At 74.1% G+C, this 52,670-nt stretch carries 45 protein-coding genes; 13 read left to right on the top strand and 32 right to left on the bottom strand.

Features of this window, described 5'->3' with window-relative positions; all coding sequences use genetic code 11:
• Positions 1–136 precede the first annotated feature (136 nt).
• The 5 genes from QC029_RS21030 to QC029_RS21050 all read right to left on the bottom strand — a co-directional run bounded on the left by QC029_RS21030 (position 137) and on the right by QC029_RS21050 (position 5,958).
• The gene (locus QC029_RS21030) at positions 137–1,837 is read right to left on the bottom strand and encodes a threonine/serine exporter family protein (protein ID WP_279557278.1); all 1,701 of its coding nucleotides are present in this window, start codon (positions 1,835–1,837) and stop codon (positions 137–139) included.
• 214 nt (positions 1,838–2,051) lie between these two features.
• Positions 2,052–2,690, bottom strand: a complete 639-nt coding sequence (locus tag QC029_RS21035) for a PadR family transcriptional regulator (protein WP_279557279.1) — start codon at positions 2,688–2,690, stop codon at positions 2,052–2,054.
• A gap of 144 nt (positions 2,691–2,834) precedes the next feature.
• Complete coding sequence (locus QC029_RS21040; RefSeq protein ID WP_279557280.1) at positions 2,835–3,398, bottom strand: DinB family protein; 564 nt, start codon at positions 3,396–3,398, stop codon at positions 2,835–2,837.
• A 186-nt stretch (positions 3,399–3,584) separates the two neighbouring features.
• Positions 3,585–5,054, bottom strand: a complete 1,470-nt coding sequence (locus tag QC029_RS21045; RefSeq protein WP_279557281.1) for an aldehyde dehydrogenase family protein — start codon at positions 5,052–5,054, stop codon at positions 3,585–3,587.
• 64 nt (positions 5,055–5,118) lie between these two features.
• Positions 5,119–5,958, bottom strand: coding sequence for a helix-turn-helix transcriptional regulator (locus QC029_RS21050; RefSeq protein ID WP_279557322.1), 840 nt, complete (start codon positions 5,956–5,958; stop codon positions 5,119–5,121).
• A 346-nt stretch (positions 5,959–6,304) separates the two neighbouring features.
• On the opposite strand from QC029_RS21050, the gene QC029_RS21055 reads away from it, so the two are divergent.
• On the top strand, positions 6,305–6,901 hold the full coding sequence (locus QC029_RS21055; RefSeq protein ID WP_279557282.1) for an anti-sigma regulatory factor: 597 nt from the start codon (positions 6,305–6,307) through the stop codon (positions 6,899–6,901).
• Here QC029_RS21055 and QC029_RS21060 read toward each other — a convergent pair.
• On the bottom strand, positions 6,888–7,127 hold the full coding sequence (locus QC029_RS21060; protein WP_279557283.1) for a DUF397 domain-containing protein: 240 nt from the start codon (positions 7,125–7,127) through the stop codon (positions 6,888–6,890). The genes QC029_RS21055 and QC029_RS21060 overlap by 14 nt on opposite strands.
• A 325-nt stretch (positions 7,128–7,452) precedes the next feature.
• A complete protein-coding gene (locus tag QC029_RS21065; RefSeq protein ID WP_279557284.1) occupies positions 7,453–7,812 on the bottom strand; it encodes a helix-turn-helix transcriptional regulator in 360 nt (119 codons plus the stop codon).
• Positions 7,813–8,059: 247 nt separating this feature from the next.
• Between QC029_RS21065 and QC029_RS21070 the strand changes: the two genes are divergently transcribed.
• A complete protein-coding gene (locus QC029_RS21070; RefSeq protein ID WP_279557285.1) occupies positions 8,060–10,003 on the top strand; it encodes an ABC transporter ATP-binding protein in 1,944 nt (647 codons plus the stop codon).
• Between the two features lie 170 nt (positions 10,004–10,173).
• The gene (locus QC029_RS21075) at positions 10,174–11,202 is read left to right on the top strand and encodes a rod shape-determining protein (protein ID WP_279557286.1); all 1,029 of its coding nucleotides are present in this window, start codon (positions 10,174–10,176) and stop codon (positions 11,200–11,202) included.
• 215 nt (positions 11,203–11,417) lie between these two features.
• Here the strand turns inward: QC029_RS21075 and QC029_RS21080 are convergent, their stop codons facing one another.
• From QC029_RS21080 to QC029_RS21110, 7 genes are all read right to left on the bottom strand, one after another.
• Positions 11,418–12,095: an SRPBCC family protein gene (locus QC029_RS21080; protein ID WP_279557287.1), complete on the bottom strand. Its 678-nt coding sequence runs from the start codon at positions 12,093–12,095 to the stop codon at positions 11,418–11,420.
• Between the two features lie 357 nt (positions 12,096–12,452).
• Positions 12,453–14,369, bottom strand: a complete 1,917-nt coding sequence (locus QC029_RS21085) for an acyltransferase domain-containing protein (RefSeq protein ID WP_279557288.1) — start codon at positions 14,367–14,369, stop codon at positions 12,453–12,455.
• Between the two features lie 147 nt (positions 14,370–14,516).
• A complete protein-coding gene (locus QC029_RS21090) occupies positions 14,517–14,792 on the bottom strand; it encodes an acyl carrier protein (RefSeq protein ID WP_279557289.1) in 276 nt (91 codons plus the stop codon).
• A gap of 94 nt (positions 14,793–14,886) precedes the next feature.
• The gene (locus QC029_RS21095) at positions 14,887–16,164 is read right to left on the bottom strand and encodes a ketosynthase chain-length factor (protein WP_279557290.1); all 1,278 of its coding nucleotides are present in this window, start codon (positions 16,162–16,164) and stop codon (positions 14,887–14,889) included.
• The gene (locus tag QC029_RS21100) at positions 16,161–17,429 is read right to left on the bottom strand and encodes a beta-ketoacyl synthase (RefSeq protein ID WP_279557291.1); all 1,269 of its coding nucleotides are present in this window, start codon (positions 17,427–17,429) and stop codon (positions 16,161–16,163) included. Before QC029_RS21100 ends, QC029_RS21095 begins: the two co-directional genes overlap by 4 nt.
• A gap of 283 nt (positions 17,430–17,712) precedes the next feature.
• Entirely contained in the window at positions 17,713–19,350 is a 1,638-nt protein-coding gene (locus tag QC029_RS21105; RefSeq protein WP_279557292.1) for an acyl-CoA carboxylase subunit beta, read from the bottom strand.
• Positions 19,351–19,400: 50 nt separating this feature from the next.
• Positions 19,401–20,195 carry an AfsR/SARP family transcriptional regulator gene (locus QC029_RS21110; protein ID WP_279557293.1) on the bottom strand — a complete coding sequence of 265 codons (795 nt, stop codon included), beginning with the start codon at positions 20,193–20,195 and terminating at the stop codon, positions 19,401–19,403.
• Between the two features lie 241 nt (positions 20,196–20,436).
• Here QC029_RS21110 and QC029_RS21115 point away from each other — a divergent pair, with 241 nt between their 5' ends.
• The 4 genes from QC029_RS21115 to QC029_RS21130 all read left to right on the top strand — a co-directional run bounded on the left by QC029_RS21115 (position 20,437) and on the right by QC029_RS21130 (position 25,166).
• The gene (locus tag QC029_RS21115; protein ID WP_279557294.1) at positions 20,437–20,796 is read left to right on the top strand and encodes a hypothetical protein; all 360 of its coding nucleotides are present in this window, start codon (positions 20,437–20,439) and stop codon (positions 20,794–20,796) included.
• 4 nt (positions 20,797–20,800) lie between these two features.
• Complete coding sequence (locus tag QC029_RS21120; RefSeq protein WP_279557295.1) at positions 20,801–23,140, top strand: TOMM precursor leader peptide-binding protein; 2,340 nt, start codon at positions 20,801–20,803, stop codon at positions 23,138–23,140.
• 101 nt (positions 23,141–23,241) lie between these two features.
• Positions 23,242–24,501: a sensor histidine kinase gene (locus QC029_RS21125; RefSeq protein WP_279557296.1), complete on the top strand. Its 1,260-nt coding sequence runs from the start codon at positions 23,242–23,244 to the stop codon at positions 24,499–24,501.
• A gap of 50 nt (positions 24,502–24,551) precedes the next feature.
• A complete protein-coding gene (locus QC029_RS21130) occupies positions 24,552–25,166 on the top strand; it encodes a DNA-binding response regulator (protein WP_279557297.1) in 615 nt (204 codons plus the stop codon).
• A gap of 59 nt (positions 25,167–25,225) precedes the next feature.
• Here QC029_RS21130 and QC029_RS21135 read toward each other — a convergent pair whose 3' ends face one another.
• The 9 genes from QC029_RS21135 to cimA form a co-directional block, all read right to left on the bottom strand.
• Positions 25,226–26,134 carry a 4'-phosphopantetheinyl transferase superfamily protein gene (locus tag QC029_RS21135; protein ID WP_279557298.1) on the bottom strand — a complete coding sequence of 303 codons (909 nt, stop codon included), beginning with the start codon at positions 26,132–26,134 and terminating at the stop codon, positions 25,226–25,228.
• A 1-nt stretch (position 26,135) separates the two neighbouring features.
• Positions 26,136–27,377, bottom strand: a complete 1,242-nt coding sequence (locus QC029_RS21140) for an acyltransferase domain-containing protein (RefSeq protein WP_279557299.1) — start codon at positions 27,375–27,377, stop codon at positions 26,136–26,138.
• A 48-nt stretch (positions 27,378–27,425) separates the two neighbouring features.
• Entirely contained in the window at positions 27,426–29,165 is a 1,740-nt protein-coding gene (locus QC029_RS21145) for an acyl-CoA dehydrogenase (RefSeq protein ID WP_279557300.1), read from the bottom strand.
• On the bottom strand, positions 29,165–30,949 hold the full coding sequence (locus QC029_RS21150; protein WP_279557301.1) for a fatty acyl-AMP ligase: 1,785 nt from the start codon (positions 30,947–30,949) through the stop codon (positions 29,165–29,167). Before QC029_RS21150 ends, QC029_RS21145 begins: the two co-directional genes overlap by 1 nt.
• A gap of 121 nt (positions 30,950–31,070) precedes the next feature.
• Positions 31,071–31,328 carry an acyl-CoA carboxylase subunit epsilon gene (locus QC029_RS21155; protein ID WP_279557302.1) on the bottom strand — a complete coding sequence of 86 codons (258 nt, stop codon included), beginning with the start codon at positions 31,326–31,328 and terminating at the stop codon, positions 31,071–31,073.
• Between the two features lie 110 nt (positions 31,329–31,438).
• Positions 31,439–32,071 carry an antibiotic biosynthesis monooxygenase gene (locus tag QC029_RS21160; RefSeq protein ID WP_279557303.1) on the bottom strand — a complete coding sequence of 211 codons (633 nt, stop codon included), beginning with the start codon at positions 32,069–32,071 and terminating at the stop codon, positions 31,439–31,441.
• Positions 32,058–33,089: an aromatase/cyclase gene (locus QC029_RS21165; protein ID WP_279557304.1), complete on the bottom strand. Its 1,032-nt coding sequence runs from the start codon at positions 33,087–33,089 to the stop codon at positions 32,058–32,060. The genes QC029_RS21160 and QC029_RS21165 overlap by 14 nt, the downstream gene beginning before the upstream one ends.
• Positions 33,090–33,240: 151 nt before the next feature.
• Positions 33,241–34,278, bottom strand: coding sequence for a ketoacyl-ACP synthase III family protein (locus QC029_RS21170; protein ID WP_279557305.1), 1,038 nt, complete (start codon positions 34,276–34,278; stop codon positions 33,241–33,243).
• A 73-nt stretch (positions 34,279–34,351) separates the two neighbouring features.
• Positions 34,352–36,010, bottom strand: a complete 1,659-nt coding sequence (cimA, locus tag QC029_RS21175; protein ID WP_279557306.1) for a citramalate synthase — start codon at positions 36,008–36,010, stop codon at positions 34,352–34,354.
• Positions 36,011–36,181: 171 nt separating this feature from the next.
• On the opposite strand from cimA, the gene QC029_RS21180 reads away from it, so the two are divergent.
• Positions 36,182–36,568, top strand: coding sequence for a hypothetical protein (locus tag QC029_RS21180; RefSeq protein ID WP_279557307.1), 387 nt, complete (start codon positions 36,182–36,184; stop codon positions 36,566–36,568).
• A 108-nt stretch (positions 36,569–36,676) separates the two neighbouring features.
• Here QC029_RS21180 and QC029_RS21185 read toward each other — a convergent pair whose 3' ends face one another.
• Positions 36,677–37,339: an FMN-dependent NADH-azoreductase gene (locus QC029_RS21185; RefSeq protein WP_279557308.1), complete on the bottom strand. Its 663-nt coding sequence runs from the start codon at positions 37,337–37,339 to the stop codon at positions 36,677–36,679.
• A gap of 257 nt (positions 37,340–37,596) precedes the next feature.
• On the opposite strand from QC029_RS21185, the gene QC029_RS21190 reads away from it, so the two are divergent.
• The 4 genes from QC029_RS21190 (at position 37,597) to QC029_RS21205 (ending at position 41,540) form a co-directional block, all read left to right on the top strand.
• A complete protein-coding gene (locus QC029_RS21190) occupies positions 37,597–38,784 on the top strand; it encodes an acyltransferase (RefSeq protein ID WP_279557309.1) in 1,188 nt (395 codons plus the stop codon).
• Between the two features lie 157 nt (positions 38,785–38,941).
• A complete protein-coding gene (locus tag QC029_RS21195; RefSeq protein ID WP_279557310.1) occupies positions 38,942–40,147 on the top strand; it encodes a cytochrome P450 in 1,206 nt (401 codons plus the stop codon).
• Positions 40,148–40,150: 3 nt separating this feature from the next.
• The gene (locus QC029_RS21200; RefSeq protein WP_279557311.1) at positions 40,151–40,405 is read left to right on the top strand and encodes a ferredoxin; all 255 of its coding nucleotides are present in this window, start codon (positions 40,151–40,153) and stop codon (positions 40,403–40,405) included.
• 61 nt (positions 40,406–40,466) lie between these two features.
• Entirely contained in the window at positions 40,467–41,540 is a 1,074-nt protein-coding gene (locus QC029_RS21205) for an Rv2578c family radical SAM protein (protein WP_279557312.1), read from the top strand.
• A gap of 168 nt (positions 41,541–41,708) precedes the next feature.
• Here QC029_RS21205 and QC029_RS21210 read toward each other — a convergent pair whose 3' ends face one another.
• From QC029_RS21210 to QC029_RS21245, 8 genes are read right to left on the bottom strand one after another with little or no spacing between them, the layout of a single operon-like run.
• Complete coding sequence (locus tag QC029_RS21210; RefSeq protein WP_279557313.1) at positions 41,709–43,439, bottom strand: MFS transporter; 1,731 nt, start codon at positions 43,437–43,439, stop codon at positions 41,709–41,711.
• A 28-nt stretch (positions 43,440–43,467) separates the two neighbouring features.
• Positions 43,468–44,775, bottom strand: a complete 1,308-nt coding sequence (rfbH, locus tag QC029_RS21215; protein ID WP_279557314.1) for a lipopolysaccharide biosynthesis protein RfbH — start codon at positions 44,773–44,775, stop codon at positions 43,468–43,470.
• Complete coding sequence (locus QC029_RS21220) at positions 44,772–45,923, bottom strand: nucleotide disphospho-sugar-binding domain-containing protein (protein WP_279557315.1); 1,152 nt, start codon at positions 45,921–45,923, stop codon at positions 44,772–44,774. Before QC029_RS21220 ends, rfbH begins: the two co-directional genes overlap by 4 nt.
• 54 nt (positions 45,924–45,977) lie before the next feature.
• Positions 45,978–46,994, bottom strand: a complete 1,017-nt coding sequence (locus QC029_RS21225; RefSeq protein ID WP_279557316.1) for a Gfo/Idh/MocA family protein — start codon at positions 46,992–46,994, stop codon at positions 45,978–45,980.
• Positions 46,991–48,439: an NDP-hexose 2,3-dehydratase family protein gene (locus QC029_RS21230; protein WP_279557317.1), complete on the bottom strand. Its 1,449-nt coding sequence runs from the start codon at positions 48,437–48,439 to the stop codon at positions 46,991–46,993. Before QC029_RS21230 ends, QC029_RS21225 begins: the two co-directional genes overlap by 4 nt.
• Positions 48,436–49,440: a dTDP-glucose 4,6-dehydratase gene (gene rfbB, locus QC029_RS21235; RefSeq protein WP_279557318.1), complete on the bottom strand. Its 1,005-nt coding sequence runs from the start codon at positions 49,438–49,440 to the stop codon at positions 48,436–48,438. Before rfbB ends, QC029_RS21230 begins: the two co-directional genes overlap by 4 nt.
• Positions 49,437–50,501, bottom strand: a complete 1,065-nt coding sequence (locus tag QC029_RS21240; protein WP_279557319.1) for a glucose-1-phosphate thymidylyltransferase — start codon at positions 50,499–50,501, stop codon at positions 49,437–49,439. Before QC029_RS21240 ends, rfbB begins: the two co-directional genes overlap by 4 nt.
• 44 nt (positions 50,502–50,545) lie before the next feature.
• Complete coding sequence (locus QC029_RS21245; RefSeq protein WP_279557320.1) at positions 50,546–51,145, bottom strand: malonic semialdehyde reductase; 600 nt, start codon at positions 51,143–51,145, stop codon at positions 50,546–50,548.
• 262 nt (positions 51,146–51,407) lie between these two features.
• Here QC029_RS21245 and QC029_RS21250 point away from each other — a divergent pair, with 262 nt between their 5' ends.
• Entirely contained in the window at positions 51,408–52,601 is a 1,194-nt protein-coding gene (locus QC029_RS21250; protein ID WP_279557321.1) for an acyltransferase, read from the top strand.
• Positions 52,602–52,670 lie beyond the last annotated feature (69 nt).

Genomic DNA, 52,670 nt, shown 5'->3' on the forward strand with positions numbered 1-52,670 from the left:
GGGCGGCCGTGCGGCCGCCCACGGCCCGGGGCGCGGCGCGTGGGGGCCCCGCCGGCCCGCCACGTCCGGTGCGCCCCTCCCGGGCGCCGGTGGGGGCGGGCCGGACGGGCCCGCGCCGGTCCGCGCGCCGGAGGCGTCAGAAGCCGCGGGTGCGCTTCGCCGCCCGGCGGCCCGGCAGCGGGGTCTCCTGGCCCGGGGCCTTGATGAACAGGCGGGCCAGCTCGTTCCCCAGGTTGACGCCGATCGCGATCGCCAGCGCCAGGGCGGCGGCCTTCGACAGGTTCCCCAGGCCCTGTTCCAGATGGCCCTGGGCGATGCCGATCAGCCCGAAGTAGATCGCGCTACCGGGCAGCAGCGGGCCGATCGCCGCCGTGATGTACGGCAGCGCCGAGACGAACTGGTAACGCGACATCAGCTGCCCGAACAGGCCCACCAGGCCCGCCGCCGCCGCGGTCGCCGCGACCGGCTCGATCCCGCCGACGTCGGCCATCGCGCCGTACACCAGCCAGGCGACGCCGCCGTTGAGCGTGGCGAGCAGCACGGTGGCGCGCTCCTGCTGGAGCAGGACGCAGAAGGTCAGCGCCAGCAGCATCGCCGCCAGGAGCTGGACGACCGGACGGGTGCGGTGGTCCAGGCCCTCCGGGCTGAAGTTGGCGCCCAGCTCGGCGCCGATGTAGAGCACGAGCAGCACGCCGCAGACGATGCCGACGACCAGGTAGACGACCTCCAGCAGACGCGCGGAGGCGGTGATGTAGAAGCCGGTCAGCCCGTCGTGGACGGCCGCCACCAGGGCTCTACCGGGGATCAGCGGGAACAGCCCGCCGGTGACGACGGCGGACGCCCTGATGTTCAGGCCGAGGTCCGGGGCGTACAGCGCGACCGCCACCCCCGTCGCCGCCGGCGGGATCGCCGCCGCCACGAACTGGTAGAACTCCGGCAGTCCGCGCTGGGAGAAGAACCAGGCGAGCCGGTCGCCGAGCATCGCGCCGACCGCCGCGAGGACGAAGACCAGCCACCCGCCGCCGACCAGGACGGACGCCGCGCCCGCCAGCAGACCGCTGGCGACGGTGAGCGTCCCCTTGGAGTACGGGTGGCGGTTGCGGCGGATCTCGGCGAGGCGGCCGTACGCCTCCTCCAGCGTCACGTCGCCGTCGGTGATGTCGGCCACCAGGCGGTAGACCGCCGCCAGCCGGTTGTAGTCGGTGCCGCGGCGGCGGACCGTCCGGCTCAGCGAGACCGGGTCGTCCACCAGCGACGGCTGGTAGGTGACCGTCAGCAGGGTGAAGGTGACCGTCGGCTCGCAGCGGTCCAGCCCGTACGCGTGCGCGATGCCGAACATCGCCGCCTCGACGTCCTCGGCGCCCTCGCCGCCCGCGAGCAGCAGCTCGCCGATGCGCAGGGTCAGGTCGAGTACGCGCGGCGCCGACGGCCCGTGGTCGGCGTCCTCCTCGTCGGTGCGCCGGGGCCGCTCGGGCACCGGCCGCTCGCCCAGCGGCATCCGGACCATGGTGCGCATCCGGTCCTGCCAGGGCGCGCCCGGCCGCACCAGGTCCCTGATCACCGGGATGCCGTCGGGCGGGGTGAAGGCGGAGCCGTGCTCGGGGGAGGCGGCCTTGCGGACGCCCTCGGGGAGGGCGAACTCGGAGGTGGAGTGCTCGTCCTCGGGCTGCGGCGAGGGGGCCTTCAGCCCCTCGGGGAGGGCGAACTCGGAGGTGGGGTGCTCGTCCTCGGGGGGACCGGGCGGCAGGGGTACGCCGGAGGGCGGGGCGAAGGCGCTGCGGGGCTGGGTCTCTTCCGGTGCGGACCTGCGGTCCTGGGGGCGACCGACCTCGGTCACCGTGCTGTTCCTCATGGTCTCCGGGGCCAAGCTCGTCCGCTCCTCACGCCTCCAGCCGTCATCTCGCACGGACGTGAAACTTCCCGTCCCGTGGAGGGAAATGTCCGTTCCCCTCAGTGAGGATACGGTCGGCACCCCGCCGGGGAGGAGAACAGGAGGCGACCGTTCCGTGTGAGATGCGCTTCAGCCCCGCTCCCCCGGCCGGCCGGGCCGGTCAGCCGCGGGAGCGGTCGGGGGAGCGGTCCGCGTAGGGGTTCTCCACGCCCTCGGGCAGCACGTCCACCGACCGCTCGCCCTCGCCGGCCATCACGTACGCGCCGCCCTCCAGACGCTCGATCAGCCCGCGGGTCCACTGCGCGCCGCTGGCGGCGGTGTGCACCCACAGCTTCATGATCTCGCCGATGTGGCCCCACTCCTCCGGGGCGCCCCCGGGCGTCCAGTGCCGGACGACCTCGGCGCTCCACTCCTCCAGCGCCGCCACGCGCCGCCGGAGCAGCCCGATCGCCTCCCCGCGCGGCAGGTCGACGATGAAGCCGACCCCGGCCGTGAGCACGTCCGGCTTCTCGTCGTGCGCCGTGAGCGCCCAGCGCAGCAGGCGGAAGTACTCCGCGTCGCCCGCGTCCGTCAGCTCGTACTCGGTGCGCGGCGGGCCGCCCGCCGTGCTCGGCGCGGTGTCGTGGGCGACCAGCAGGCCCTGCTTCGCCATCTGCTTGAGCGCGTGGTAGATCGAGCCCGGCTTGGCGTTGGACCACTCGTGTGCGCCCCAGAACTCCAGGTCGTTGCGGACCTGGTAGCCGTGCGCGCGCCCGTGCTGGCGGACCGCGCCCAGCACCAGCAACCGGATCGCCGACATCCTCTTCCCTTCCGGGCCTTCCCCTCCGGCCCCGCCGCGGCCCTCCCGCGCCCACCGCCGCCCAGCGTAGACGGGCGGCGGCGGGCGCCCGGCCGCGGGCGGCGGCGGGGCGCGGGGCGGTGGGGGCGGGAGCGGGGGCGGGGGTCACCGAAAGGACGACCAGTCCGGCTCCGGCAGCGCGCCCGTCTCGAAGACCAGGTCGAAGGCGCCCTTGCCGTCGATCGTCTCGCGGATGATGTCCGCGTGCCCGGCGTGCCGGGCGGTCTCCTCGATCTGGTGGAGCAGGCCCCAGCGCCAGGAGCGCGGGCCGCCCTCGTCCCAGGGCATCCTGGGGGCCTCGAAGGTGTCGTCGAGGGAGGGCACCGCCCGGACCGCCTCCTCGGTCTCGCGCGCCACCCGCCCGTAGAGGTCCAGCAGGCCCTCGACCGTCTCGTCGTCCCTGATGGCCAGGCTGTCCTCCCACCCCTTCGCGCTGGTCTCGAAGTCGAAGGGCTCGCCGCGCATCGTCGCCAGCGCGCCGCGCTCGCCCACCGCGACGTGCTTGAGGATGCCGGCCAGCGAGAACGCGCTCACGGTCGGCCTGCTGCGCGCCTGTTCGTCGGTGAGGCCGTGGAGGGCCCGGCGGATGCCGCCGCGCTGGGCCTCCAGGTAGGCGAGCAGCGCTCCGCGCTCGTCGCCGCGGGCCTCGGAAGCGACAGGAACGGGCATGGGTGGTTCTCCTCACACGTCGGTCGTCGGGCCACCGGTCGGCCCCTTCACCGATAACGACGCTATGAGGTCTCGGGGACGGAATCTGTCCTCAATGGGCCCGACGGCGGATCGGCGGCGGGTTTTTCCACCCGGTACGGGTCCGCGCGGGCCGCCGCGGGGTGGTCTCCGCCGCGGCGGCGGGCGTCACAGCGGGAAGGCGCCGCCGCCCCGCCGGACGGTGACCCGGGTGAGGGTGGTGAAGGCGTCCAGCAGCGCCTCCCCGCTCGCCCGCTCCGCGCCCGGGCGCCCCTCGGCGCCGAGGGCGGTGACGGGGGCGCCCTCCACCGTGGCGCCGTTGACGTGCACGGCGCCCGCCCGGATCCGGCGCGCCACGCGGACGCCGCGCTCGGCGTCGGCCGTGTGCACCGCGGCGCTGAGCGCGTACGGCACGCCGTTGGCGAGCCGTACCGCCTCCTCCTCGCCGTCGAAGGGCACCAGCAGGGCGACGGGGCCGACCACCTCCCGGCCGAGGATCGCGGCGCCGTCGGGTATGCGGGTCAGGACGGCCGGCGGCACGAGGCTGCCCCGGGTCTCCCCCCGCAGCAGCGCGACGGCCCCCTCCCGTACCGCCCGGTCGACGGCGGCGGTGACGGACTCGGCGAGTCCGGGGGAGATCATGGGACCGATCTGGGTGTCGGGGTCGGCCGGGTCCCCGATCCGCAGGGTCGCCGCCCGGGCGGTGAACCTGGCGGTGAACTCCCCGGCCACCGCGCGGTCCACCAGGATCCGGCTCGCCGCCAGGCACATCTGCCCCTGGTCGACGAAGCGGCTGAACACGGCCGCGTCCACGGCGCGGTCCACGTCGGCGTCGTCCAGGACGACCAGCGCGCCGCCGCGGCCCGTCTCCAGCACGGTCCGCTTCAGACGGGCGGCGGCGACGGCGGCGACGCGGCCGCCGGTCCCGGGCGAGCCGGTGAAGGACACCACCCGCGGGGCCGGGTGCTCGATCAGCGCGTCGCCGACCTCGTCCACGTCGGTGACGACGACGTTGAGCAGCCCGGGCGGCAGCCCGGCCTCCGCCAGCAGCGCGGCCGGCAGCGTGCCGCCGCAGACCGGCGTCCAGTGGTGGGGCTTGAGGACGACGGCGTTGCCGAGCGCGAGCGCGGCGGCGACGGGCCGCAGGGCGAGCAGCAGGGGGCAGGTGAAGGAGGAGATCACGCAGACGGTGCCGGCGGGCTCCCGGCGGATCCGGACCTCACCCCCGTCCGCACCGCCGTCCGCGGGCAGCGGCTCGGTCCGCTCCTCGGTGTGCGGCGCCAGCCGCGCGGCCTCGCGCAGGCACTCCTCCGCCAGCGCCAGTTCGAGGGCGGCCCGGCGGCGGCTGCCGCCCAGCTCGGCGACGAGCATCCCGGTCAGCTCCCCGGCGCGCTCCCGGAGCAGGTCCGCCGCCCGCGTCAGGACCGCCGCCCGGCCGGCCGGGGCGGTGGCCGCCCAGGCGGGCCGGGCGCGCTCGGCGGCCCGGTAGGCCAGGTCGATCTCCGCGGTCGTGGCCACGGTGATCGACGCCAGCTTCTCCCCGTCGTGGGGGTTGACGTCGATGACGTCCCAGGACCCTCCGCCGGGACGCCACTGTCCGTCTATGTACTGGAACGCCAGGTCGGTGAAGCGTCTCATGCCATTCCTGTCCGTGGGGGGGTAATGGCTGACGGCACGTCATGCTACTGACCGGTGGGGCCGATCAGTCCGATTTGCTGATCCTGTGGAGGAGTTCCCGGGTCTCCTCCGGGCCGAGGCTGTCCCGCAGGAGGCGGTCGAGGACGTCCTCGTACTGGGCGACCTCGTCCGGCTTGTCGACGTAGAGGGCGCTGGTGAGGTGCTCCAGGTACACGATGTCCGAGATCTCGGACTCGGGGAAGCGCAGCAGCGTGAACGCCCCGCTCTCGGCCGGGTGCCCGCCGGTGTCGAACGGCATCACCTGGAGGGTGACGTGGGGCAGCTCGGAGAACTCCACCAGGTGCCGCAACTGGGCGCCCATCACCTCGCGGCCGCCGTAGGGGCGGCGCAGCGCGGCCTCGTCGAGCACGCAGCGGAACCGCGGCGCCTGCTCGGACAGCAGCAGCTTCTGCCGCTCCAGGCGCAGGGCGACGCGGCGGTCGACCTCCTCCCGCGACAGCCCCGACCGGTGGCCGCTGGTGACGACCGCCCTGGCGTAGTCCTCCGTCTGGAGCAGCCCGGAGACGAACTGCACCTCGTACACGCCGATGTGGGAGGCCGCGCCCTCCAGGCCGACGTAGGTCTGGAACCAGTTCGGCAGCACGTCGCTGTAGTTGTGCCACCACCCCGCCACGCTGGACTCACGGGCGAGGCTCAGGAGCGGCTCGCGCTCGGCCTCGTCGGTGATGCCGTAGAGGGTGAGGAGGTCCTCGACGTCCCGCGCCTTGAAGCTCACCCGCCCCAACTCCATGCGGCTGATCTTCGATTCGGAGGCCCGAATGGAATACCCGGCCGCATCACGGGTGATTCCGCGGGCCTCGCGGAGCCGCCGCAGCTGGGAACCGAGCAGGATGCGGCGCACCATGGACCCGTTCGACCCGTTGGCCCCGTTCACTCCGTTTTTCACCGGAAATGCTCCTGTTTGTATTCAGCTCTCCACCCCTGGCACCAGAGCAGTCTGCCACTAACGCCTTCGTTGCGTGCCCAAGCGGTTACACACAATCGAAAGTCGCGCGTGCACGTGCATCTGCCCTTGCATCTGCTGTGGGCATTGGGAACCATGGGGAAAGCACAAGTGCACGCGGGGTCAGGGCACTTGGGCATGTACGCAATCCACCGATGCAGCGCAACGAGCGGAACGCGAAACGGAGCACCACCGCTGACGGGGTCCGCCAGGGCCATGACCGCCGCAATGCCAGGAGTGTCTCGTCATGGGGACCGAAGGACCGACCGTGCTCGACCGGTTATGGCATGACTTCCCGTCGCTCGACCCCGACACGCTCTCCGGTTCGGCCTCCTGCGCGCTCCAGCCGCGCTACGAGGCGGTGAAGACCGCCCGCGAGTTCACCCGGAACGTACTGCTGCGCTGGCGGCTGGCCGGCCACTTCGACACCGTGGCCCTGGTGGTCTCGGAACTGGTGACCAACGCCCTGCGCCACGGCGTGCCGGGCGCCGTCCCCGGCGAGGTCCTGGATCCGCCGGTACGGCTCCACCTCATGCACTGGTCCGGCCGCCTGGTGTGCGCCGTGCGCGACCCCAGCGGGAAGGCGCCGGTGGCCAGGAAGCCCGGCGCTGGCCTTCCCGGCGGGTTCGGCGGCCTCGGCCGCGACATCGGCGACGGTCTCGGCGAGGAGTTCGCCGGCGCTTTCTTCGACGACACGGCGGAGTCCGGCCGCGGGCTCTTCCTCGTCGAGTCCTTCAGCGACGACTGGGGCTGGCAGCCGATGACCGGCGCCCTGCCCGGAAAAGTGGTCTGGGCGCTGTTCCGACTGAACCCCGGACGAGGTACCGGCGTCAGTCCTGTATGAGGTGGTCGAACTCGCCGTCCTTGACGCCGAGCAGCATCGCCTCGACCTCCGCCGGGGTGTAGACCAGCGCGGGGCCGTCCGGGAAGCGCGAGTTCCGTACGGCCACGTCCCCGCCGGGGAGCTTGGCGAACTCCACGCACGCTCCCTGCGAGTTGCTGTGTCTGCTCTTCTGCCAGACGACCCCGTGGAGGTCCCTGGCTGCCATGCCGTTGTACACGTGGGGCATCGGACTCTCCCGGACGGTGCGGTCGGGTGCGGTCAGGGGCTAGAGCGGTCAACTGACCCGGATCATAACGCCGTTCATGTGCGGATGCACGTGAAGATGCACGTGCACGACAGCCTGTCACAGCGTCATGACAACCTGTCGGGAACCGCTTTCACGCCGGCCGGCGGCAACGGGACGGCCCCGTGGACCGGTCGGAGCGGGCGGGTCGGAGCGGGCGGGTCGGAGCGGGCCCGGACGCGGTGTGCGCCCGGACCCGCTCCGGCGGTCACGCCCGTGTTCACATCCGTGTCCACAGCCGTGTCCACGGCCGCGCCGCCCGCGCCGTTCACGTGCCGCTGTCGCCGGTCCCCCGTTCCAGCAGGCCGCGCAGGTCTCCCAGCGCCTCCCGCCAGAACCGCTCGTACGGGCTCAGCCAGTGCTGCACCTCGCTGAGCGGTCCGGCCTCCAGACGGTAGTGCCGCTCCCGTCCCTTGCGGCGTTCGCTGACCAGGCCGGCCTCCCGCAGCACCTTCAGGTGCTCCGAGAGGCTCGGCCTGCGCATGTCGAAGTGGTCGGCCAGTCGTTGCACGGGCTGCGGCCCCTCCACGCGGAGCAGCCGCAGCACCTCCCGCCGCGTCGGATTGGCGAGAGCGGAGAAGAGCCGGTCCTCGCGGAGCCGGTCCTCGGATACGCCGATGGCAGTCATGTTTCCCCCAGGCGAGCCATTGGTCAGGTGGCGGAGAGGAGGAAGCCGGCGCCGTCGGTCGGCGGCTCCGGGCCGCTCGCAGTCCGCTTCGATATCGGTGGTCCCCCGAATGATCCCCCGACAGGCGGCCGGAGCGGAACCCTGTCCCGCCCGCTGAACGGCGGCACCGGCTCCACCGGTCCTTGACCTCAAGCCGACATGAACCCCTACCGTCCGGATCACGGCACCGACGACGTGAGGATCCGCGATGAGCATGGAGACCACCGCGTGGAACGCGCTCTACCAGGCGCGCCACGCCCCGCGCGAACAGCCGCCCTTCTCCCGGGCCACCCTGCGCCGCATCGCGGGCTTCGCCCGCCCGCACCGGCGGCGGCTGACCCTGTTCCTGCTGCTCAGCACCGTGACGGCACTGCTGGCCGTGGCCACTCCGGTGCTCGCGGGCCGGGTGGTCGACGCGATCGTCGAGGGGGAGGCGGCCGGCGTGGTCGGCCGGCTGGCCGCCCTGATCGCGGCCGTCGCGGTGGCCGAGGCGGCGGTCGGGCTGCTGGCGAGGTGGCTGTCGGCGCGCATCGGCGAGGGACTGATCCTGGGCCTGCGCACGGCCGTCTTCGACCACGTCCAGCGCATGCCGGTCGCCTTCTTCACCCGCACCCGCACCGGCGCGCTGGTCAGCCGGCTGAACAACGACGTCATCGGCGCCCAGCGGGCCTTCAGCAACACCCTGTCCTCGGTGGTCGGCAACACCGTCACGCTGCTGCTGACGCTGGTGGTCATGGTGCGGCTGTCCTGGCAGATCACCCTGCTCGCCCTGGTCCTGCTGCCGGTGTTCGTGCTGCCCGCCCGGCGCATGGGGACCCGGCTGGCCCGGCTCTCGCGCGAGGCCGCGGCCCACAACGCGGCCATGGGCACGCAGATGACCGAGCGCTTCTCCGCTCCCGGCGCCACGCTGGTCAAGCTGTTCGGGCGTCCCGAGGAGGAGTCGGAGGAGTTCGCGGTGCGGGCCCGGCGCGTACGCGACATCGGCGTCCGCACCGCCATGGTCCAGCACGTCTTCATCACCGCGCTCACCGTCGTCTCCGCCCTGGCGCTGGCCCTGGTCTACGGGCTCGGCGGCTGGTACGCGCTGCGCGGGCGGCTCGACCCCGGCGCGGTGGTGGCCCTCGCGCTGCTGCTCACCCGGCTCTACGCCCCGCTGACCGCCCTGGCCGGCGCGCGGGTGGAGGTGATGGCCGCGCTCGTCAGCTTCCAGCGCGTCTTCGAGGTGCTGGACCTCGAGCCCCTGATCGAGGAGAGGCCGGACGCCCGCGAGGTGCCCGGCGGGCCGGTGTCGGTGGAGTTCGACCGCGTGAGCTTCGCCTACCCGTCGGCCGAGAAGGTCTCCCTGGCCTCCCTGGAGGAGGTCGCCGTCCTCGACGCGCGCGGCGGCGAGCGGGTGCTGCACGAGGTGTCCTTCCGCGCGGAACCGGGGCAGATGGTGGCGCTGGTCGGCTCCTCCGGCGCGGGCAAGTCCACCATCGCCCAGCTCCTGCCGCGGCTGTACGACGCCGACAGCGGCGCGGTGCGGCTCGGCGGCGTCGACACAAGGGATCTGACCTTCCGTTCCCTGCGCGCCACGCTCGGCATGGTCACCCAGGACGGCCACCTCTTCCACGAGTCGATCCGCTCCAACCTGCTGTTCGCCCGGCCCGGAGCGAGCGAGGAGGAGCTGTGGGACGTGCTGCGCCGCGCCCGGCTCGACGAGCTGATCGCCTCCCTGCCCGACGGGCTGGACACGGTCGTCGGCGAGCGCGGCTACCGCCTCTCCGGCGGCGAGCGGCAGCGGCTGACCATCGCCCGGCTGCTGCTGGCCCGGCCGGAGGTGGTGATCCTCGACGAGGCCACCGCGCACCTGGACTCCACCTCCGAGGCGGCCGTCCAGGAGGCGCTGGCCGAGGCGCTGCGCGGCCGCACCTCCGTGGTGATCGCCCACCGCCTCTCCACGGTCCGGGCCGCCGACCTGATCCTGGTGGTGGAGGGCGGCCGGATCGTCGAGCGCGGCACCCACGAGGAGCTGCTGGCGGCGGGCGGGCGTTACCGGGAGCTGTACCGCACCCAGTTCGACGCGCGGTCCGGCCTCCCGGCCGGCGCCCCGTCCGGACCGGCCGCCGGCGGGCCGGCCAAGGAGCCCGCGGCCCAGGGCCCGGCCGCCTGACCGGGCATCACCTTCGCGGCGGTACGCGGAACTCGGCGCGTACGACGCCCGTGGCGGTCCTCGCCCATCCGGATCAGTCCAGCGCGCGGGACCGCCGCCGGACCCCCACGATGAGGACGGGACCGCCGGGTGGGCGGTCCGTATCGAGCCACTTTCGGGGAGATGCCGCTGTGACCGTCAGTCTTGAGCAACTGCGCCGCTGTTCCGTAGCCGTCGACCTCGGCGCTGCCAGGACCCGGGTCTACCTCAAACGGTTCGGCGTCATCGTGGACGCGCCGTCGGCCGTCGCCGTCAACACCCGCTCCGGCGCCCTGATCGCGGTCGGCGCCCCGGCCGAGCGGATGGTGGGCCGCACCCCCGAGCACATCCGGGTGGTGCGGCCGGTGTCCAACGGGACCGTGGTGGACATCGACATGGCCCGGCGGATGCTGCGCGCCCTGGTGGGCGACCGGATCCGCCGGGCCTGGCGGCGCAAGCCGATGCTGCGCGCCGCCGTGTGCATCCCGCACGACGCCGAGCCGCTCGTCCAGCGCGCCGCGGTCGAGACGCTCACCGGGATGGGCGCGCGGCGGGTGGAGCTGGTGGACAGCCTCATCGCGGCGGCCGTCGGCTCCGGGCTGCCGGTGGAGGAGCCCGAGGCCACCATGATCGTGATGTGCGGCGCGGCCAGCTCGCACGTCGCGGTGCTCTCGCTGGGGTCGATCGTCGCGGCCGAGACGGTGCCGGTGGGCGGCGAGATCATCGACCGGGCCGTCATCCAGCACCTGCGCAACCAGCATGAGCTGATGCTCCCCCACCAGGCGGTCCAGCCCCTGCACCTGGCCCTGTCCGTCGCCCCCTCGGAGCAGTCCGAGGCCGAGGTGTACGGCCGGGACGTGTCCACCGGGCTGTTCCGCACGGTGAACGTGGACACCGAGAGCGTGCGCGCCGCGATCCGGCCCCCGCTGACGGCGATGGTGGACGCCATCCGCAGCGTGCTGCGCCAGTGCCAGCCCGATCTGGTCGCCGACCTCGCGGACCGCGGGGTCATGCTGGTGGGCGGCAGCGCGCTGCTGCCGGGGCTGGACTCGATGCTGCGCCAGGCCACCGGGATGCCGGTGCACGTCGCCGAGCAGCCGGCCGTCTGCGCGGTGGAGGGGCTGGGCGCGATGCTGGAGGGACGGATCCGGCTGCTGCACCGCGACCCGCTCAGCCGCTGACGGCCACGGGCCGCCGGCCCCTCCTCCGCGCGCGCCGTCCCGCGGCGCCGGCGCGCGGACGGCCGCCGCGTACGCCGGCCGGGCCGGCGGACGCCCCGGAGCCCGCGCCGCGGAGCGCGGCGGCACGTACCCCTCCGGCGGCCGGCGCGAGCGCGTGTGGACGGCTCCCGTGCCCCGGCCCCCGCGACGGACGGCGGGGGCCGGGGCGCGCCGGGTCAGCCGTTCAGGGCGGGGAACCCGAAGCGGCGCGCGGGCCGCGGCGGTCCGGACGGCAGCGGCCCGGACGGCAGCGGTCCGGCGGCCTGCCGCCAGGCGGGCTCGGCGGGGCCGAAGCCCGGATCGGTGCTGATGTCGGGGCCGAGGACGGCGGTCCCGGCGCGGGGGGTCTGCGCGGGGGTGCTGTCGGTCGGGCCGCCGCCCGTCGCGGGCCGCACCTCGGTCACGGCGGCCTCCGCCTCCCGCTCGCCCGCGCCGGTCAGCCGCTCGTACAGCGCCTGCGCGTCCGCCGGCAGGTCACGCCGCCACCCGCACGCCACCACCGGCCACAGCAGCAGCATCGCCCCGCCCAGCGCGCACCTCACCCCCACCTCCACCCGGCAGCCGCCCTCCCACGGCCACAGCCGGAAGTCGAACCGCGGCACCTGGCACCCCAGGGGCGTCCACATCCGCTGCCCCTCGAACGACACCCGCGCCGGCGGCTCGTGCACCACCCGCCGCAGCACGCACTCGCGCCGCCGTCCGGGAAACCGGTAGCGGTACGCCTCCCCCGGTCCGGCCGGGCGCGCCGACGTCACTCCCGAGTGCCAGACGGCGAGATTGCACCCGTCGGCCAGGTACCCGAACACCTCCTCGACCGGCAGCGGTATCGACACGTACACCCGCACCTGCGGCATCCGGCACCTCCTGCGAGCAGAGCGCCGGCCGCACGATCGACCGGGCACCCCCGTCCCGTCCGGGCCTACCCCTACACAGCCAGGCTGGGGTCACCGGGGGCCGCTGTCCTGCGCTCGCGGGCCGTTCGGGTTACCCCCGCGGGCGCTCCGCCGTACGGGGTGCCCGCGGGGGCGGGGAGGCAGGGGTGTCGGGGACGCCGGAGACGCCGGGGACGCCGGGGACGCCGGGGCTGTCGGGGACGTCGGGGAGGAGCCAGCCGGAATGGCCGGGCGGCTGCGGGGGGACCCAGATGTTCCCCGCCGCGACCAGCGACCGGTACACGCACCACCAGACCCTCGCCGGGGCCGTACGGGCGCTCATGCGAGCGTCAGGGGTCGGGGGTCGGGGGCGTGCCCGTCCCCGGAGGCGGGTACGGCGGCGACGCTCCAGTTCCACAGCCGGCTCACCGCGTCCAGGTCCAGGTCGTGGCCCTCCTCCCACAGCCGGGCCGCGGCGGTGAGCACCGACCGCCGGTCCTCCGCGGGGCCGCCGGGGCGGGCGGGCAGCATCGGCACCACCGCGCTGGCCTTCAGCCGCACCGCCTGGTGGCGGCGGGCGAACGCGGTGAGGGTCTGCCGGGGGCCCGCCTCGATCAGCAGCATGTCGTCGGCCGCGAGCAGCTCGTCCAGCGCGGGCCTGAAGTAGACGGTGTCGGTGAGCTGGCGGGCCCAGAAGTCCGGCCGCAGGGCGTCCTCGGGGCTCAGCGGCCCCCCGGTGTAGCCGGAGTAGAGGGGGAGCGCGGGCGGGCGCAGCCGTACGCCGCGGTAGGCCCGCTCGACGGCCTCGGACGCCGGGGCCATCGCCGGGCAGTGGAACGGGCTGGTGGCGGGGACGGCGACGACGGTGCGGCCGTCGGCGCGCAGCGCCGCCTCGACCTCGCCCAGGGGCGCGGAGGAGCCGGCCAGCATGGTCTGCTGGCCCGCGTTGACCGCCGCGATGGCGACGTCGCCGCGCAGGTACGGGCGCAGCGCCTCCTCGGAGGCGGCGACCGCGAGCATCCCGCCGGGCGGGATCCTCACCGCGTGCCGCACCCTCTCGCGCATCATGCCGACGGCGTCGGGCAGCGACACCACGCCCGCGAAGACCGCGGCGACCAGCTCGCCGGCGCTGTGGCCGAGGAAGGCGGTGGGACGCACGCCCCAGCCGAGGACGGTGCTGCCCAGCGCGTAGTCCACGGCGAACAGCAGCGGCTGGGCGCGGCGCACGTCGTCGATGTCGATCTTCGGCGTGCGGGTGACGCCGTCGGCGAGCCAGTCGGCCCGGACGTCCGGACCGTCCTCGCCGAACAGGTCGAGCACGGCGTCCATGGCGGCGGTGAACACCGGCTCCCGGCCGTACAGTCCGGCCGCCATCGCGGCGTGCTGGGAGCCCTGGCCGGGGAAGAGGAGGGCGACCGGGCGCGGACGCCCGGTGACGACGGCCCTCGCCCCGTCCACGGCCCGGGCGGCCCGGTCGGCGGTGGTCACCGCCGCGGCGCGCACCCGGCCGGGCGTCCGGCCGCAGGGCACCGCGGTGGGCAGGACGGGGAAGGCCTCGGGGAAGAGCCGGTCGACCATCGGGCGCAGCTCGCCGCGCACCCGGGCCTCGTCGGCCTCGTCCCGGCCGGACCACAGCAGCAGCCGTACGCCGCCGGGTTCGGTGCTCCGGCCGCCGTGCCGCAGGGGACGGGTCACGGGGGACGCGTCGGGCCCGCCGGGAGTGCCGTGGGCGTCCGGGGCGTCTGCGATGTCCACGGTGCCTGCGGTGCCTGCGATGTCCACGGTGCCTGCGGTGCCTGCGGTGTCCACGGTGCCTGCGGTGTCTGCGGCGTCCGAGACGTCCAGGACTCCGAGGACGCGGTCGCCGTCCGCCACGGCCTCGGCCGCGCGCCGCACGGCGTGGACAGTGACCGCGTCCGCCCGGGGTTCGCCGAACCCGGCGACGAGCGCGAGGTCGACGTCCTTGGCGAGCAGCCCCCGGTGCGCCAGGCGCAGCGCGCGGCCGGGCGAGGAGGCCGTGTGCACCGGGAAGCCCTCGTGCTCGGCGCCGAGGCCGTCGGCGGTGCGGGCGGCGCCGACGAAGACGGCCGTACGGGCGGGCAGGTCCTCCGGCGCGCGGCCGAAGGCGCGCAGCACCGCGGAGACGGCGGCGGCGGTCGCCGTGACCGGCTCGCCGGAGCCGGTCTCCCCGGCCGGTGCTCCCTTGGTGCTGACCACGAGTCTGCGGACCACGGCGGTGTGGTCGGTGAGCGGCATGCGGGCCCTCCTGTCGACGGCCGGATCCCCGGCGGCGGATGGCGGTTGGGTGACGGCGGACGGCGGGTGGACGGCGGGTGGACGGGACGGAGAGCGGAAGCGGCCGCCCTGCCGGAGAGCGTTCGGCAGGGCGGCCCGGGGACCGGCTCAGGCGGGGGAGGCCTGGCCGGAGTTGATGAGGTCCAGCAGGGCGTGCGGGGTCTCCGCGTCGACGACCGCGTCGTCGGGTATCGCGATCCCGTACTCGCGCTGGATCTGGCCGATGACCTGGAGCAGGGCGAGGGAGTCGTAGCCGAGCTCGATGAACGGGGTGTCCAGGACGTCGCCGTCCAGGTCCACGCCCTCCTCCTCGCCGGCGCTCTCGCGCAGCATCCGGGTCAGGTCCGCCAGGGTCACCTCGGTCTTCGTGGTGGTCGTGGACATGGTGGGTTCCTCTCTCTGTGGTGTGCGCGGTGGTGTGCGGTGGTGTGCGGGGATGCGGCGGTGCGTGTGGGGGGTCGGGGGCCCGCGGGCCGGGTCAGTGGGCGCGGCGCAGGACGAGCGCCGCGTTGAAGCCGCCGTGGCCGCGGGCCAGCACCAGCGCGGTGCGCAGGTCGGCCTCGCGGGCGCCGCCGGTGACCAGGTCGATCCGGTGGTCGGGGTCGGCCCCGGCGACGCCCGCGGTCGGCGGGATGACGCCGTCGCGCAGCGCCAGCAGCGCGGTCGCCACGTCGAGCGCGGCGCCTCCGGCGAGCAGCCGCCCGGTCATGGTCTTGGGCGCGGTGACGGGTACGCCGCGGGCGCCGAAGACGTCCTCCAGCGCCCTGGCCTCGGCCCGGTCGAGTTCGGGCGTGCCCGCCGCGTCGGCGAAGACGACGTCGACGTCGGCGGGGGTCAGCCCGGCGTCGGCCAGGGCGTTCTCGGCGGCCCGGCGCAGCGCGGGCGGGCGGCCGCTGCCGGGCGCGGGGTCGAGGGTGGCCGCGTAGCCGGCGACCTCGCCGTAGACGCGCTCCGCGCCGCGCTCCCGGGCGGACTCGGCGTCCTCCACGATGAGGATCGCCCCGCCCTCGCCCGGCACGTACCCGCTCGCCTCCGGGGAGAAGGGCAGGTAGGCGCGGGCGGGGTCGGACTCGGTGCTCATCAGGCCGGAGGCGATCTGCGGGACCCAGCCCCAGGGGCACAGGGCCGCGTCGACGCCGCCGGTGACGACCACGGGCACGCCCTTGCGGACGTGGCGGCGGGCGTGGCCGATGGAGTCGATGCCTCCCGCCTGCTCGGTGAGGAGCACCCCGCTGGGGCCGCGCATCTTGTGGCGGATGGAGATCTGGCCGGTGTTGACCGCGTAGAACCAGGCGAAGGACTGGTACGCGCTGACGTACTCCTTGCCCTGGCTCCACAGGTTCTGCAGCTCGCGCTGGCCGAACTCCACGGCCCCGCCGGAGGCGGCGGTGACCACGCCCATGCCGTACTCGGGCAGGTCGCCCGGCACGATCCCGGCGTCGGCCACGGCCCAGTCGGCCGCGGTGAGGGCCAGGCGGGTCATGTGGTCGGTCTGCGGCATCAGCCGGCTGGGGATGTGGTCCTCGGCGACGTAGCCGGGGACCTCGCCGCCGACGGTGGAGGGGTACTGGCCGGGGTCGAAGCGGGTGACGCGGCCCAGGCCGCTCTCGCCGGCCAGGGTGGCCCTCCAGTAGGCCTCGGTGCCCAGGCCGTTGGGCGCGGCGATGCCCAGTCCGGTCACCACCGCGGTGGCCCGCCGGGCCGGCGCGGCCGCCGGCGCGGTCCGTGCCGCCGGCGCGGTCGGCGATGCGGTCATCGGACGCTCCTCTCCGGCCGGGCGAGCACCATGGCGCTCTGGAAGCCGCCGAAGCCGCTGCCGACGCTGAGCACCGTGTCGGTCCTCTTCTCCCGGGCGGTCAGCGGGATGTAGTCGAGGTCGAGTTCGGGGTCGGGCTCGTGCAGGTTGGCGGTGGGCGGCAGGACGCCGTGCTCCATCGCCAGGGCGCAGGCCGCGATCTCCAGCGAACCGATGGCGCCCAGCGAGTGGCCGATCATCGACTTGATGGAGCTGACCGGGGTGGCGTACGCGTGGTCGCCCAGGCTGCGCTTGAACGCCCCGGTCTCGTGGCGGTCGTTCATCTTGGTGCCGGAGCCGTGGGCGTTGATGTAGTCGATCGCCGTCGGGTCCATGCGGGCCTCGTCCAGGGCGGCGTCGATGGCCTCGGCCATCTCCCGGCCGTCGGGCTTGAGGCCGGTCATGTGGTACGCGTTGCAGCGGGCGGCGAAGCCCGCGATCTCCGCGTAGACGCGGGCCCCGCGCCGGCGGGCGCTCTCCAGCTCCTCCAGGACCAGGATCGCCGCGCCCTCGCCGAGGACCAGGCCGCTGCGGGTCCGGTCGAACGGGCGGCAGGCGCTCTCGGGGGTGTCGTTGCGGGGGGTGGTGGCGTGGATGGCGTCGAAGCAGGCGGAGGTGATGGGCGAGATCGGGGCCTCCGTCGCCCCCGCGATCATCACGTCGCAGGTGCCCTCGCGGATCAGCTCGACCGCGTGGCCGAGCGAGTCCAGGCCGGAGGTGCAGCCGGTGGAGACCACCGCCGCGGGGCCCTCGGCCCCGGCCTCCTGGCCCACCTCGGCCGCCATCGAGCTGGGGACGAAGTGCCGGTACAGCTCGGGCACCGCGTACTCGTGGTCGACGTTCCACTTGCGGCCGCCGTCGCTGACGACCACGTACTCGCGCTCCAGGCTGGTGGTGCAGCCCACCGCGCTGCCGAGCGAGGTGCCGATCCGGGCCGGGTCCAGGGCCGAGGTGTCCAGACCGCTGTCGGCCAGCGCCTCGCGGGTGCTGACGACGGCGAACTGGGCGGCCCGGTCGAGCCGGCGGATCTCCTGCGGGCTCAGGCCCGCCGCCGCGGGGTCGAAGTCGCACTCGGCGGCGACCCGCGAGCGGAAGGGGGAGGCGTCGTAGAAGGAGATCGTACGGGTCGCGGTGCGCCCCGCGGTGAGCAGCTCCCAGTACTCCTTGACGCCGACCCCGCCGGGGGCGACGACGCCCAGACCTGTGATCACGACTCTGCGTACCACCGCTTACCTCCCCTTCGACGGGACCGGGTGCCGCTCTCGGCACCCGGCGGTTGGAACTGTGCGGGCCACTGCCGTTCCCTTCGTCCGTGACGCTCTCGTGGCGCTTCCTGGGGGTTTCGGCGGCCGGGGCGGTTCGGGGTTCCTTCCCTCCCCGCCCCGGTGCCGGACCGGACGACCGCCCGCTCGTGACGTGCCGCCGCTCCCGGTGCACTCATGGTTGAAGCCGTCCCTCGACGGGGACTCGCGCCCCTCTGGATGGGCCGGCGGACGCCGCGACCGGGCACTACAGCGGGACGTTGCCGTGCTTGCGCTCGGGCAGGTCGGCCTGCTTGCGGCGGAGCATGGCCAGGGAGCGGGCGAGGATCCGCCGGGTGTCGGCGGGGTCGATGACGTCGTCGACCAGGCCCCGCTCGGCCGCGTAGTAGGGGTGCATCAGCTCCGCCTTGTACTGCTCGACCAGCTCGGCGCGGGTGGTCTCGGGGTCGTCGGAGGCGGCGATCCGCCGGCGGAAGACGACGTTCGCGGCGCCCTCGGCGCCCATCACCGCGATCTCGTTGGTGGGCCAGGCGTAGGTCAGGTCCGCGCCGATGGACTGGGAGTCCATCACGATGTACGCGCCGCCGTAGGCCTTGCGCAGGACGACGGAGACGCGCGGCACGGTGGCGTTGCAGTACGCGTACAGCAGCTTGGCGCCGTGCCGGATGATCCCGCCGTGCTCCTGGTCCACCCCCGGCAGGAAGCCGGGCACGTCGATCAGGGTCACCAGCGGGATGTTGAACGCGTCGCAGGTGGAGACGTGGCGGGCGGCCTTCTCCGAGGCGTGGATGTCCAGCACGCCCGCCAGCTGCCGGGGCTGGTTGGCGACGATGCCCACCACCTGGCCGTCGATGCGCGCCAGCGCGCACACCACGTTGGGCGCCCAGGCCTCGTGCACCTCGAAGTACTCGCCGTCGTCGACGATCTCCCCGATCACCGCGCGGACGTCGTAGGCCTGGTTGCCGTCGGCGGGGACGAGGTCGGCCAGCGCCTCGCAGCGCCGGTCGGCCCGGTCGCCGCCGCGGACGGCGGGCGGCATTTCGCGGTTGTTGGACGGCAGCAGGGAGAGCAGGTAGCGCACGTCCTCCAGGCACTCGGTCTCGTCGTCGTAGGCGAAGCCGGCCACGCCGGAGGTCGCGGCGTGCGCGTCGGCGCCGCCCAGCCCGTTGTGGGTGATCTCCTCGCCGGTGACGGCCTTGACCACGTCCGGGCCGGTGATGAACATCTGCGAGGTCTCGCGGACCATGAACACGAAGTCGGTCAGCGCCGGGGAGTAGGCCGCGCCGCCCGCGCACGGGCCCAGCATCACCGAGATCTGCGGGATGACCCCGGAGGCGGCGGTGTTGCGGCGGAAGATGCCGCCGTAGCCGGCCAGCGCGGTCACGCCCTCCTGGATGCGGGCGCCGGCCCCGTCGTTGAGGGAGACCAGCGGCGCGCCCGCGGCCCGCGCCAGGTCCATCACCTTGTGGACCTTGGCCGCGTGGGCCTCGCCCAGCGCCCCGGCGAAGACGCGGAAGTCGTGGGCGTAGGCGAAGACGGTGCGGCCGTGGACGGTGCCCCAGCCGGTGACCACCCCGTCGCCGTGCGGCTTCCTCTCCTCCAGGCCGAACCCGCTGGCCCGGTGGCGGCGCAGCGGCTCGATCTCGGTGAAGGTGCCCTCGTCGAAGAGGACCTCCAGCCGCTCGCGCACGGTGAGCTTGCCCTTGGCGTGCTGCCGGCGGGTGGCGTCCGGGTCGGGGCCCCGGCCCACCTCCTCCTTGAGCCGGAGCAGTTCGGCGGTGGCCCGGCGCAGGTCGGGCCCGGGTTCCGGGGTCCGGGCGGACTCCCGGCCCGGTGTCCGGTCGGGGGCGGATGCGCTCGTCGTGAAGTCGTCGAGGATCGTCATTCGCCGAACGTAGGAACGCCGCCTCGAGGTCGGCTGGAGGAACCGGCCGGTCAGCGCACCGCGTGCACCGTGGCGTCCAGCTGCGGGTCGCCGGAGAGCACGGCGTGGTGCAGCCGCTGGAGCTTCGGCGACGGCTCCATGCCCAGCTCGTCGATGAGCGTGTTGCGCAGCCGCTGGTAGGCCTCCAGCGCCCGCCAGGAGTTGCCCGAGCGGTGCAGCGCCACCATCAGCTGGGCGCAGAAGTTCTCGTGCATCGGGTGACGGGCCGACAGCACCCGGAGTTCGGGGACGAGTTCGGTGTGCCGGCCCAGCCGCAGGTCCGCGTCGATGCGCCGCTCCAGGGCGGCCATCCGGTCCTCCTCCATGCGCAGCACCTCCAGCTCCAGGACGCTGCCGACCCGGACGTCCACCAGCGCGGGGCCGTGCCACATGTTCAGCGCGCGGCCCAGCAGTTCGGAGGCGGCCCGGTCGTCGCCGGCGTCGTAGGCGGCCCGGCCGGACGCGGCGAGCTGCTCGAACTCCTGGACGTCCACCTGGCCGGGCTGCACCTGGAGCAGGTAGCCGCCGTGCTGGGTGACCAGGACGTCCTTGGCCTCCCGCGACGGGTCGTCCTCCAGCGCCACCGCGATCCTGCGGCGCAGCTGGAGGATGTAGGTCTGCAGGGTGGTGGCGGCGCTGCGCGGGACGTTCTCGCCCCAGATCTCCTCCATCAGGGTCGGCACGGTCACCACGTGATCGGCCTGGAGGGCGAGCAGTGCGAGGATCTGCCTCGGCTTGGCGGCGCTGGGGACGACCGGGACTCCCCGTTCCACCGCGGTGAGCGGTCCAAGAACTTTGATCTCCATGGTGTGCTCTCCCCTTGTCGAGCCGTACCCGCCGACGGTCCGCCTGGCGGTTCATCTCGGAGCATTGAGTGAGGCTCGCACGGGGCAGGAGCGGCGCACAGTGAACCGCTCACGAGCGTAATCATGAAAATGTCATGCCCCGGTGATGACATGGGCACTGGGCGTCGCGGCGGCGCGGATCCCACAATCCTGACCACAGGAATCGAACGCACAGCCGTCCGACTCACCAGGGGGTTTCCACATGGGTTCCAACGTGTTCACGGCCGTAGCGAGAGACAACGACACCGCGGAGGACCACCGCTTCGCCGAGCTGGCCGCCCGCACCGGTCTGGAGCCCGACCTGGGCAGGCGCTACGCCGCCGACCCGGTCGCGGTCCTGTCCGAGTTCGGCCTGTCGGCCGCCGAGACGCCCTACGGCGACGTGACGGACCCCGTGGCGATCCTCGCGGAGTTCGGCCTGTGCGCGTCCGAGCCGCTCTACCTGGGCGGTCCGGTCGTGGTCGAGGACCTGGAGCACGCCGACGCGTACGGTGTCGTCGCGGCGTCGCTCACCTGCTGGCGCTCCACCAACCCCGTCTCCCTGCCCGCGCAGGGTCGGTGAACGCGTGAGACCTTGCGAAGAGGCTGCCGAGGACGGCCCCTTCGTGGGCTTCCGCCACCACCTTCGCGCCGAGGTCGTGCCCGGCGAGGCCGTCTACCTGCTCTCCCCCCGCGGGGTCAGGGCGCTGTACGGCCGGCCCGCCGAGGCGCTCGCCCCGCTGCTGGACGGCACGCGCACCGTGCTCGGCGTGCTGCGCGAGGTCCGCTCCTCGGTCTCCCCGGTGGAGGCCGGCCGGATCATCGGCGAGCTGGCGCGGGCGAACCTCGTCGGCTACCGGACCTCCCCGCAGGAGGGGGCGGACGTCTCGGCGGCGGCCTACTGGGAGCTGGCCGGGCTGGACGGCGGCAGCGCGGGCGCGGCGCTGGCCCGCACCGCCGTCCGGCTGGTCACCGTCGGCGGTGTGGACGGCGACGAGGCCCGGGCGGCCTGCGAGGAGTCCGGGCTGAGGGTGCTGGGGCCGGCCGCCGGGGCGGGGCCGGAGGGGGGACCGGAGGACGGCGGGGAGGCGAGCAGGAACGTTTTCTCGCTGGTGCTGTGCGACGACTACCTGGCGCCCGGCCTGCGGTCCGTGGACGCCTGGCACCGGGAGCGGGGACTGCCCTGGCTGCTGGCCAGGCCGTACGGGGACGAGCCCTGGGTGGGCCCGGTGTTCCGGCCGGGCGAGGGAGCCTGCTGGGCCTGCCTGGCCCACCGGGTGCGCACCCACCGCCGTTCGGAGATCCCGCTCCAGCGGGCCGTCGGCGCCGACGCGCCCCTGCCGCGGCCGGTCGCCTCGCTGGCCGCCGGCCGGGTGATGGGCCTGCGGATGGCGGTCCTGGAGGCGGCGAAGTGGCTGGCCGGGGTGCGCAACGCCGAGCAGGACTCCGTGTGCGTCCTGGACACCCTCAACCTGCGCACCGGCCACCATCCGGCGCACCGGCGCCCCCAGTGCCCGGAGTGCGGCGACCCGGATCTGGTGGCCGAGCGCGTGCGGCGGCCGGTCGTGCCGGTGTCCCGCCCGAAGGCCGCGGGGGGCGGGAGCAACGACCGGGCCCTGACCCCGGAGCAGATGCTCCGGCGGTACGGCCACCTGGTCGGCCCGGTCACGGGCGTCGTGCGCGAGGTCCGGCGCGACACCCGGCTGCCCGAGGGCGTCAACTGCTACGTGTCCGGCCACAACCTGGCGATGGACACCCGTACGCTCGACCAGTTGCGCGGCGGGCTGCGCACGCTGAGCGGCGGCAAGGGCGTCACCGCCTTGGAGGCCGAGGTCGGCGCGCTGTGCGAGGCGGTGGAGCGGTATTCGGCCACCCGCCAGGGCGACGAGCCGACGGTGTCCGACAGCCTGGACGGCCTCGGGGAGCGGGCCATCCACCCCAACGCGTGCCAGCTCTTCGACGAGCGGCAGTTCCGGGACCGGGAGCGCTGGAACGCGGCCGTCTCCCCCTTCCACCAGGTGTGCGCGCCCTTCGACACCGGGCGGCCGGTGGAGTGGACGCCGGTGTGGTCCCTGACCGGCGGGACCCAGCGGCTGCTCCCCACCTCCATGCTGTATTTCAGCCACACCGCCGCCCCGGACGGCCCCCAGCCCTGCGCCGACTCCAACGGCAACGCCGCGGGCAGCAGCCTGGAGGACGCGATCGTCCAGGGCTTCCTGGAGCTGGTGGAGCGCGACGCGGTGGCCCTGTGGTGGTACAACCGCACCCGCCAGCCGGCCGTGGACCTGGACGCCTTCGACGAGCCCTGGCTCGCCGGGGTGCGGGAGGCGTACGCCCGGATGCGCCGGGAGCTGTGGGTCCTGGACCTCACGTCCGACCTCGGGGTCCCCGTGATGGTGGCGCTGTCCCGGCGCACGGACAAGCCGGCGGAGGACATCACGCTCGGGTTCGGGGCCCACTTCGACCCCCGGCTGGCACTGCGCCGCGCCCTGACGGAGATGGGTCAGCTGACGGCGTCGGTGGCGGGCGTCGGCCGGGACGGGAACGGGGCCGGATACGGCGCGGCACCCCCCGACCTGCTGTCGTGGTGGGCCGGAGCCACTGTCAGGAATCAGCCATACTTGGCTCACAGCCAGTCATCCGGTGCGCTGTCCCCCGGCCACTACGCCCACACACCGCGCCATGATCTCCGGGACGACCTGCGTGCCGCGCAGGCGCTCGTCGAATCCCGGGGGATGGAACTGCTCGTACTCGACCAGACACGTCCTGACGTGGGAATTCCGGTGGTCCGGGTGATCGTGCCCGGGCTGCGCCACTTCTGGGCGCGTTTCGCCCCCGGCAGGCTGTTCGACATACCCGTGACACTCGGCCGTCTGGACCGGCCCACTCCCTACGACAACCTGAATCCGATTCCGCTCTTCGCTTGATTTCGGACGCCGATCCTCTGCGGTGGCCAGTCAGAACCGTTGGCCAATACGATGCGGACGATCCGCGGCCCATGTCAGGTTTTCAATCGAGGAGCAGCCTGGTGCCCAGCAGCCTGGACAGCGCCTCTTCCGTCCGGGCTCCCGCGACCGCGGGAGCCCGGACACCGTCCTTCCGCCGGGGGGAGCACCACGAGCTGCCCGCACCCACCCTCGCCAAGGTGATCACCATAGCCACCGTGGTGTACTACGCCGCGATCGTGGTGCTCAACGTCCTGTGGAGCAGGGCGCGGCCCGGTCAGGTGCTGATCTGCGTCGTGTGCGTCACCGCGCTCTTCGTCGTGCAGCTCCTGCACGTCCTGCCCGGCGCGCGGCGGTGGCCCGCGCCCCGCCGCTACGTGATGCTCGCCGTGCAGGCCGTCCTGACCTACCTGCCGTTCCTGCTGTTCGGCCTCAACTGGGGCACCATGGCCGGCCCGCTGGCCGGGTCGATGCTCCTGCTGCTCCCCGGCAGGATCGCCTGGCCGCTGTACGGGCTGATCGCGTGCAGCATGCTCGTCATGACCGTCTCCTCCGGTCTCGACTGGGTGATGGTCTCCTACATGACGGCCGGGTCGATGATGGCCGGGCTGATCATCTACGCGATGGCGCGGCTGAGCGACCTCGTCGCCGAGGTCCACGCCTCCCGCGCGGAGATGGCGCGGATGGCGGTCACCGAGGAGCGGCTGCGGTTCGCCCGGGACCTGCACGACCTGCTGGGGTACAGCCTCTCGGCCATCACGCTCAAGAGCGAGCTGACGTACCGCCTGGTGAGCACCCGGCCCGACCGCGCGCGGGAGGAGATCGCCTCCATCCTGGAGGTGTCCCGGCAGGCGCTGTCGGACGTGCGGCGGGTCGCCAGCGGCTACCGCGACATGTCGCTGGCGGAGGAGGCGGAGTCGGCCGGCTCCATCCTGGCGACGGCGGACATCCGGGCGGAGGTGGCCGTCTCGTGCGGCCGGCTGCACCCGGTCACGGACACCGTGCTGGCGACCGCGGTGCGGGAGGGCGTCACCAACCTCCTGCGCCACAGCAAGGCCCAGACGTGCCTGATCTCGGTCACCATGGAGGAGGAGACGGTCCGGCTCAGGCTGGTGAACGACGGAGTGGCGGGGCAGCGCCCGGACCGCTCCCCGTACAGCGGCAGCGGACTGGGCAATCTGCGCACCCGGCTGGTGGCGATCGGCGGCCGGGTGGAGGCGGGCGTACGGGAGGACGGCCGCTTCGAACTCGTCGCGGAGGCGCCCGTGCGGCCCAGGAACGTACCGGCTTCGCCGGAGGGGAACGGCCTGGGCGCGGTGAGCACGGCGAGATCCGCGGCCTGATACGGACGTCCGGTGCGGCGCACCGGACTTCACTTTGGTTTGGGGGGCCAATGCTGTCGGTGAAGATCCTGCTCGCCGAGGACGTGCACATGGTCAGGGGGGCGCTGGTCGCCCTGCTGGAACTGGAGCCCGACTTCGAGGTCGTGGCCGCCGTCGACCGCGGGGACCGCGTCGTGGACGCCGCGCTGGAGGCCCGGCCCGACGTGGCCGTCCTCGACGTCGACCTGCCCGGCGTCGACGGGCTCACCGCGGCGGCCCGCCTGCACGAGCGGCTTCCCGGCTGCCGGACCCTGATCCTCACCAGCCTCGGCCGCCCCGGCACCCTGCGCCGGGCCCTGGCCGCGCACGTCACCGGGTTCCTGCTCAAGGACGCGCCCTCCGACCAGCTCGCCCACGCGGTGCGCTCCGTCGCCCAGGGCCAGCGCGTGATCGACCCCCAGCTGGCGCTCTCCGCCTGGGACTGCCCCGACAACCCGCTCTCGCCGCGGGAGCTGGAGGTGCTGCGGCTGGCCGCGCAGGGGGCCGACGCCGCCGAGATCGCCGGTTCGCTGTACCTGTCGAAGGGCACCGTCCGCAACTACCTCACGACCATCGTCGCCAAGCTCAACGCGCGCAACCGCATCGACGCCGTGCGGATCGCCGAGGAGGCGGGCTGGATCCCGTGAGCCGCCGGCGGGCTCGGCGGCGCCGGCGGGACCGGCGCGGCGCAGGCCGCGGACGCGTGTCACCGGCCGCCCCCGGGGCCGCCGCCCGCCGAGCCGCCAACCGAGCCGCCCGCCGAGCTGCCAACCGAGCCGCCCACCGCGCCGAACAGCGCGTCCAGGAGACCGTCGTCCAGCGCGGTGCGCACCGACAGGTCGACGGTCTCGCCGAACCCCGCGTCGTACACGGCGGTGGCGACCACGTACCGCCCGTCCACCACGCGGGTGCCGAAGGTCCACTCGCCGCCGCCCACCGGTGTGCCGTCGGGCCGCACCAGCCGTATGCCGTGCGCGTCCAGGGCGAAGCCGAACTCGGTGAAGCGGAACCGCAGCCCCTGGCCGAGCGCCTTGCTGTAGGCCTCCTTCAGGGTCCACAGCCGCACCAGGGTGTCGTTGCGCGCCGTCGTGCCCCGCCCCTCCACCTCGTCCAGCCGCGCCAGCTCGTAGGGGGTGCAGCCCTGGGACTCCGAGCCGGTGCCGGCCATCCTGCGGCCGGCCAGTTCCACGTCCACCCCGATGCGGCCCCTGCGGGTGACGCCGACGACCAGCACCTCCTCGGTGTGGCTCAGGCTGACGTCGATCTGGTCGCAGCCGCGCACGTACGGCCGTCCGCCCGGCTGGTAGGCCAGGTCCACCTGGTCCGCCGCCGTGTCGATGACCGCGGCGACCACGTGCCGCAGCAGCAGCCGGGAGGCGGCGAAACGTTCCTTCGTGCGGGGGTGGGACAGCGACTCGTAGCGGTGCCAGTCCCGTCCCAGCAGCGGTCGCAGGGCCTCCGGGCCGCCGGGGAACCGCCAGTCGGGCAGCCGCCCGGCCACCACCACCGACCCCGACCGCGCCAGCTCCCGGCGGACCCGGTCCCAGGGGCCGTGGGGACCGGTGACCTCCAGGAGCCGCGGGGACGTCTGCGGGCCCCGCGCGGACTCCCCCACCTCAGTCCTCCGCCAGGGCCGCGGAGAGCGGTCCGGCGTCCAGCACGGAGAGCACGCCGGCGAGGTCCACCGCGTTGGTCTCCGGCCCGCGGCACATGGGCAGGCAGACGGGCCCCCGGCTGCCCCCCATCCGGCGCAGGAACGGGGTGAGGACCGCCTTGGGGCCGATCTCGACCACATGGGTGGGGGTCTGCTGGGCCAGCAGGTGGCGGGCCGCGTCGGCGAACCGCACCGTGGAGGTGATCTGCCGGGACCAGTAGGGGACGTAGAGCGGCTCGGTGGTGAACCCGCCCCGCACCGTGGAGTAGTAGGGGATGCGCGGCGCGCCGCCGGGCAGCCGCCGCGCCACCGTCTCGAACCGGGGCAGGACCGGGTCCATCAGCGGGGAGTGGAAGGCGTGGGTGACGTTCAGCATGGTGGCGGCGACGCCCCGGGCGGCCAGCTTCTCCTGGACCCGCTCCAGCCCCGCGATCTCGCCGGACAGCACGGTGGCCTTGGCGGCGTTGACCGCCCCGATGCTCACCCCGGGCTCGTCGGACAGCAGCTCGGCCGCCTCGTACGCGGGGGCGCAGGTGGCCATCATCCCGCCGCCGGAGGGCAGGTACTGCATGAAGGCGCCCCGCAGCGCGACCATCTGGGCGGCGGCCTCCAGCGTCAGCGCACCGGCGACGGCGGCGGCGGCGAACTCGCCGATGCCGTGCCCCAGCACCGCCACCGGCCGCACCCCCGACTCCTCCAGCGTGCGGGCCAGCGCGTACTCGACGGCGAACAGCGCGGGCTGGGTGAACGCCGTCTGGTGGATGCGCCGGTCCCCGCTGAGGATCAGGTCGACGACCGACAGCCCGGTGTAGGGCAGCAGGGCGTCGGCCGCCTCGTCCAGGTGGGTGCGGTAGCCCGTGGAGTGCAGGTACAGGCCGGAGGTCATGCCCGGGTGCTGCGAGCCCTGCCCGGTGAACACGAACGCCGCGCGCACCCGGCCGTCCCCGCCGGGCCGGGGATCCCGCAGCGCGAGGTACCGGGCCAGGGCGCGCACGGTCGGGTACGCCCAGATGTCGGTGGGGTCGATCAGCGGGCCGAACTCCTCCTCGATGTCGCCGTAGAGGCTGAGCGCGGCCACGGAGTCCAGCCCGTGCTCGACGAACGACGCGGCCTCCTCCACCGGCCTCTCGAGGTAGTGGGCCAGTCGTTCCGACAGCCAGTCGGCGTACGCCTGCTCGCGTACCTTGCGAGGGAGTACGGACATCACTCGCTCCTTTTCAAGCGGCTCGGGAAGGGGCGGCGCGGCGGCGGGTCAGGCCAGGGCCGTGCCGTAGAGGTCGTAGCTGCGCCGTCCGTGCAGCCGTGCCAGGACCTCGCTGAGCACCCGCCGCTCGCAGACGGCGGGACGGTCCGGCAGGGGCAGGCCGAGCCGTCGGCACAGGCGGTACAGGGCGGCCGCCGGCCAGGCGGGGTCGGCGAGGAACCCGCCGGCGCCCGTGCCGCCGGCGCCGGAGCGCTGCTCGCGCCACACGCCCAGGCAGGCGGCTGCGGCCAGCACCAGGGCGTAGCGGTCGGCCAGCGCGAAGCTGCGCGGGGCGACCAGGGAGGCGCGGTCGCCCGGCTCGATCCCGGCGAACGCCTCGCGCAGTTCGCCGAGTTCGGTGACCAGGGCGCGGGTGAGGTGCCGCAGCGCCCCCCGGCACTCGGGGGTGTCCCCGGGCAGGTCCGCGCTCCCCAGCAGGCCGTCGGTGGCCACCAGGGTCGCGGCGAGCGGGTCGCTGTCGCCCAGCAGCGCGGGCCGGGCCGGGTCCAGCGGGGGCAGGTCCCCGTGGAGCCGGAACAGGCCGGCGGGCGCCTCGGCGTCGGCGAACCAGGCGTGCCGGGCGAAGAACGGCAGCTGCGGCAGGATGCTGACCTGGCGGCCCGCGCTGCCGGCGTGGCCGAGCGAGGTGACCGGCAGGTCGCGCAACTGCTTCTGGAACATCGCGTACGCGCCGTCCTCGGCGAAGCTCTCCTCCCCCAGGACCGCGGACATCTCGTCCATCGACTCCGCGGTGATCTTCGGCGCGAGGTAGGCGGCCGCGGCGGCGTACGCGCTGGTCTGCTGGGGCAGCAGGTGCAGCCCGCGCGTGGCGACCAGGGCGAGGCAGTCGCTCAGCAGCAGGTCCAGGAACGCGCCGGTGAGGACGTCCCGCACGTGCTGGACGTCCAGCGAGGAGCGGCCGTCGGCCCGGCGGCGCACCGCGAAGCGGGCCACGGTGCGCAGCGCGGTGTCCGCCCCGGCCAGCACGATGGACGGGATCAGGCCCCGGATGGCCAGCGAGGAGCGCAGGGACAGCTCGTAGCCCTCCCCCAGGGCGCCGACCAGCGCCTCGCGCGGCACCGGGCAGTCCACCGCCCGCAGGCCGCCGAACTCGGCGCTGCGCATGCCGTTGGTGGAGCGCCGGGCGAGGTCGGTCAGCCGTCCCTCGGGCAGCTTCCCGCGGTCCAGCAGCAGGACCGAGTGGCTGCGGCCGCCACCGCCGCCGGAGGTGCGGGCGAAGACGACGAGGCCGTCGGCGCGGGAGGCGTTGGCGATCACCGCCTTGCTGCCGTTGAGCAGGAAGCCGCCGCCGTCCGCGGGACGGGCGGTGAACTCCTCGCGGACGAAGTCGTTGCCGTGGGCCACCTCGTGGCGCGCGACGGCGACGCGGCGGCCCTCCAGCAGGTGGCCCGCCACCTCGGCCCGCTGCGCGTCGTCGCCCGCGATCCACACGGGGGCGGCGGCGAAGAAGCAGTTGAGCCCGTAACCGAAGCCGACGGAGGCGTCGCGGCGGAAGACCGGGCGCAGCACCCGGCCCAGGGTGTCCATCCGCGACAGCCTGCCGCCCAGCTCCTCGGGCACGAACTCGGCGTTGAAGCCGTACGCGTCGAGGACCTCCTCCGCACCGGCGAGCACGCTGCCGGACCCGTCGGCGGCCAGGATGGCGTCCTGGCCCAGCGGGTTGTCCGGGTCGTCCAGCGGGCCGAAGGCGCGCTCCAGCGCGTCGGCGCGGTCCTCGCACACCTCCATCACCTCTCTCCGGCGGTCATCAGTTCCCTCACCTCGGGGAGGACCTCCTGGTGCAGCGGGCGCAGCTCGCCGCGGAGGAACAGGCCGCGCATCGCGGCGCGCTCCACCTTGCCGCTGGTGGTGCGGCGCACCGTGCCGGGCCGCACCAGCAGCACTCCACCGGGCCGCACCTCGAACTCCTCGGTGAGGCGGTTGCCGGCGGCGGTGGCGAGCGCGGCCAGGTCGATGTCGTAGCGGCCGCGGGCGCGCAGTTCCTGGACGACCACGATCCGGTCCCGCTCGCCGGGCACCGCGAACGCCGTCGCGGCCCCGAACAGCGAGCTGACCTGCTGCACCGTGCGCTCCAGGTCCTGCGGGTAGAGATTGCGGCCGGCCACCACGATCACGTCCTTGAGGCGGCCGGTGACGTACAGCTCGCCGTCCTCGACGGCGCCCAGGTCGCCGGTGCGCAGCCAGCCGCGCTCGCCGTCGGCGGTCCGCCCGTCGAAGACGGCCGCGCTCTCCGCCGGGCGGCCCCAGTAGCCGCGGGCGACGCCCGCGCCGCGCAGCCAGATCTCCCCGATCCGGCCGTCGGGCAGCGTCTCGAGGCTCTCGGGGTCCACCACGCGCAGCTCCCCGTCGGCGACGGGGCCGCAGGAGACCAGGGTGCGGGCGGGGCGGCCGGGCACCGGGGGGCGCAGTTCGTGGCGCTCCAGGGCGGCGGCGTCCGCGGTCCGCTCCGTGAGCACGGGCGCAGGGGCGGCTGCGGGAGCGGCTGCGGGAGCGGCCGGGCGAGCGGCGCCGGCCACCAGCAGGGTGGCCTCGGCCAGCCCGTAGCAGGGGGTCAGCGCCTCGGGCCGCAGCCCGGCCGGGGCGAACCGCTCGGCGAAGGCGCGCAGGGTCTCGGCGCGCACCGGCTCGCCGCCGCTGACGGCGGTCTCCCAGCCGGACAGGTCCAGGCCCGCGATCTGCTCGTCGGTGATCCGGCGCAGGCACAGGTCGTACGCGAAGTCGGGGGCGCCGCTGACGGTCACGCCGTACCGCGAGACCGCCTCCAGCCAGCGGACCGGCCTCTTGACGAACGCGGCGGGGGTGAGCAGCACGGCGGTGCCGCCCAGCCACAGCGGGTGCAGCAGCTGCCCGACGAGCCCCATGTCGTGGTGGAAGGGCAGCCAGCCGCCGAGCCGGGCCCCGGGGCGGGTGCGCAGCACGCGGCCGATCGCCTCCTGGTTGGCCAGGATGTTGCCGTGGGTGACCACCACGCCGCGCGGGTCGCGGGTGGAGCCGGAGGTGTACTGGAGGAAGGCGACGGAGTCGGCGTCCAGATCGGGCGGGGTCCAGGGGTACGCGCCGGGGACCGCGTCCGCCGCCAGGCAGGGGATGCTCCCGTAGCCGGTGCGGGCCAGCAGCCGGGAGACCTCCGGGGCCTCGGACGAGTCGCTCAGGGCGATGCTGACGGCCGCGTCCTTGACGATGCCCGCGACCCGCTCCTCGTGGTGGCGCCGCCCGCCCGCCGGTGGCACGGGGATCGCGACGGCCCCCGCGTACAGGCAGGCCAGCAGGCTGACGGCGAACAGCCGCCGCGACGACTGCAGGACCAGCACCCGCTCGCCCGCGGCGCCGTGCGCCTGGAGCCAGCCGGCGAGGGCCCTGGCGGCGGCGTCCAGCTCCCCGTAGGAGACCGTCTCGGCCGCCCGTGGCCCGTTCCCGCCGCCCGCCTCGGAAAGCAGGACGAGTGCCTCCCGGTCGGACGACTCCTCGGCCCTGGCCAGAATGAGTTCGGTGAAGCTCCGGTAACCGTTCAACGCCTCCCCCTCGCATGTCGTCGTGGCCGCCGGCCGGTGGCAACGGCTCCTCGTGACTCTTCCGGGAAGGTACGAACGCCCTCTCGAAGCGGGCTCGACAACCTCCGGACCGCGTCCCGCCTCACGGCCGGGACCAGGCCACGGGCGAGCGGTAGCCGGGCCGTCCGGGACGCCAGGCGGCGCGCGGGACGGAGTGCGCGGGGTCCGCGGGGCCGGCCGGGTCGGCGGGGTCCGCGGGGTCCGCCGGGTCCGTGCCGTCCGCCGTCCGGCCGCGCTCGCCCAGGAGGGCCAGCAGCACGGCGGTGACGGCGGCCAGTTCCGCTTCGTCCGGCTCACCGCGGACGACGGTCAGCAGGGCCTGTCGCATCTCGTTGGCCATGGGGGAACGGTGGGCCCCGCCGCTCGAGGGGCGCTCGCGCGCGGAACGGGCGCGGGCCGGGAGCCCTCCGTGGGACTCCCGGCCCGCCAGGGTCCGTCCGGCCGCGGGGATCAGCCGGCGACGCCCCGCTCGTAGGCGATGTGCCGGGTCCGCTCGATGCGGAACCTGGCGACGCGGTCCAGCCGGCCGACCGCCTCCCGGCAGTCGTCGTCGGCCAGGGCGCGGTCGCAGGACCCGGTGTCGTACCACCACGCCACGCCCAGGTACTGCTGCGGCCGCAGCGCCGACCGCAGCAGGTCGAAGCCGCCGAAGCCCTCCGTGCCGACGAAGTGCCGGGACAGCTCGCGGACCTCCTTCTCGAACTCCAGGCACCCGCCCAGGACCGTGCTCGGTATCAGCACCACGTTCTCGTGGCCCTCCCGCGCGTTGCGCACCAGCACCCGGTCCACGCTCACCGCGTGGTCGGCCTCGGTGTCCACCATGGGTTCCAGGCACTGCACGTGCTCGAGGAAGGTCTCGGTGTGGACGGTGTCGATGAAGCCCTCGAGGCTGCGCCAGTGCCCGATGTGGACGTAGACGTCCGGCGAGTCCACCAGCCGTACGGTCACCAGGTAGGCGAAGTCCGGCCGGCGGCGCAGGTACTGGGAGTGCTCGCGGAAGTCCTGTTCGAACTTCCCCGGGTCACCCTTGACGGTGAACCGGTTGACGATGGTGAGAGGGCGGTTGAGGTCACGGTCGGTCATGGAGGTTCTCCGCGAACTGCTTGGCGTGCTGCAGGGTGGTGGAACTGTTGGCGCCCAGGGCCCGGCGGACCTTGGCGCGCGCCTCGGCGAGCGTGGCCCCGGGGCCGAGGAGCTGCCGGACGCCCTCGGGGTCGAGGGTGACGGTGTGCCAGGAAGTGGCGCGCACTCCCTTCCCGTGGGGTTCGATCACCCAGCGGCCGGTGTGCCCGCTCATCGCCACCGGCACCCGCAGCTGCTTGTACACGATCAGGTTCCGGTCGGGGAAGCACACCCGCACGGACATCGTGTTGTGCAGGGAGCCGTCGGGGCTGCGGGTGTCCATGTCCATGCGCTGGACGGTGGAGCCGCCGTCGTCGGAGGGGGACTCCTCGAGGCCGATGCGGGCGACGTGGGGGAGCCGCTCGGGCCACAGGTCGGCGCGGTCGAGGAAGGCGAAGACGTCCTCGGCGGAGCCGCCGATGTCGACCGAGTCGCAGAAGGTGAAGCGCAGGCGGTCGTCCCCGGCGTCGGCGCCTTCGGCGGCACCCTCGCCGGCGTCCTGCTCGGCCGCGTTCTTCAGGGCCGCCAGCTCGGCGCGGCTGTTGCGGTCGACCGCCCGCTCGATCAGGGCGACGGCCTCCGGGTCGTCGTCCACGGCGGAGTAGTCGTGCAGCAGGACGACGCGGCTGCCGCCGTCGTCGTTGGGCTCGATCCGCCACTGGCCGCCCATCGCCGACACCGGCGCGGCGGGCACCACCTGGCGGAAGGAGACCGAGCGGGTGCGGGAGTTGAGGATGCGGTGCGACGTCCACGAGCGCACCTGGTCGTTGGCCGTGGCCCAGATGCGCAGGAGCTGCTCGTCGGCTTCCTCCTCCAGCACCTCGACGTGGATGGTGGGGCCGAAGATCTGCGGCCACGCGGAGACGTCGGCGACCAGGCCGTAGACGGTGTCTGCGGGCGCGTCGACGACGACGGTGTGCTCCGTGACGTGGGTTCCGGCGGCGGGTCCGGCGACGGCTGTTGCGGAGTTCGGCACCACGGCGGGTCTTCCCTTCGGTCGCGCCGCTCGCACGGCGCCTGCTGTCAGGTTGTCAGGTAGCGCTCGAGCGGGGCTGGAGCGCGGAATGAGGGGGGTGGCCCGGCGGGGGCGCCGCCGGGCTGCTGGTCGGATGGTGCTCGCCGGGCGCCCGTCAGGCGGCGCCCGCCCACTCCGGCCGGTCCAGGACCTCCACCACCGCGGAGCCCCAGCTGTAGCCGGCGCCGACGCCGACCAGCAGGCAGCGGTCGCCGGGCTTCGCGCGGCCGGAGACGATCAGGTGGTCCAGGCTCGCGAACTGGTCGCCCGCGCCCAGGTGCCCGACCGTGCGGCTCCACTCCCAGGCCGTGCGGGCCGGGTCGATGCCGAACGGCTGGTGGTAGATCGACTGGAGCCGGCGCCGCCCGAAGTGCGGCAGCACCACCCAGTCGACGTCGCCGAGCTCCAGGTCGGCGTCGGCCAGCGCCTGCTTGAGGACGGTCTGCTGCCCGGCGTGGGCGCGGGTGACCGCGTACGACATGCCCACCCGGGCCACGAAGGAGCGCTTGGCCTCCTCGAAGTCCACCGGGATCCGGTGGGAGAAGGGCGCCCGTCCGAACGGCTCGTCGCCCCGGTGCAGGGGCTCCAGCTCGGGGTCGGCGAGCATCGCCAGGGAGCGCAGCCGCGCGTAACCGCCGCGCCGGGAGAGCACCAGCGCGGTGGCGCCGTCGGCGTACGGGGTGCCGGGGTCGGTGTGCCAGCGGTCGATGCCGGGCTCGCAGAACCGGTCGGCGGTGGTCAGCAGCGCGTCGCAGCGCCCGGGGGCGGCCGTGAGGTAGGAGTGGGCGAGGTCCAGGGCGGCCATGCCGCCGTTGGACATCTGCCGGATCTCGATCGCCGGGCAGGTGTTGCCGAGCGCCTCGCGCTGCACGTAGGAGGCGACGGGCCACAGGTCCTGGCCCTGGTGGTAGGTGTCGGCGTGCAGGATCAGGTCGACGTCCTCGCCGGTGCTGCCCGCCCGCTCCAGGGCGGAGCGGGCGGCGTGCACCGCCATCTCGGCGGCGGACTCGTCGGGCGAGTACGCCACCGAGACCATGTCCGTGGCGGCGGCGACCCGGGCCGGGCAGGCGCCCGACGCCACGGCGTCGGCGACCGGCAGGGACGAGGGAAGCCGTACTCCGGTCCCCCGTATGAAGATGTCTTCCACTCGCACAGTCACTCCCAGTCTCGTCGGGCGGGCTGCCGGGTCTGCGGGCCGCGGCGGCCCGGAAGCGGCCGGCGGCGCGTCAGCCCGCCGCCGCCGTCGCGGGGGTCTCGGTCCGGTGGAGGGCCCGGTGGTCGGCCCCGCGCTCGGTCAGCAGGACGTAGCGGACCGCGTCCAGCAGCGCCCGCCAGGAGGCGGCGACCGTGTTCTCGTCGACGCCGACGGTGCCCCAGCGGCGCCGGCCGTCGGTGAAGGTGATCAGGACGCGCGCGGCCGCCGCGCTGCCCGGCCCGCCGCCCGGGCCCCTGCCCGGACCGCCCAGCACCCGGACCTGGTAGTCGGTCAGCTCCAGCCGGGCCAGCTCGGGGAAGAACGGGTCGAGCGCCTGGTGCAGCGCCCGGTCCAGGGCGTTGACGGGGCCGTTGCCGGTGCCGGTCGCGGCCAGCGGCACCCCGTCGACCCGCAGCCGCACCGAGCCCTCGTTGAGCACCTCGCCGCCGTCGCGCTGCTCGACGCCGACCCTCCAGGACTCCACGTCGAAGGGGTGCTCCAGGCCGCCGCCGGCCAGCTCCTCCAGCAGCAGCAGCTCGAAGGAGGCGTCGGCGGACTCGAAGCTGTAGCCGCGGTTCTCCAGGTCCTTGACGCGGGCGGCGGCCCGCGCCACCGGCTCGGACCCGGCCGAGACCTCGTAGCCCAGCTCGCGGGCCTTCAGCTCGATGGAGGACCGCCCGCCCATGTCGGAGACCAGGGTGCGCATGGCGTTGCCCACCAGGCCGGGGTCGATGTGCTGGTACAGGCCGGGGTCCACGCGCAGGGCGGAGGCGTGCAGCCCGGCCTTGTGCGCGAAGGCGGAGGCGCCGACGTAGGGGGCGGCCGGGTGGGCGTGCACCCCGGTCAGCTCGCCGATGGCGCGGCCGGTGTCGGCCATCTCCCGCAGCCGCTCGGCGGGCACGACGTCCGTGCGGCCCCGCTTGAGGACCAGGTTGGCGGCGACGGTGAACAGGTTGGCGTTGCCGCACCGCTCCCCGTAGCCGTGGGCGGTGCCCTGCACGTGGTCGGCGCCGGCGTCCACCGCGGCCAGGGTGTTGGCGACCGCGCAGCCGGAGTCGTCGTGGCAGTGGATGCCGAGCCGGGCCCCGGTGGCCGCGAGGGTGTCCGACACGACGGCGCCGATCCGGTCCGGCAGCGAGCCGCCGTTGGTGTCGCACAGCACGACGGCCTCGGCGCCGGCCTCGGCGGCGGTGCGGACGACCTCCAGGGCGTACTCGTGGTTGGCCAGGTAGCCGTCGAAGTAGTGCTCGGCGTCGACGAACACCCGGCGGCCGGCCCGCACCAGGTGCCGCACGGTGCTGCCGATCATGGCGAGGTTCTCGGCGAGCGTGGTGCGCAGGGCGAGCTCCACGTGCCGGGTGTGGCTCTTGGCCACCAGGGTCACCACGGGGCTCTCGGCCTCCAGCAGCGCCCGCACCTGCGGATCGGTGGTGACCAGCGTGTCGGGCCTGCGGGTGGCGCCGAAGGCCGCCAGCTGCGCCGACCTCAGGTCGAGTTCGGTGCGGGCCCGGCGGAAGAACTCGGTGTCCCGGGGGATCGCACCGGGCCAGCCGCCCTCGATGAAACCCACTCCGAAGACGTCCAGGTGGCGCGCGACGGCGAGCTTGTCCTCGACCGTCGGCGCCAGGCCCTCCTGCTGCGTTCCGTCGCGCAGGGTCGTGTCGTAGAGCTGGAGCAGTCGCTCGACCATCGTTCCTTCGTCCCCTCGCTCACGCCGTCGGCGGCCGACGACCACGGCTGGTCCGGCCACCGTCCGGCGGCGGCCTCGGAGACGGCTGGAGGGGCGGTCGAGGGTGCCGGTCGGGGCGGCACCAGACCGGGTCGAGCGGCTTCCGAGCGCGGGGGGAGATGCTCTGCGGCCATGACGGCATCAACGAAGAGCAGGACGGCCTCCCTGGTCGGCACCTGGACGGCCACCTCGGCCATCGACGGTGTCCCCGCCCCGTACAGCACCACGTTCGTCTTCCGGGAGGACCACACCATGGAGGCGATCGGCCCGGCCGGGCCCGACGGGAAGCCCGCGTTCGGCGGCCCCGGGCACTGGATCCCGCGTCCGGACGGGTCGTTCGTCTACCACGTGACCCATCCGCTGCCCGACCCCGAGGGCGGCGCCCCCGGCACCATCCACAGCATCCAGCAGGTCACCGTCTCGGGCGACACCCACGCGTCCTCGGGCACCGCGGTCCTGCACGGCCCGGACGGCGCCGTGGTGGGCTCCTTCGACGTCACCCTCACCGCCGTGCGCTGAACCGGCCGGCACGACGGAACGGCCCCCACCGGTCGCGGAACCGGTGGGGGCCGTCCCGTGCTCCGCCCGGCCGGACCCCGTTCTCCGTCCGGCCGGGGGGAGCGGGGCTCAGGCCGCGGCGGCGAGGGCCGCGGTCACCTTGCCCGCGCGCTCCTCGGTCGCGCGGAGGGCGTCCTCCCGGGACTTCTGCGACATCTCGATGAGCTCCTCCATCCCGGGCACCTTGCCCGCGAGCGTCAGCTGCGCGGTGATGACGGTGAGGTCCATGCCCAGGGCGTCCTCGAAGACGGTGCGCAGGTACGGGTCGACGTGGTTCCAGTGCTCCTGCGGGGCGCCGGGGGTGTAGCCGCCGCCGTAGCTCAGCAGCAGGGTCGCCGGACGGCCCGCCAGCGGGTTGGGGTCGTCGCCGAAGGTCAGGGTGCGGCCGGCCACCAGGACCTGGTCGATCCACGCCTTGAGGGTGGAGGGGATGGTCCAGTTGTACATCGGCGAGCTGACCACCACGGCCTCGGCGCCCAGCAGCTCCTCGACCAGCTTCTCGCGCAGCTCCCCGGCGGCCTTCTGCTCGGGGGACTGCACCTCGGACGGGATGAACTGCGAGGTGATGCCGGCCTCGTCCAGGTGCGGGATCGCCTCGACGCCCAGGTCGCGGTGGACGACGGCGCCGTCCGGACGGCCCTCGGCCCAGGTCTTGCGGAACGCGGCCGCGAGTTCCTTGGAGACAGAACCCTGGGACACGGCGGAGCAGTCGATGTGGAGCAGATGGGTCATGGGAGTCTCCTGTGAGTCTGTCGGTGGCCGGTACGGCCTGCCTCGGCTTGCCCGGCTGACGCGTACGCACGGGGAGCAAGCACATCCGACCCCACGATCCCGCCGGGCCCTCGACTCCCGGTCGAGCCCGTCTGGAGCGTCCGGCGCGGCGGGCGGGCGCTCTCGAGCGGCCCGCGAGCCGGCCGCCCGATACTCCGCGGACCCGCAGCGCCGTCGGCGCTCGACACGGCAACTCGACACGACAACGGGGGCACCTCATGCAACCGACGATCACCTCCCGGGAAAGAGCGGCGGACGGGGCGGCAGGCGCCCCGTCCCGGCGGGGCGCCCCGCCGTCCGCCTCCCCCCGCCTTCCCTCCCTGACCGGCCTCCGGTTCATCGCGGCCGCCCTGGTCTTCCTCTTCCACGGCGGCCTGGAGTTCCTGTTCCGGGATGCCGGGGCGCAGGAGTCCTACATGTTCGGCACCGCGTCCGCCGGCTTCGTCGGCGTCTCGTTCTTCTTCGCGCTGAGCGGGTTCGTCCTGGCCTGGTCGGCGCGGCCCGGCGACAGCGCGCCGCGCTTCTGGCGCCGCAGGTTCGCCAAGATCCTCCCCAACCACGTGGTGACGTTCGTCCTCGCGCTCGCCCTGCTGGCCTGGACGGGCGCCTCCACCGGTGTGCTCCCGGCGCTGGCCAACCTGCTGCTGGTGCACTCGTGGGTGCCGGACATCGCCTACGTCGGCAGCGCCAACGACGTGAGCTGGTCGCTGTCGGTCGAGGCGGCCTTCTACCTGGTCTTCCCCCTGCTGTTCGCGCTGGCCGGCCGGATCCGGCCGGACCGGCTGTGGTACTGGGCCGGGGGCACGGCGGCGGTGATCGTGCTCATGCCGGTGGCGGCCCAGCTCTTCCTGCCCGACCAGCCGCAGTTCATGTGGGGGAACGCGTCGTTCGTCCAGATCTGGTTCCTCTACGACTTCCCGGTCGTCCGCGCCCTGGAGTTCACCCTGGGCATCCTGCTGGCCCGGATCGTGCTCACCGGCCGCTGGATCGGCCTGGGCGTCCTGCCGGCCTCGCTGCTCGTGGCCGCCGCCTACGTCGCCTCGCTGTACGTGCCCTTCCTCTACCGGTTCGCGGCGATCACCGCCGTCCCGCTGGCCCTGCTGGTCGCCGCCACGGCGGCCTCGGACGTCAAGGGGCGCCGGAGCGTGCTGAGCACCCGGCCGATGATCTGGCTCGGTGAGATCTCCTTCGCCTTCTACCTCCTGCACCGGCTCGTCCTGCACTACGGTCACCTGGCCTTCGGCCGCACCCCGGACGGCCACGGCGGCCTGGCCGGACCGGCCTGGAGCACTCCGGGGGCCGTCGCGTTCCTCGCGGGCGCCTTCGCGGTGTCGGTGCTCCTCGCCTGGGCCCTGTGGGCCCTGGTGGAACGTCCCGTGATGCGCCGCTGGTCCGTGCGCCGCTGATGCGGTGCCGCTCCCACCTCCACTCCCCCCACTCCTCGAACCCCGGCCCCCGCTCCTCGGGCCGGGGTTCGAGCCGGTCTCCATCGGTGCTCCAAAGCCGTGCGGCAGCCTCGGGCGAGGCGGCCGCGAGCCGACCACCAGCGAGAGGAGCGCTTCGATGACCGTCGAGCAGGATCCCAGGCCGTATCCGTTCAGCGAACCCGACCGGCTCGAGCTGGACCCGGCCTACGCGCGGCTCCGGTCCGACGGGGAGCTGGCGCGCGTGCAGTGCCCGTACGGGTCGCCCGCCCTGCTGGCGACCCGGTACGAGGACGTCAAGCTCGTCCTGGGCGACCGGCGCTTCAGCCGGGCCAGGGCGGTTGCCGGGGACCAGCCGGCCCACACGCCCATCGGGCCGGGCCCCGAGGCGATCGTGGCGATGGACCCGCCCGAGCACACCCGGCTGCGGCGCGTGGTCGCGAAGGCGTTCACGATGCGGCGGATCGAGCAGCTGCGCCCGCGGGTGGAGAGGATCATCGAGGACCTGCTCGACGACATGGAGAAGCAGGGCTCGCCGGCCGACCTGGTGACCCGGTTCGCCCGGCCGCAGCCCGCGCTCGTCATCTTCGAGATGCTCGGCGTCCCGTTCGAGGACCGCGAGCAGCTCCAGGAGTGGGCCGAGACCACCCTGACGGCCACGGGCGACCGCTACACCCTGGACGACGTCCTCGGCGCGCTGGGCAGCCTGCGGGCGTACGTGGCCGGCCTGCTGGAGCAGCGGCGCCGGGAGCCGGCCGACGACCTGCTGAGCGTCCTGGTCACGGCCCGCGACGAGGAGGACCGGCTCACCGAGAAGGAGATGCTCGACCTCGCCGTCGGCGTGCTCGTCACCGGCTACGAGACCACCTCGGACCAGATCTCCAACTTCGTCTACCTGCTGCTGACCCGCCCCGACAAGCTGCGGGAGCTGCGGGAGGACCCGGGGCTGCTGCCGCGGGCGGTCGACGAGATGCTGCGCTACGTCCCCCTGCTGCGGGCCACGTCCTTCCCCCGGGTGGCCACCGAGGACGTCCGGCTCAGCGCGGGCCTGGTGCGGGCCGGTGAGGCGGTGCTGCCCGCGATGATGTCGGCCAACCGCGACGAGGCCGTGTTCGACTCCCCCGACGAGCTCGACTTCCACCGGGAGGACAACCCCCACCTCGGCTTCGGGCACGGCCCGCACCGCTGCCTGGGCGCCCAGCTCGCCACCATGGAGCTGCAGATCGCGCTCGGCGCCCTGCTGCGGCGCTTCCCCCGGCTGCGGCTGGCCGTGCCGGCCGAGGAGGTCCCGTGGCGCGTGGTCACGCTCCAGCGCGCTCCCCGTGAACTCATGATCGAGTGGTGAGACGTGACAACGGCCGGAAAGGGCGGGAAGGTGGAGGAGATGTGGCGGATCGAGGTCGACAGGAGTGCCTGCGCGGGCACGGGGCTGTGCGTGGGCGCGGCCCCGGAGCACATGCGGCTCGACGGCGGCCGGGCCCGTCCCGTGGCGCGGGACACGGCGCCGGACCAGCGGGTCGCGGACGCCGCGGAGACCTGTCCGATGGAGGCCATCAGGGTCCGGGACGCCGCCACGGGCGAGGTGCTCGCGCCGGAGCTGTGACCGGCGCGGCACGACGGAGAGCGGAACGGCCGGCGCGGTGCGGCCGGCACGGGGAGAGGGCATGCGCTGGGACAACCTGAGCCTCGACGGCGGCGACGACGGCGAGGACGGCGTCGGCGGCGGCCGGGAGGCCGCGGCCCTCCCCCTCTTCGGGCAGGACGCGGTGGTGACCCGGACCTTCGACACCCCGGAGTTCCGCGGGATGACCTTCCACGAGGTCCGGGCCCGCACCGTCCTCAACCGGGTGCCCGAGGTGCCCGGCACTCCGGGCGGCTGGACCCTCAACCCCTACCGCGGCTGCTCCCACGCGTGCGTGTACTGCTTCGCGCGCGCGAGCCACGGCTATCTGGGCCTCGACGCCGGGCTCGACTTCGACACCCAGATCGTGGTCAAGGTCAACGCCCCCGAACTGGTGCGCCGCGAGCTGGCCAGGCGCGGACGGCCCGGCGACCACGTCGCGATGGGCACCAACGTCGACTGCTACCAGCGCGCCGAGGGCCGCTACCGGCTGATGCCGGGCATCCTCGCCGCCCTGCGCGACCACCGGGTGTCCTTCTCCATCCTGACCAAGGGCACCCTGATCCTGCGCGACCTGGAGCTGCTGCGCCAGGCCGCCGAGCACGCCACCGTGGAGACCGCCGTGTCGGTCGGCTTCACCGACCCCGGGCTGTGGCGCGCCCTGGAACCGGGCTCCCCGTCCCCGCAGGCCCGGCTCGAGGTGTGCCGCAGGCTCAACGAGAGCGGCATCCCCTGCGCGGTGATCATGTCGCCGATCGTCCCCTACCTGAGCGACTCCCCCGACCGGCTGCGGGCGACGGTGCGCGCCGTGGCCGAGTCCGGGGCGGTGTCGATCGCGCCCGAGGTGATGTACCTGCGGCCGGGGTCGCGCGAGTGGTTCATGTCCTGGCTAGCCGAGCACCATCCGGGCCTGACGAGCCGCTACGAGGCCCTGTACGCCGGCGGCGCGTACGCCCCGCGCTGGTACCAGCGCAGGATCCTGGAGCGGGTCGGCGAGCTCTCCGCGGAGTACGGCTGCCCCCCGCCGCGGACCTTCCACACCGGCAAGCCCCCCGAGTGGCCGGCGGCGCAGGAGCCGCCCGAGGACACGGGGCCGACCCAGCTCACCCTGCTGTGACACCGGCGACACCGGCGACATCAGCAACACCGACGACACCGACACCACCGACACCACTCCACTGCCCGTCTGCCTGCCCGCCGCGGCGGGCAGGCAGACGGGCGGGCAGGCAGCACGGAACGGCTCCGGGGCCGAGGCCCCGGAGCCGTTCCGCGTGCGCGCGGCGGGTCAGCCGTCGGCTCCCTGGAAGGTCTGCCGGGCGCGGGGCAGGACGAAGGCCACCGCGAACGCGACGGCGAACAGCCCCGCCATCACCCACAGGGCCCGCTCGAAGGCGGAGTCGTAGCCGCGCCGGGCCGCCTCGGCGCCGGCCTCCCGGACCGCCTCCCGGACCACGGAGGGGTCGGACGCCGACCGCGCCAGCCGGTCGACCTCGCGGTCCAGTTCCCGGCAGCTGGCCGGCACCTCCCCGGCGTCCTCCGACGCCGAGCGGTCGCCTCCGCAGGCGCGCAGGCCGGCCACGATCCTGTCCCGGCCGTCGGCGGCGACCCCGGCCGCCGCCAGCTCGGCGCGCAGCGCCGGCGCCAGCCCGTCGGCCTGGGAGGCGACCTGACCGCCCAGGAGGCCGAAGAAGACCGTGCCGATCACGGCGATGCCGAGTGCTCCGGAGAACTGCTGGACGGCGGTGAAGGTGCCGGACGCGGAGCCGGACTCGTGCGGTTCCGCCGAGGTGTTCACCGTGTAGTAGAGCGACGACATCCCCAGGCCCATGCCCACGCCGACGACGGCCAGCGACGGGGCGAACCAGAGGGCGCCGACGTCCCCGGAGGCGAGGTTCACCGTGAACCAGAGCCCGACGATGCCGGCGAGCATGGTCGCCGTGCCGATGTGGATGAGCGCGCGGCCCAGCTTGGCCGCCAGGCCGATGCGGCCCACGACCAGCGCGACGACCGCCGAGCCGAGCACCTGGGGCAGGCTCGTCATGGCCGCCTTGAGCGGCGAGTACCCCAGGCCGGTCTGCACGTAGAGGGTGAAGACCAGGGTGAAGCCGATGACGGCGCAGAACATCAGCGATCCCGCCACCAGGGCGCCGGAGAAGGCCCGCTTGCGGAAGAGGCCGGGGATCACCAGCGGGTCGCCTCCCCGGCGCTGCCGGTGCGACTCGTACCGGCCGAAGACCCCGAAGAGGACCACGCCCGCGGCCATGGAGGCGAAGGTCCACAGCGGCCAGCCGAGTTCGCGGCCCTGGACGACGGGGAACACCAGCAGCAGCGCCGCGGAGGCGACGATCGCGGCGCCCACCAGGTCGAGCCGGGAGGCGGTGCGGCCCGGGGACGCGGGCAGCAGCTTGGCCGCGGCGAAGAAGCACACCACTCCGAGCGGCAGGTTGACCAGGAAGATCATCCGCCATCCGGTGCCGAAGAGGTCGGCGCTGAGCAGCCAGCCGCCCACGATGGGGCCGGCGATGTTGGCGAGGCCGACGATCGGGCCGATGCTGCCGAAGGCGAGCGGCAGCTCCCGCGGCGGGAACAGCTCCTTGATCAGTCCCAGCCCCTGCGGGATCATCACCGCGCCGCACAGTCCCTGGAGGACCCGGAAGAGGACCAGCGAGTCCGGGCCCTGGGCCAGACCGCACAGGATCGAGCAGAGGGTGAAGCCGGCGACGCCGACGAGGAACATCCGCCGGCGCCCGAAGATGTCGCCGAGCCGCCCGCCGATGATGAGACCCGCCGCCATCGCGAGCGTGTAGCCCGCGGTCAGCCACTGGATCATCGTGGTGCTGCCACCGAGGTCGGCCCGGATGGAGGGCCCGGCGATCGTGGTGATCAGGGCGTCGAGAATGTCCATCATGGTGGCGACCAGCACGACGGCGAACGCGTACCAGCGCCACCGGTAGGGCGCGGGGCCGTCCCCCCCTGCCTCTGTCGGCGCCGGGGCGGCGTGGGTGTCGGAAGCCATGGTTCTCCTCATCGGTGTGGGCGCCGGTTCAGCTGTGGTCGTGGACGAACTCGCGGATCGACTCCACGACGTAGTCGAGCATTTCGTTGGTCAGCCCCGGATAGACACCGACCCAGAAGGTGTGCTCGGTGACGATGTCCGCGTTCGTCAGGTCGCCGACGACGCGGTGCGGCTGATCGAGGTAGGCGGGGTGGCGGGTGAGGTTGCCGGCGAACAGCCGCCGGGTGCCGATCTTCCGGCTCTCCAGGAAGTCCGCCAGGTCGGCCCGCCGGTAGGGGGCGTCCGGTTCCACGGTGATGAGGAAGCCGAACCAGCTCGGGTCGCTGCCGGGGGTCGCCTCGGGGAGCAGCAGGCCCGGGACGCCCTCGAGGCCGTCGCGCAGCCGCCTCCAGTTGGCCCTGCGGGCGGCGCAGAAGTCGTCGAGCCTCCTCAGCTGGCTGAGCCCCAGCGCGGCCTGGAGGTCGGTGGACTTCAGGTTGTAGCCCACGTGGGAGAAGATGTACTTGTGGTCGTAGCCGTACGGCAGCGTGCCCATCTGGTACGTGAACCGCTTGAAGCACTTGTTGTCCTCGCCCGGTTCGCACCAGCAGTCGCGGCCCCAGTCGCGCATGGACTCCACGATGCGGGCGAGCGCGAGGTTCGAGGTGAGCACGCAGCCGCCCTCGCCCATCGCGAGGTGGTGGGCGGGGTAGAAGCTCACGGTCGTCAGGTCGCCGAAGGTGCCGGTGAGCCTGCCGTCGTAGAGGGAGCCCACGGCGTCGCAGTTGTCCTCGATGAGGAAGAGGCCGTGCTTCTCGGCCAGCGCCGCCACCTCGGCGACGGGGAAGGGGTTGCCGAGGGTGTGGGCGATGATGATGGCCCTGGTCCGCGGGCCGATGGCGGCCTCGATGCTCTCCACCGTCGGGTTGTAGGTGCCGAGTTCGGCGTCGACGAAGACCGGCACCAGGCCGTTCTGCAGGATCGGGTTGACGGTCGTGGGCCAGCCCACCGCCGCCGTGATCACCTCGTCGCCCGGGCGCAGGCGCTGGTCCTCCAGCTGGGGCGAGGTGAGCGCGGAGACCGCCAGGAGGTTCGCCGAGGAGCCGGAGTTGACCAGGTGGGCCTTGCGCCGCTTCAGCTTCCGGGCGAAGGCCGACTCGAACCTGCGCGAGCTGGTGCCGGCGGCGATGCGCATGTCCAGCGCCGCCTCGACCAGTGCCGCGCGGTCCTCCTCGTCGAGGACCGCTCCGGAGGGCCAGATCTCCGTCGTGCCGGGCGTGAACCCCGGACGCGGGGCCCGCTCGTGGTGGTACTTGCGGACCTGCTCCAGGATCAGCTGCTTGGTGTCGCCGCTCATTTCTTCCCCCCGTCGGGTGTCAGCCCGGCGATGACCGGCACGATCTGGCCGGGAGAGGGCAGGGCGAGGATCTGGTCGCGCAGGGCGTGGGTCCGTTCGCGGTACGAGGAGTCCTCCAGGAGGTCCCGGCAGGCCTCCAGCACCTGGTCGGGATCGAGCTCCTCCAGCGCGATCCGCTGCGCGGCGCCGAACGCGTCGAGCCGCCGCGCGCTGTCGTACTGCTCCACGGTGTGCGGGACGAGCACCTGCGGCAGTCCGGCGCGCAGGGCCGCCATGACCGTTCCGGCGCCGCAGTGGTGCACGATGAGGTCGCAGGCCGGCAGCACCGAGTCCAGCGAGAGCCAGCCCGCGTCGATCACGCTGTCGGGCAGCGGGGAGAGCTGCTCCACCACCGCGTCCTCGACGGCGAGCAGCAGGTCCACGTCGAGCGCGGACAGCGCGCGCAGCAGGTTCCGGAACAGCTCGACGCGGCCGGGGACCGGCACGGTGCCGAGCGTCAGCAGCAGGCGCGGGCGGTCGCGCTTGTCGAACACCCAGGGCTGTACGGTGCCGGGCGTGCTGTAGGGCACGTACCCCATCGGCTGCGCGTTCGGCCGCGGTTCGCCGGGGTGGACGCCCGGCGGGCAGGTGTCGAGCACCAGGTCGGGGACGGGCAGCGCGTCCAGGCCGAGCTGCGCCAGCTCGGGAGCGAACTCCCGCTCACCGCACTCGTCGATCACCCGCGGGTATCCCAGGCCGATGCCGTGCTCGACGAACGGGACGCCGTGCACACCGGCCGCGGCCGCCGCGGAGTAGGAGTGGGGCTCGCCGATCACGACGTCCGGCTTCCACTCCCTGACGATCCTGAGCATCCCGTCGACGGTGCGCGCCCCGAGCCGGCCGAAGGCCCGGCCGGTGTGCGCGAGCAGTTCCTCCTCGGTGTCCGGCAGCACGACCGGCGCGCCGGAGCGGTCGAAGAGCATGACGTCCTTCATGGGCAGCGGCCCGCAGTTCGGGACGAAGGGCAGGCCGGAGCCGCAGACCGTCTCCGCCATGTTCTCCGGGGCCGCCACGAGCACGTCGTGTCCGGCCGCCCTGAGGGCCCAGGCCATGGGGACGACAGGGAAGTAGAGACCGAACGATGGGCTGGTGCTCATCAGGATTCTCATGCCGGAACGGTAGGAGCGGCCGCCGGAGCCCGGCTCGAGTCCGGCTTGTCCGGATCACACCGACCGGTACGTCGGTTCCGGCGGACCGTCCGCCCGGCGGGCCGCCCGCCGCACCTCGTCCAGCAGGCGGGCCAGGGCGACGGAGTCCCGCGGCCACCGGTCCCACGGCCCCGGGCCCTGCGCCCGCACGGCGTCGGCGAAGGCCCGCACGGTCGCCGCGCACTGGTCCTCGGCGTCCAGCTCCAGGTCCCGGCGGCCGTCGGACCGCTCCAGGCGCGCCGCGGGACGGTGGTCCGGCGGCGGGGTGAAGGCCCGGTCGAGGTGGAGGCGGCCCTCGCTGCCCCACAGCGTGTACGCGGAGCGGTAGGAGTGGACCATGCCGAAGGTCAGTTGCGCGGTCACCCCCGCGGGGTTCCGCAGCAGGACGGCGCCGGCGGTGTCCACCCCCCGGCCGGGGTCCCGCAGCAGGCCGGCGCCCAGCACCTCCCACCGGGGGCCGAGGAGGAACTGGGCGGCGCGCAGGGGGTAGACGCCGACGTCGAGCAGCGCCCCGCCGCCCAGGTCGGGCCGGTAGCGGATGTCGTCGGCCGGCCGCGGCGGTATCGCGAAGGCGGCCTCCAGGCAGCGCGGTTCGCCGATCGCGCCGTCCTCGACCAGCCGCCGCAGCCGGGCGTGCGCGCCGTGGTGGAGGAACATGATGTTCTCCATGAGCACCAGGCCCGACGAGCCCGCCAGGTCCGCCAGGGCCGCCGTGTCCGCGGCGCGGGTGGTGACCGGTTTCTCCGCCAGCACGTGCTTGCCCGCCCGCAGGGCGCGCTCCACCCACGCCGGACGCAGGGCGGCGGGCAGGGGTACGTAGACGGCGTCGACGTCGTCGCGCCGCAGCAGCCGCTCGTACCCGCCCACCGCCGCGCAGCCGTACCGCTCGGCGACCCGTCCGGCCCTGTCCGCGTCGCGGCTGGCGACCGCGGCGACGTCCGCCCCGGGCAGCGCGGCGATCGCGGGCAGGACCTTCCGGACGGCGATGTCGGCGCACCCCAGCACGCCGATCCGCACGGGACGGCCCGTCACCGCAGGGCGCTCAGGCAGGCGAGCAGGGTGCGCGCGTGCATGTTGACGTACTGCCCGTGCCGCAGCAGGCCGGCGAGCTGGCCGACCGTGACCCACGCGTACTCCGGCGGCAGCCGGCCGGGCAGGGAGTCGTCCGCCTCGACGACCATGTAGCGGCTCTCGGCGTTGCGGAACCTCCCGCCCTCCTCGGAGTGGACCGCGTCGAAGCGGATCCGCTCCGGGGCGGCGTTCACGACGTGGTCGAAGAAGTGCGGCCGGTCGGCCGGGTCGTAGTTGCCGGGACGGCACTGGACCGTGGGCCCCAGCTCCACCGCGTTGACGAAGCCGCCCTCCACCTTGACGTGCGCCAGCGCGTGCAGCACCCCGCCGAACTCCCTGACCAGGAAGGCGGCCACGCCGCGTCCGACCGGTTCCAGCAGCGGCTGGGTCCAGCCGCCCACCTCACGGCTGCCGGCGCGCACCGACACGGCGACCACCTTGAAGTGCCTGCCGTCCTCGCGGACGATCTCGTCGTCGGTGCGGTGCCAGCCCGGGACGTCGCGCAGCGGCACCCGGGTGGCCTCCACCTCGTGGTGGTCGGCGCGCAGCCCGGTGAACCAGCTCAGCACCTCGGCCGTGGTGGACAGCGCCCCGGCGGCGGGGTCGAAGGACGCGGCGAGCGCGGAGCGGAACGCGTCGCCCTCCCCCGCCGCCCCGGGCGCGGGGGCCGGCAGGCACGACAGGACGGTGCGCGAGTCCATGTTGATGACGTTGTCCCGGGTCATCAGCGTGTTGATCTCACCGAGCGTCAGCCAGCAGAAGTCGTCGTGGAGGGGCACCTCGACACCGGGGTCGAGTTCGACGACGACGTTGCGGTTGTTCTTGCGGTAGAACCACCAGCCGTGCTCGGACTGGAGGACGTCGGCGACCACCCGGCCGCGCTCCGGCCCGACCACGTACTCCAGGTACCGCACGGGCGCGCCCCGGTGGACCCGGGTGTAGTTGCTGCGCGTGGCCTGGATCGTGGGCGAGAGCTGCACCAGGCCGGAGTTGCCCGGCTCCATCTTCGCCTGCATCAGGAAGCGCAGCACGCCGTCGGTCTCCTGGGCGACGATGCACAGGATCCCGACCTCGGGCTGCCGGATGATGGGCTGGTACCACTCGGGGACCGGCCCGCCGTCGGTCCGCACGTGCAGGCCCTCGACGGTGAAGAACCGGCCGGTGCGGTGCACCAGGTTGCCGGTGTCCCCGGCGAAGTGCCAGGCGTCCATCTCCGCGAACGGGATGCGGTGGACCTCGAAGCCGTGGGCCCTGCGCCGCTCCTCCAGCCACCGGTCGAAGCGGCCGGTGGCGACCGGGCCGTCCCCGGACACGGCCGCCGAGAGCGCCAGCCGGGCCGGCAGCGTGGTGTCCTCGCGGGGCCCGAGGACGGCCGGCGGTGCGGCGGTCGCCGCGGCGGCGCTCACCGGACGCTCCCGGTGAGCGCCGGCCGCTCCTCGCCGGCGCCGGCGTCCGGCTGCCACCAGGACCGGTTGTCCCGGTACCAGGCGACGGTGGCGGCCAGTCCCTCCTCGAAGGGGACGGTCGCCGTGTAGCCGAGCTCCTCGCGGATCTTGGTGTCGTCGAGCGCGTAGCGCATGTCGTGTCCCTTGCGGTCGGCGACGTGGCGCACGAGGTCGGGCGAGGCGCCGCACAGGTCCAGGAGGCTGTCGGTGATCTGCCGGTTGGTGCGCTCGTTGCCGCCGCCGACGTTGTAGATCTCCCCGGCCCGGCCCCGGGTGAGCACGAGCTGGATCGCCCGGCAGTGGTCGGACACGTGCAGCCACTCCCGGATGTTGGAGCCGTCCCCGTACAGGGGCACGGTGCGGCCCGTCAGGAGCCGGGTGACGAAGTTCGGGATGAGCTTCTCGATGTGCTGGTAGGGCCCGTAGTTGTTGGAGCAGCGGGTGATGGACAGGTCCAGGCCGTGGGTGCGCCAGTAGGCGCGGGCGACCAGGTCGCTGGCCGCCTTGGAGGCCGCGTACGGGGAGTTGGGCTGCAGCGGCCACTCCTCGGTCCACGAGCCCTGCTCGATCGAGCCGTAGGTCTCGTCGGTGGAGACGTGCACCACCCGCTGCACCCCGGTGCGCACGCACGCTTCCAGGAGCGTCTGGGTGCCGCCCACGTTCGTCCGTATGAACTCGGACGCGGCCTCCAGCGAGCGGTCCACGTGCGACTCCGCGGCGAAGTGCACCACGGCGTCGTGGCCCGGCAGCAGGTCGAGCAGGAGCGGCAGGTCGCAGATGTCGCCGCGGACGAAGGCGAGCCGCGGGTGGCGGCCGGGGAGGTTGGCCCGGTTGCCCGCGTAGGTGAGTCGGTCGAGGACGGTCACGTCGGCGTCCTCGAAGCCGGGGTAGCCGCCCGCCAGCACGGTGCGGACGTACTCCGAGCCGATGAAGCCGGCCGCGCCGGTCACCAGGATCCTCATCCCGCCGCCACCTCCACCCGTGTGTGGTCCCCGACCAGGAGCCGGTTCGAACCGGTGGGCGCGGCGAGGGTGACGGCCGCCGACCGGCCGATCAGCGAGCTGCGCAGGCGCACCTGCCGCACGGTCGCCCCGCCGAGCGCGATGGAGTCCTCGACCCCGGCCGTGCTGATCACGCAGTCGGCCCCGAGCGAGGTGTACGGCCCGATGAAGCTGTCCTCCACCAGGCTGCCGGCGCCGACGATCGCCGGGCCGACGATCCGGGAGCGCACGACGCGCGCCCCCTCCTCGACCACGACCGGCCCGACGATCTCGCTCTCGGCGTCGACCGTCCCGGCCACCGAACCGGTGATCTTCGCCAGCAGTTCGCGGTTGCACTCCAGCACGTCCTCGGCCCGGCCGGTGTCCTTCCAGTACCCGGAGTTGACCCGGGCGCGCACCTCGTACCCCTGCTCCACCAGCCACTGGACGGCGTCGGTGATCTCCAGTTCGCCGCGCGCGCTGGGCCGGATCGCGTCGACCGCCCGGTGGATCAGCGGTGTGAAGAAGTAGACGCCGATGAGCGCCAGGTCGCTGAGCGGCACGCTGGGCTTCTCGACCAGCCGGGTCACCCGGCCGTTCCCGTCCACCTCCGCGACGCCGAAGGACCGGGGGTCGTCGACCTTGTTCACCATGACCTGGGCGGTGGGACGCCACCTGAGGAAGTCCTCGGCGATGTCGGCGATTCCGCCCGGAAGCATGTTGTCCCCCAGGTACATCACGAAGTCGTCGTCGCCGAGGAACTTCCTGGCGATCATGACGCAGTGGGCGAGTCCCCGGGGCGCGTCCTGGCGGATGTAGGAGATCCGCACCCCGAGGGACGATCCGTCGCCGAGCACCGCGCGGATCTCGTGCTGGCGCTCGCCGACGATGACGCCGACCTCGGTGATGCCCAGGGCGCGGAGGTTCTCCACGACGTGGACGAGCACCGGTTTGTTGGCGATGGGGATGAGTTGCTTGGGCATGGAGTAGCTGAAGGGACGCAGGCGCGTGCCCGCACCCCCGGACAACACCAGGGCTTTCATGGAGCCATCTCCTCGGCAGGCAGCACCCGCGGTGGGTGCCTAGCTCAGACGGTGGTGAAGACCTCTTCGTAGTCGAGGCGCGGGAGGCGCTGGAACCAGGCGTTCTCACCGGGCTTGCCGATGTTCACCACGGCGATGACGTTGTGCTTGCCGTCGCCGAAGAACTCCTTGTCGATGGCCTCCCCGTCGAATCCCACCATGGGGCCGGCGGCCAGCCCGGCGGCGCGCAGCCCCATGATGAAGTAGCCCAGCTGCAGGGTGGCGTTGGACTTGGCGGCGCGCTCCCGGATCTCGTCGTCGGAGAAGACGGTGTCCTTGAGCTCCGGGACGAAGGGGAACAGCCGCGGCAGCTCCTGGTGGAAGTCCAGGTCGGCGGCGAGGATCGCGACCAGGGGGGCCGTGCGGGTCTTCTCCTGGTTGGGCGGCGCCATGTTCGACACCAGGCGCTCGCGCGCCTCGTCGGAGCGGACCAGCACCACGCGCAGCGACTGCAGGTTGAAGGCGGTCGGCGCGTACTTCACCAGGTCGTACACGGCCTGCACGGTCTCGTCGGAGACCGGTTCGTCGGTGAAGGCGTTGGCGGTCCGCGCCTCGCGGAAGAGCAGGTCCTGGGCTGCGGAGTCGAGCACGAGCGGGCTGGACATGGTCGAGGCCCCTTCCTGTGGGTGTTCCTGTGGGTGTTCCTGTGGGTGGGTCGGTGTCCGGCGGTCGGCCCTCGTACGGCCTGCCGACCGGTCCTGTGCCCCGGTCGGCCCGCCGGCCCACCGTGGGTCCGGCGGCTCGAGGCCCGATGGACCCCGCCTCGCGCCGCGCTGTTGAGCGGTGCTCCAACTCCCCTCTAGCCCGCTGCCGGACGCTCCGGCGACCACCGGACCGGTGGTGCGTCAAGTGAAAGGGAGGAGCGCGATGTCCGCGCCGACCCGGATTCCCGAAGCCGAGGCCGTACGCCCCCGGCTGCCCTCGCTCACCAGTCTCCGCTTCTTCGCCGCGATGCTGGTCTTCCTCTGCCACGCGGGCTTCGTCGCGTTCTTCAACCAGCCCGCCTACCGCGACGACTTCGTCTCCCTCGTCAACAAGGCGGGGGCCGTGGGCGTCTCCTTCTTCTTCGTGCTCAGCGGGTTCGTGCTCGCCTGGTCGAGCCGCGAGGGGGACACCGTGCCGCGCTTCTGGCGCCGCCGGCTCTTCAAGATCTACCCCCTGCACGTGGCCACCTTCGTGCTGGCGATGGCGGTCACCGCGTGGTCCACCGCCACCTGGGGCACCTCGCTCATGAACCTGTTCCTGGTGCAGACGTGGGCCCCCCGGGCCGACGTCGCGGCGATGGTGAACATACCGAGCTGGTCCCTCTCCTGCGAGCTGCTCTTCTACCTCTCCTTCCCGTGGCTGTTCCGCGCGCTGCGCGGTATCCGGCCGGAGCGCCTGTGGTGGTGGGCCGGCGGTGTGACGGCGGCCGTCTTCTGCGTGCCCCTGGTGGCGCGGGCCCTGCCCGCCTCGCCCCTGATGCCCCGCATGGGCGGCCCCGTCGGCGACCCGGTGTCGCAGTGGGAGACCTGGTTCGTCTACGCGTTCCCGCCGGTGCGGATGCTGGAGTTCACGCTCGGCATCCTGCTGGCCCTGATCGTGCTGAACGGCCGCTGGGTGCGGATGCCGGTGACGGGGCTGCTGGCGCTCACCGCGGTCGCGTACGCCGTCGCGCTCAACGCGCCCTTCGGCCTCAGCCTGGTGGCCGTGAGCATCATCCCGGTGGCCCTGCTGATCCCCGCCACGGCGCAGATCGACATCGAGGGCCGCGCCTCGGTCCTGCGGAACCGGACGCTGGTGTGGCTGGGCGAGATCTCCTTCGCCTTCTACATGGTGCACTCGGTGGTCATGGCCCTGTTCGGCGAGCTGATCCCGCAGGGCGCCCTGGGCACCTGGGCGACGACCGGCCTGATCGCGCTCGACCTGGCCGTCAGCATCCTGGCCGCCTGGGCGCTGTACGCCGGGCTGGAGCGCCCGGTCATGCGGCGCTGGAGCCGTCCCCGGGCCCGGCGGGCGGAGGCGCCGGCGGCCGTGGCACAGCCCCTGTCCGCGCCCCCCGTCAGGGAGCCGGTGGCCTGATCCGCGCCCCGCGGTCCGTACGACGTCTGGGCCCCCGCACACGGTGTGTGCGGGGGCCCAGACGTCGTA

Origin of the sequence: Streptomyces sp. DH37, assembly GCF_029813835.1 — a bacterium.
Classification (GTDB): Bacteria; Actinomycetota; Actinomycetes; order Streptomycetales; family Streptomycetaceae; genus Streptomyces.

Excerpts from the sequence above, each read along its gene's own strand:
- QC029_RS21035 (WP_279557279.1), bottom strand. The coding sequence starts at position 2,690 with ATGTCGGCGATCCGGTTGCTGGTGCTGGGCGCGGTCCGCCAGCACGGG.
- QC029_RS21040 (WP_279557280.1), bottom strand. The coding sequence starts at position 3,398 with ATGCCCGTTCCTGTCGCTTCCGAGGCCCGCGGCGACGAGCGCGGAGCG.
- QC029_RS21045 (WP_279557281.1), bottom strand. The coding sequence starts at position 5,054 with ATGAGACGCTTCACCGACCTGGCGTTCCAGTACATAGACGGACAGTGG.
- QC029_RS21050 (WP_279557322.1), bottom strand. The coding sequence starts at position 5,958 with ATGGTGCGCCGCATCCTGCTCGGTTCCCAGCTGCGGCGGCTCCGCGAG.
- QC029_RS21055 (WP_279557282.1), top strand. The coding sequence starts at position 6,305 with ATGGGGACCGAAGGACCGACCGTGCTCGACCGGTTATGGCATGACTTC.
- QC029_RS21060 (WP_279557283.1), bottom strand. The coding sequence starts at position 7,127 with ATGCCCCACGTGTACAACGGCATGGCAGCCAGGGACCTCCACGGGGTC.
- QC029_RS21065 (WP_279557284.1), bottom strand. The coding sequence starts at position 7,812 with ATGACTGCCATCGGCGTATCCGAGGACCGGCTCCGCGAGGACCGGCTC.
- QC029_RS21070 (WP_279557285.1), top strand. The coding sequence starts at position 8,060 with ATGAGCATGGAGACCACCGCGTGGAACGCGCTCTACCAGGCGCGCCAC.
- QC029_RS21080 (WP_279557287.1), bottom strand. The coding sequence starts at position 12,095 with ATGCCGCAGGTGCGGGTGTACGTGTCGATACCGCTGCCGGTCGAGGAG.
- QC029_RS21085 (WP_279557288.1), bottom strand. The coding sequence starts at position 14,369 with ATGCCGCTCACCGACCACACCGCCGTGGTCCGCAGACTCGTGGTCAGC.
- QC029_RS21090 (WP_279557289.1), bottom strand. The coding sequence starts at position 14,792 with ATGTCCACGACCACCACGAAGACCGAGGTGACCCTGGCGGACCTGACC.
- QC029_RS21095 (WP_279557290.1), bottom strand. The coding sequence starts at position 16,164 with ATGACCGCATCGCCGACCGCGCCGGCGGCACGGACCGCGCCGGCGGCC.
- QC029_RS21105 (WP_279557292.1), bottom strand. The coding sequence starts at position 19,350 with ATGACGATCCTCGACGACTTCACGACGAGCGCATCCGCCCCCGACCGG.
- QC029_RS21110 (WP_279557293.1), bottom strand. The coding sequence starts at position 20,195 with ATGGAGATCAAAGTTCTTGGACCGCTCACCGCGGTGGAACGGGGAGTC.
- QC029_RS21115 (WP_279557294.1), top strand. The coding sequence starts at position 20,437 with ATGGGTTCCAACGTGTTCACGGCCGTAGCGAGAGACAACGACACCGCG.
- QC029_RS21130 (WP_279557297.1), top strand. The coding sequence starts at position 24,552 with ATGCTGTCGGTGAAGATCCTGCTCGCCGAGGACGTGCACATGGTCAGG.
- QC029_RS21140 (WP_279557299.1), bottom strand. The coding sequence starts at position 27,377 with ATGTCCGTACTCCCTCGCAAGGTACGCGAGCAGGCGTACGCCGACTGG.
- QC029_RS21145 (WP_279557300.1), bottom strand. The coding sequence starts at position 29,165 with ATGGAGGTGTGCGAGGACCGCGCCGACGCGCTGGAGCGCGCCTTCGGC.
- QC029_RS21155 (WP_279557302.1), bottom strand. The coding sequence starts at position 31,328 with ATGGCCAACGAGATGCGACAGGCCCTGCTGACCGTCGTCCGCGGTGAG.
- QC029_RS21160 (WP_279557303.1), bottom strand. The coding sequence starts at position 32,071 with ATGACCGACCGTGACCTCAACCGCCCTCTCACCATCGTCAACCGGTTC.
- cimA (WP_279557306.1), bottom strand. The coding sequence starts at position 36,010 with ATGGTCGAGCGACTGCTCCAGCTCTACGACACGACCCTGCGCGACGGA.
- QC029_RS21180 (WP_279557307.1), top strand. The coding sequence starts at position 36,182 with ATGACGGCATCAACGAAGAGCAGGACGGCCTCCCTGGTCGGCACCTGG.
- QC029_RS21185 (WP_279557308.1), bottom strand. The coding sequence starts at position 37,339 with ATGACCCATCTGCTCCACATCGACTGCTCCGCCGTGTCCCAGGGTTCT.
- QC029_RS21190 (WP_279557309.1), top strand. The coding sequence starts at position 37,597 with ATGCAACCGACGATCACCTCCCGGGAAAGAGCGGCGGACGGGGCGGCA.
- QC029_RS21195 (WP_279557310.1), top strand. The coding sequence starts at position 38,942 with ATGACCGTCGAGCAGGATCCCAGGCCGTATCCGTTCAGCGAACCCGAC.
- QC029_RS21205 (WP_279557312.1), top strand. The coding sequence starts at position 40,467 with ATGCGCTGGGACAACCTGAGCCTCGACGGCGGCGACGACGGCGAGGAC.
- QC029_RS21210 (WP_279557313.1), bottom strand. The coding sequence starts at position 43,439 with ATGGCTTCCGACACCCACGCCGCCCCGGCGCCGACAGAGGCAGGGGGG.
- rfbH (WP_279557314.1), bottom strand. The coding sequence starts at position 44,775 with ATGAGCGGCGACACCAAGCAGCTGATCCTGGAGCAGGTCCGCAAGTAC.
- QC029_RS21220 (WP_279557315.1), bottom strand. The coding sequence starts at position 45,923 with ATGAGAATCCTGATGAGCACCAGCCCATCGTTCGGTCTCTACTTCCCT.
- rfbB (WP_279557318.1), bottom strand. The coding sequence starts at position 49,440 with ATGAGGATCCTGGTGACCGGCGCGGCCGGCTTCATCGGCTCGGAGTAC.
- QC029_RS21240 (WP_279557319.1), bottom strand. The coding sequence starts at position 50,501 with ATGAAAGCCCTGGTGTTGTCCGGGGGTGCGGGCACGCGCCTGCGTCCC.
- QC029_RS21245 (WP_279557320.1), bottom strand. The coding sequence starts at position 51,145 with ATGTCCAGCCCGCTCGTGCTCGACTCCGCAGCCCAGGACCTGCTCTTC.
- QC029_RS21250 (WP_279557321.1), top strand. The coding sequence starts at position 51,408 with ATGTCCGCGCCGACCCGGATTCCCGAAGCCGAGGCCGTACGCCCCCGG.